Annotated in this window: 45 protein-coding genes (2 of these 45 cut by a window edge); 15 read left to right on the top strand and 30 right to left on the bottom strand. The window is 61.9% G+C overall.

What is annotated here, in order from left to right; genetic code table 11:
* From dgcA to AC3A43_RS02360, 3 genes are all read right to left on the bottom strand, one after another.
* Positions 1-585, bottom strand: partial view of an N-acetyl-D-Glu racemase DgcA gene (gene dgcA, locus AC3A43_RS02350; RefSeq protein WP_487790934.1) — the 5' portion only. Its footprint begins 408 nt before the window's first position; 585 of the gene's 993 nt are visible here — the first part of the coding sequence; it begins with the start codon at positions 583-585; its stop codon lies beyond the left edge, outside the window.
* A 10-nt stretch (positions 586-595) separates the two neighbouring features.
* Positions 596-1,618 (bottom strand): N-acetyltransferase DgcN, encoded by a 1,023-nt coding sequence (dgcN, locus tag AC3A43_RS02355; protein ID WP_487790935.1) that lies wholly within the window; start codon positions 1,616-1,618, stop codon positions 596-598.
* A gap of 95 nt (positions 1,619-1,713) precedes the next feature.
* Entirely contained in the window at positions 1,714-2,598 is an 885-nt protein-coding gene (locus AC3A43_RS02360) for a LysR family transcriptional regulator (protein ID WP_487790936.1), read from the bottom strand.
* 185 nt (positions 2,599-2,783) lie between these two features.
* Here AC3A43_RS02360 and AC3A43_RS02365 point away from each other — a divergent pair, with 185 nt between their 5' ends.
* From AC3A43_RS02365 to AC3A43_RS02395, 7 genes are all read left to right on the top strand, one after another.
* Positions 2,784-4,430: an N-acyl-D-amino-acid deacylase family protein gene (locus AC3A43_RS02365; RefSeq protein ID WP_487790937.1), complete on the top strand. Its 1,647-nt coding sequence runs from the start codon at positions 2,784-2,786 to the stop codon at positions 4,428-4,430.
* A 149-nt stretch (positions 4,431-4,579) separates the two neighbouring features.
* Positions 4,580-5,137: an RNA polymerase sigma factor gene (locus AC3A43_RS02370; protein ID WP_487790938.1), complete on the top strand. Its 558-nt coding sequence runs from the start codon at positions 4,580-4,582 to the stop codon at positions 5,135-5,137.
* Entirely contained in the window at positions 5,134-6,192 is a 1,059-nt protein-coding gene (locus AC3A43_RS02375; RefSeq protein ID WP_487790939.1) for a FecR family protein, read from the top strand. The genes AC3A43_RS02370 and AC3A43_RS02375 overlap by 4 nt, the downstream gene beginning before the upstream one ends.
* A gap of 82 nt (positions 6,193-6,274) precedes the next feature.
* On the top strand, positions 6,275-9,568 hold the full coding sequence (locus AC3A43_RS02380) for a TonB-dependent receptor (protein WP_487790940.1): 3,294 nt from the start codon (positions 6,275-6,277) through the stop codon (positions 9,566-9,568).
* Between the two features lie 253 nt (positions 9,569-9,821).
* Positions 9,822-10,259 (top strand): hypothetical protein, encoded by a 438-nt coding sequence (locus AC3A43_RS02385; protein ID WP_487790941.1) that lies wholly within the window; start codon positions 9,822-9,824, stop codon positions 10,257-10,259.
* 331 nt (positions 10,260-10,590) lie between these two features.
* A complete protein-coding gene (locus AC3A43_RS02390; RefSeq protein ID WP_487790942.1) occupies positions 10,591-13,137 on the top strand; it encodes a porin family protein in 2,547 nt (848 codons plus the stop codon).
* Between the two features lie 153 nt (positions 13,138-13,290).
* Positions 13,291-15,729 carry a serine/threonine protein kinase gene (locus AC3A43_RS02395; protein WP_487790943.1) on the top strand — a complete coding sequence of 813 codons (2,439 nt, stop codon included), beginning with the start codon at positions 13,291-13,293 and terminating at the stop codon, positions 15,727-15,729.
* Here the strand turns inward: AC3A43_RS02395 and AC3A43_RS02400 are convergent.
* The 4 genes from AC3A43_RS02400 to AC3A43_RS02415 form a co-directional block, all read right to left on the bottom strand.
* Positions 15,726-16,241 carry an ECF-type sigma factor gene (locus tag AC3A43_RS02400; RefSeq protein ID WP_487790944.1) on the bottom strand — a complete coding sequence of 172 codons (516 nt, stop codon included), beginning with the start codon at positions 16,239-16,241 and terminating at the stop codon, positions 15,726-15,728. The two genes, AC3A43_RS02395 and AC3A43_RS02400, sit on opposite strands and share 4 nt — an antisense overlap.
* Before the next feature lie 162 nt (positions 16,242-16,403).
* The gene (locus tag AC3A43_RS02405) at positions 16,404-16,967 is read right to left on the bottom strand and encodes a hypothetical protein (RefSeq protein WP_487790945.1); all 564 of its coding nucleotides are present in this window, start codon (positions 16,965-16,967) and stop codon (positions 16,404-16,406) included.
* A 47-nt stretch (positions 16,968-17,014) separates the two neighbouring features.
* On the bottom strand, positions 17,015-17,884 hold the full coding sequence (locus tag AC3A43_RS02410) for a discoidin domain-containing protein (protein ID WP_487790946.1): 870 nt from the start codon (positions 17,882-17,884) through the stop codon (positions 17,015-17,017).
* Positions 17,885-17,964: 80 nt separating this feature from the next.
* A complete protein-coding gene (locus tag AC3A43_RS02415; RefSeq protein WP_487790947.1) occupies positions 17,965-19,971 on the bottom strand; it encodes a hypothetical protein in 2,007 nt (668 codons plus the stop codon).
* A gap of 256 nt (positions 19,972-20,227) precedes the next feature.
* On the opposite strand from AC3A43_RS02415, the gene AC3A43_RS02420 reads away from it, so the two are divergent.
* Positions 20,228-20,869 (top strand): glutathione S-transferase, encoded by a 642-nt coding sequence (locus AC3A43_RS02420; RefSeq protein WP_487790948.1) that lies wholly within the window; start codon positions 20,228-20,230, stop codon positions 20,867-20,869.
* A 168-nt stretch (positions 20,870-21,037) separates the two neighbouring features.
* Positions 21,038-22,435, top strand: a complete 1,398-nt coding sequence (locus AC3A43_RS02425) for a carboxylesterase/lipase family protein (RefSeq protein ID WP_487792010.1) — start codon at positions 21,038-21,040, stop codon at positions 22,433-22,435.
* Here the strand turns inward: AC3A43_RS02425 and AC3A43_RS02430 are convergent.
* The 3 genes from AC3A43_RS02430 to AC3A43_RS02440 are packed head-to-tail and all read right to left on the bottom strand — an operon-like array spanning position 22,432 to position 25,192.
* Positions 22,432-23,412, bottom strand: coding sequence for an alpha/beta hydrolase (locus AC3A43_RS02430; RefSeq protein ID WP_487790949.1), 981 nt, complete (start codon positions 23,410-23,412; stop codon positions 22,432-22,434). The genes AC3A43_RS02425 and AC3A43_RS02430 overlap by 4 nt on opposite strands.
* On the bottom strand, positions 23,412-23,816 hold the full coding sequence (locus AC3A43_RS02435; protein WP_487790950.1) for a cupin domain-containing protein: 405 nt from the start codon (positions 23,814-23,816) through the stop codon (positions 23,412-23,414). The genes AC3A43_RS02430 and AC3A43_RS02435 overlap by 1 nt, the downstream gene beginning before the upstream one ends.
* Before the next feature lie 2 nt (positions 23,817-23,818).
* Positions 23,819-25,192, bottom strand: coding sequence for a pectate lyase family protein (locus AC3A43_RS02440; RefSeq protein WP_487790951.1), 1,374 nt, complete (start codon positions 25,190-25,192; stop codon positions 23,819-23,821).
* Between the two features lie 258 nt (positions 25,193-25,450).
* Here AC3A43_RS02440 and AC3A43_RS02445 point away from each other — a divergent pair, with 258 nt between their 5' ends.
* Together AC3A43_RS02445 and AC3A43_RS02450 are read left to right on the top strand one after the other, a co-directional pair.
* Entirely contained in the window at positions 25,451-28,270 is a 2,820-nt protein-coding gene (locus AC3A43_RS02445) for a TonB-dependent receptor (RefSeq protein WP_487790952.1), read from the top strand.
* Positions 28,271-28,364: 94 nt separating this feature from the next.
* Entirely contained in the window at positions 28,365-29,960 is a 1,596-nt protein-coding gene (locus AC3A43_RS02450) for a family 43 glycosylhydrolase (RefSeq protein ID WP_487792011.1), read from the top strand.
* On the opposite strand, the gene AC3A43_RS02455 is transcribed toward AC3A43_RS02450, so the two are convergent.
* From AC3A43_RS02455 to AC3A43_RS02520, 14 genes are all read right to left on the bottom strand, one after another.
* Positions 29,957-31,444 (bottom strand): UxaA family hydrolase, encoded by a 1,488-nt coding sequence (locus AC3A43_RS02455; RefSeq protein ID WP_487790953.1) that lies wholly within the window; start codon positions 31,442-31,444, stop codon positions 29,957-29,959. The genes AC3A43_RS02450 and AC3A43_RS02455 overlap by 4 nt on opposite strands.
* A gap of 280 nt (positions 31,445-31,724) precedes the next feature.
* The gene (locus AC3A43_RS02460; protein WP_487790954.1) at positions 31,725-31,934 is read right to left on the bottom strand and encodes a hypothetical protein; all 210 of its coding nucleotides are present in this window, start codon (positions 31,932-31,934) and stop codon (positions 31,725-31,727) included.
* A 155-nt stretch (positions 31,935-32,089) separates the two neighbouring features.
* Positions 32,090-33,238, bottom strand: a complete 1,149-nt coding sequence (locus AC3A43_RS02465) for a winged helix-turn-helix domain-containing protein (RefSeq protein WP_487790955.1) — start codon at positions 33,236-33,238, stop codon at positions 32,090-32,092.
* Between the two features lie 59 nt (positions 33,239-33,297).
* The gene (locus AC3A43_RS02470) at positions 33,298-33,657 is read right to left on the bottom strand and encodes a hypothetical protein (RefSeq protein ID WP_487792012.1); all 360 of its coding nucleotides are present in this window, start codon (positions 33,655-33,657) and stop codon (positions 33,298-33,300) included.
* Positions 33,658-33,918: 261 nt separating this feature from the next.
* Positions 33,919-34,893: an NAD(P)H-dependent flavin oxidoreductase gene (locus tag AC3A43_RS02475; RefSeq protein ID WP_487790956.1), complete on the bottom strand. Its 975-nt coding sequence runs from the start codon at positions 34,891-34,893 to the stop codon at positions 33,919-33,921.
* 97 nt (positions 34,894-34,990) lie between these two features.
* Positions 34,991-35,563 (bottom strand): ester cyclase, encoded by a 573-nt coding sequence (locus tag AC3A43_RS02480; protein ID WP_487790957.1) that lies wholly within the window; start codon positions 35,561-35,563, stop codon positions 34,991-34,993.
* A 19-nt stretch (positions 35,564-35,582) separates the two neighbouring features.
* The gene (locus AC3A43_RS02485) at positions 35,583-36,041 is read right to left on the bottom strand and encodes a PaaI family thioesterase (protein ID WP_487790958.1); all 459 of its coding nucleotides are present in this window, start codon (positions 36,039-36,041) and stop codon (positions 35,583-35,585) included.
* A complete protein-coding gene (locus AC3A43_RS02490; RefSeq protein WP_487790959.1) occupies positions 36,038-36,457 on the bottom strand; it encodes a hypothetical protein in 420 nt (139 codons plus the stop codon). The genes AC3A43_RS02485 and AC3A43_RS02490 overlap by 4 nt, the downstream gene beginning before the upstream one ends.
* Positions 36,454-38,271 (bottom strand): AMP-binding protein, encoded by a 1,818-nt coding sequence (locus AC3A43_RS02495; RefSeq protein ID WP_487790960.1) that lies wholly within the window; start codon positions 38,269-38,271, stop codon positions 36,454-36,456. The genes AC3A43_RS02490 and AC3A43_RS02495 overlap by 4 nt, the downstream gene beginning before the upstream one ends.
* Positions 38,272-39,129, bottom strand: a complete 858-nt coding sequence (locus tag AC3A43_RS02500; protein ID WP_487790961.1) for an SDR family NAD(P)-dependent oxidoreductase — start codon at positions 39,127-39,129, stop codon at positions 38,272-38,274.
* A 13-nt stretch (positions 39,130-39,142) separates the two neighbouring features.
* Positions 39,143-39,910 (bottom strand): enoyl-CoA hydratase/isomerase family protein, encoded by a 768-nt coding sequence (locus AC3A43_RS02505; protein ID WP_487790962.1) that lies wholly within the window; start codon positions 39,908-39,910, stop codon positions 39,143-39,145.
* A 30-nt stretch (positions 39,911-39,940) separates the two neighbouring features.
* A complete protein-coding gene (locus tag AC3A43_RS02510; protein WP_487790963.1) occupies positions 39,941-41,104 on the bottom strand; it encodes an acyl-CoA dehydrogenase family protein in 1,164 nt (387 codons plus the stop codon).
* 40 nt (positions 41,105-41,144) lie between these two features.
* On the bottom strand, positions 41,145-41,945 hold the full coding sequence (locus AC3A43_RS02515) for an enoyl-CoA hydratase/isomerase family protein (protein WP_487790964.1): 801 nt from the start codon (positions 41,943-41,945) through the stop codon (positions 41,145-41,147).
* A gap of 118 nt (positions 41,946-42,063) precedes the next feature.
* On the bottom strand, positions 42,064-42,609 hold the full coding sequence (locus AC3A43_RS02520) for a TetR/AcrR family transcriptional regulator (RefSeq protein ID WP_487790965.1): 546 nt from the start codon (positions 42,607-42,609) through the stop codon (positions 42,064-42,066).
* Between the two features lie 394 nt (positions 42,610-43,003).
* Here AC3A43_RS02520 and AC3A43_RS02525 point away from each other — a divergent pair, with 394 nt between their 5' ends.
* From AC3A43_RS02525 to AC3A43_RS02535, 3 genes are all read left to right on the top strand, one after another.
* Entirely contained in the window at positions 43,004-45,295 is a 2,292-nt protein-coding gene (locus AC3A43_RS02525; protein ID WP_487790966.1) for a TonB-dependent receptor, read from the top strand.
* A gap of 1,263 nt (positions 45,296-46,558) precedes the next feature.
* Complete coding sequence (locus AC3A43_RS02530) at positions 46,559-47,410, top strand: MlaA family lipoprotein (RefSeq protein ID WP_487790967.1); 852 nt, start codon at positions 46,559-46,561, stop codon at positions 47,408-47,410.
* A gap of 112 nt (positions 47,411-47,522) precedes the next feature.
* Positions 47,523-48,212 carry a hypothetical protein gene (locus AC3A43_RS02535; RefSeq protein ID WP_487790968.1) on the top strand — a complete coding sequence of 230 codons (690 nt, stop codon included), beginning with the start codon at positions 47,523-47,525 and terminating at the stop codon, positions 48,210-48,212.
* Between the two features lie 517 nt (positions 48,213-48,729).
* On the opposite strand, the gene AC3A43_RS02540 is transcribed toward AC3A43_RS02535, so the two are convergent.
* Positions 48,730-51,105, bottom strand: a complete 2,376-nt coding sequence (locus AC3A43_RS02540) for a bifunctional diguanylate cyclase/phosphodiesterase (protein WP_487790969.1) — start codon at positions 51,103-51,105, stop codon at positions 48,730-48,732.
* Between the two features lie 939 nt (positions 51,106-52,044).
* Here AC3A43_RS02540 and AC3A43_RS02545 point away from each other — a divergent pair.
* On the top strand, positions 52,045-52,248 hold the full coding sequence (locus AC3A43_RS02545; protein ID WP_487790970.1) for a hypothetical protein: 204 nt from the start codon (positions 52,045-52,047) through the stop codon (positions 52,246-52,248).
* 28 nt (positions 52,249-52,276) lie between these two features.
* Here AC3A43_RS02545 and AC3A43_RS02550 read toward each other — a convergent pair whose 3' ends face one another.
* From AC3A43_RS02550 to AC3A43_RS02570, 5 genes are all read right to left on the bottom strand, one after another.
* The gene (locus AC3A43_RS02550; RefSeq protein ID WP_487790971.1) at positions 52,277-52,858 is read right to left on the bottom strand and encodes a hypothetical protein; all 582 of its coding nucleotides are present in this window, start codon (positions 52,856-52,858) and stop codon (positions 52,277-52,279) included.
* A gap of 280 nt (positions 52,859-53,138) precedes the next feature.
* Positions 53,139-54,140, bottom strand: coding sequence for a Csu type fimbrial protein (locus tag AC3A43_RS02555; RefSeq protein ID WP_487790972.1), 1,002 nt, complete (start codon positions 54,138-54,140; stop codon positions 53,139-53,141).
* Positions 54,131-56,527, bottom strand: coding sequence for a fimbria/pilus outer membrane usher protein (locus tag AC3A43_RS02560; RefSeq protein WP_487790973.1), 2,397 nt, complete (start codon positions 56,525-56,527; stop codon positions 54,131-54,133). The genes AC3A43_RS02555 and AC3A43_RS02560 overlap by 10 nt, the downstream gene beginning before the upstream one ends.
* Before the next feature lie 8 nt (positions 56,528-56,535).
* Positions 56,536-57,330 carry a fimbrial biogenesis chaperone gene (locus AC3A43_RS02565; protein WP_487790974.1) on the bottom strand — a complete coding sequence of 265 codons (795 nt, stop codon included), beginning with the start codon at positions 57,328-57,330 and terminating at the stop codon, positions 56,536-56,538.
* Between the two features lie 10 nt (positions 57,331-57,340).
* Positions 57,341-57,671, bottom strand: the 3' portion of a protein-coding gene (locus tag AC3A43_RS02570; RefSeq protein ID WP_487790975.1) for a Csu type fimbrial protein. It continues 299 nt past the right edge of the window; 331 of the gene's 630 nt are visible here — the last part of the coding sequence; its start codon lies beyond the right edge, outside the window; its stop codon occupies positions 57,341-57,343.

Raw genomic sequence — 57,671 nt, forward strand, 5'->3', positions numbered from 1 at the left:
ATCGGTCATCAGCCCCTGCAGGTCACGGACTTCGTCGATCGTCCAGCTTTCATTGGGATCGACGATCATCCGTGGATGCGGCGCCGCGGCGCGGACGGCCGCGAGCAGTGCGGCAGGATCGCCCCGATCGACCTTGACTTTCAGCAGCGGCACGTCGGCGAGGGCGGCCGCGGCGAGTGCCATGCGATCGGGGGTGTCGAGGCTGATGGTCATCGCGGTGACGATCGGGCGGAGCGGCTGCTCAAGTTCGAACGCCGCCGCGAAATCGCGTTCCGCCAGCTGCAGCTCCAGGTCCCAAAGTGCACAATCTACCGCGTTGCGCGCGGCGCTGGCGGGCAATTTCTGGAGCAGGTCTTGCCGGCCCAGCCCCTGTTCGATCGCTTCGCGCAAGGCCTCGATCGCGACGACCGCGCTTTCAACGCTCTCGCCATAGCGGGGATAGGGAACGCCTTCGCCGCGCCCGATGACGCCATCCTGCGCGATGGCGACGGTCACGACCTCTGCGGCAGTCTTGACCCCGCGCGAAATGCGGAAGGGGGAGCTTAGCGGAAATGTTTCGCCAATGACGGAGAGGGTGCGTTGCATCGGCGGCGGATCAGGCGGTTTGAGCGAGGAGCGGCGTATGAAGCAGCCGGTCGAGGATCGTCTCGACCCCAAAGCGATACGGGTCGCTGGTCGGAAGGTCGAACTCGGCTTCGGTCCGGGCGCACAGTGCGATCGCTTCATCCTCGGGCAACGCCGACGTGTTGAGCGCGATGCCCACCACGCGCACATCGGGATTGGTCAGGCGCCCCGCGCGCAGATTGGCCTCGAGGCATTCGGCCAGATCGGGCAGGGCATAATGCGGCAACCCGCGCATGTGCTGCCGCGACGGGTCATGGCACAGGACGAGCGCGTCGGGCTGGGCGCCATGCAACAGGCCCATCGACACTCCGGCGAACGACGGATGATAAAGTGAGCCCTGACCCTCGATCAGGTCCCATCCGCCATCGCTGCGGGCGGGCGAAATCTGTTCGATCGCGCCCGAGATGAAATCGGCAACCACGGCATCGACCGGAACGCCGTCGCCTGCGATCAGGATTCCGGTCTGTCCGGTCGCGCGGAAATCGGCCGGAACACCGCGCTTTTCGAGCGCGCTGGCGAGGCAGAGCGTCGTGTACATCTTGCCGACAGAGCAATCTGTGCCGACGGTCAACAGCCTGTTTCCAGCGCGCGGCTTGCCATTGCCGATCGGGAGGTCCGGCCGCGGTTCGCGTACATCGTGCAGCGTGCGGCCGAGGCGCGAAGCGGCTTCTGCCAAGCGCGGGTCGGCGTTCAACCGCTGGTGCAGGCCCGACGCGACGTCGAGCCCCGCCTCCATCGCGGCGAGCGCGTCGCCAACCAGATCGTCGCCCAGCTTGCCGCCGGCATTGGCGATACCCAGCACGAGCGTTCGTGCGCCCGCAGCGCGCGCGGCGGCAAAGTCCATGCGCGGCAGGCCCAGCGTCAGCTTGCAATCGTCATGGCGAAATTCGCCGACGCAGATGTCGGGTCGGAACACCGCGAGCCCGCGCGAGGTCTTGATGCCGACATCATCATTGGAATGGCCGAGGTAGAGAAGATAGGGTGTTTCGATCATGGGTCAGGGAAACCTGCGAGCTGGTGAAGCGTCGATATTATCGCCAGCGGCCGCAACGCCCCAATATCTAGCGCCCCATATCCTATAGCTTGATGCTATAGTCCCTCGATCACCGTTGCGAGCACGGCGAGGAACGCCGAGGCGGTTCGCGATGGCGGGCGATTCTGCAGATAGACCGCATTGATGTCGAACGTGATCGCCGGTTGCAATGGCCGGCTCACGAGGCCGGGGGGCAGCGCGGCATGGGCCGTGAAATTGTCGACGATCGCCATGCCGACACCCGCGCCGACCAGCGCCGCCGCGACATAATAGGTGCGCGCCGACACCACCTCGTCGAGCACGACCTCCAGCCGATTGAGCTCGCTGGACAGCATCCGGCCGATCGGGCCGCTCTGCGCCGGGCTGATGAATTTTTGCCCGCACAGTTCGTCAAGACGCAGGCGCGGCGGCGCGCCGGGCATATCCTCTTCGCGATAGATGACCACCAGCTCGCCTTCGCCGATCACCTGATGCGCGACCGGGGCTGACAGCGGCACTTCGAAGCTGATCGCGATATCGGTTTCATGCTCATAGAGTTTTCGCACCATTTCGTCGTGGTGCAGCGTCTGGAGGTCGAACATGATATCTTCGTGGTCGCCCAGAAAACGGGACACGGCCTCGGGGATCGCGCCGAGACCCAGCGAAGGCAGCGCGGAAATGCGAAGCAGCCCGCCGCGCCCGTGGCGCAAGTTCTGGCACGCCTGGCGGAGCGACCGCACGCGGTCCTGAATGTCGGATACTTCGGCGAACAGCGTGTGCGCGTCCTCGGTCGGGATCAACCGGCCCTTCGACCGTTCGAACAAAGTCAGGCCGATCGAGCGTTCGGCATGACGAAGCACCTTGGTCACCGACGGCTGCGACACGTTGAGCGACCGCGCGGCGGCGCTGACCGTACCATGCAGGAAGACCGCGTGAAAGATCTCGATCTGGCGCAGGTTCATCCTGTTATGATCCCAAAGATGCGGCGAAGATGCGTTTGATTATCTGTTGTTTGGGCCGCATATTTGCCGCCCCTTTCACCTCTATGCCATCGGGTTATAGGGGGTGCAACAACACTCTCTCGACGCGGGTCGTCCGTTCAGGACATCCTCGTCGCCGTAAAAAGCGCCATGGAAGGATTACGCCGATGCCGTCGCCGCTCGCATCGATATCGGTTCGCCGGACTATTGGCTCGCTCTCGGCGATTGCTGCGCTGCTCTGCGTCGCCGGGGCCGCGGCGCGCACCGACGGAACGGTCGATGTGATCATCCGCGGCGGGACGATCTATGACGGCGGCGAGGGCAAACCCTTTGTCGGCGATGTCGCGATCCGTGGCGACCGGATCGTCCATGTCGGCCTATCCGGTCGCTACTCGGCAGAGCGGGTCATCGACGCGAAGGGCATGATCGTCGCGCCCGGCTTCATCGATCCGCACACCCATGCCGACAGCTTCATCCGGTCTCCCGACAAGTCGGTGCGTGTCAACGCAGCCTGGCTCAATCAGGGTGTGAGCACGGTGATGATCGGCGTCGACGGTTATGGGACGCCGGATGTTGCGGAGGATGCCGGCAAGCTGGCGGGCTCGGGGATTGGCACCAATATCGTCCCTTTTGTCGGTTTCGGACCCGTTCGCCAGCGGGTTCTGGGGCAGGATGCGCGCGCCCCGAACCCGGCGGAGCTCGATGCGATGAAGGCGCTGGTCGCCAAGGGGATGTGCGAAGGGGCCGTGGGCCTTTCTACCGGCCTTTTCTATGCCCCGCAAAGCTTTGCCACAACCGGAGAAGTTGTCGCTGTGGCGCGTGAGGCGGCGATGCGCGGGGGGCTTTACGATACCCACCAGCGCGACGAATCCAGCTACAGCATCGGTCTGCTGGGATCGGTGCAGGAAGCCATCGAGATCGGCCGACAGGCCGGAATGCCGGTCCATTTTGCGCATCTGAAAGCGCTGGGCGTCGATGTCCATGGACGGGCCGGCGCGGTGATCGCGGCGATCGATGCGGCACGCAAGGCGGGCGTGGACGTGACCGCCGACCAATATCCCTGGCTTGCTTCGGGATCGAGCCTCGACGCGTCGTTGCTGCCGCGCTGGTCCGTCGATGGCGGCGGGGCGGCATTGCTGAAGCGGTTGGACGATCCGGCTACGCTCGCACGGATCAGGACCGAGATGCAGGACAATCTTCGCCGCCGCGGCGGGGCAGGAGCGCTGCTCTTGATCGCGCATGACTTTCCATGGACCGGCAAGACGCTTGCGGAGGTCGCGGGCGAGTGGAAGATCGATAGCCGCGACGCGGCGCTGCGGATCATCCGGCAGAGCATCGAAGCGAAAGATCAGGGTGCGAAGAGCGGCGGGGCCGCGGTCGCGTCCTTCAACATGGCGCAGGCCGATGTCGACCTGCTGATGAAGCAGCCGTGGATGGTGACCTCGTCCGACGGATCGGACGGCCACCCGCGCATGTTCGCCACCTTCCCCGAAAAATATGTGCGCTATGTCCGCGAGCGGAACGTCATCAGCCTGGCGACTTTCATTCGCCAATCAACTGGGCGTACCGCCGACATCTACAAGATCGATCGGCGGGGCTATCTGCGCCCGGGCTATTTCGCCGACGTGCTGGTCTTTGATCCCGCGCAATATGCGCCGCGCGCCAATTATGTGCGCCCGCGCGAACTCAGCGTCGGCGTCCGGAAATTGTTCGTCAACGGCGAATTGGCGATCGATGACAGCCGGGCAACCGGCGTATCCGCAGGGCGCGCGCTGTTGCGGCCCCGTCCGCCTGGGTGCACCGCGCGCCCTTAGGCGATCCCACAGAGTCCTGCGTCGATATCGTTGCCGCCGCTGTGGCGTTGCGATGTTCCGAAGCGGCAAGCTGTGTATAGCGATAAGCCCCCGCAAGATTGCCGCGCGATCTTCGGACGATGTCGTGCTTTAAAAAAAAGAGGGCGCATTTGGCCCGGATAGCCGTTTCATGTTGGAGAGGGAAAAAAGGGAGAGACGTGAAGGCAGAACCTGCCTCCGAACTGGAACGGTTGACCCGGAAGTTCCGGCCGCCGTTGATCGCCTTTTTTTCCCGGCGCGTTGCCAGCCTCGCGGAAGCCGAAGACATGACTCACGAGGTTTTTTTGCGACTATCGAACACGCAGGGGAGCGGCGAAGAGACGAGCGCTGCCTATATTTTCCGGATCGCCGCCAACCTTGTAACGGACCGGGCGCGCCACGACCGCGTGCGCCGAAATTTCGCGGATGCGGTGCGAAGCGACACCAGCGCCGGTATCGACGGCTTTGACCCTTTCCGGATTGTTTCCGCGCGCGAATCCATTTCGATCCTGTGGGCCGCAATTCAGGCGCTTCCCGAACCCACGCAACAGATTTTCATCTTGTATCGCGTGGAGAATATTCCGAAGCAGACGATCGCCGACAATTTCGGGTTTCATCTCCGCACGGTCGACAAGCATATTTCGCGCGCGCTGGTCTTTCTGGCACGCCGGATGGAGCGGCGACCATGATGGCCCCGCAAAATGACAATGATCGCGTCGTCGAACGGGAGGAGCAGGCGGCGGCCTGGTGCCTGCTCATCGCCGATCGCGCGCTGACCGTCCGCGAACAGACGGATTTCGACGAATGGCTGGCAGCGGATGAGCGCCATCCCTATCATTTCGAGCAGATGGTGACGGTGTGGCAGGGAACCGACGCCATCGCTGAAATGCCGGGTTTCCTGTCGCTCCGGGCCGCGGCTTTGACCACAATGGAAAAGGCCCGCCGCTCGCCTTCCGCTCCAACGCGCCGCCGCGCCATCGCGACGATGGCCGCTCTCGCGCTGACCGCGGGCATGGGGGGGTGGTATTGGAGCGAACGGCCAGAGGTCTATTCGACGGAGGTCGGCGAGCGGCGGATCGTTCGTCTCGAAGACGGGTCGAGCATTTCGCTGGATGCCGCCAGCCAGATGTCGGTATCTTTTACTGATGAGCGACGCGCGATCGTGCTCGATCGGGGGCGCGCCAAGTTCGACGTGGCAAAAGATCCGCTCCGGCCGTTCACTGTGACGGCGGGTTCGCAAGCGGTTGTGGCGATCGGAACGAGCTTCAGCGTCGAACTGCTGCGCGATCAGCTCCGCGTTCTGCTGTTCGAAGGGCAGGTTGCCGTCGTGCCGCGGGCGGCGGCGACCGCAAATATCAGGGCCCGTCGACCGGCTGCGCAGGCGACGACACAGCTTTTGCCCGGGCAGGAACTGGTCGCCAGCCTGTCATCGGGCGCTGCCGAAATCCTTCCCGTCGACGCCAGCCGCTCGTTGGGGTGGGAAGGCGGGCACGTCGATTTCGTCGATATGCCGCTGACCGATGCGGTGGAGCGGATCAATCGTTACGCCGCCTCGCCGATCGTCATCGGGGATCCGGCTGCTGGCCGCCATCTGGTCAATGGCGTGTTCGATGCGGGCGACGCCGATAGTTTCATAAAGGGTGTGACGTCGCTCTACCCGCTGGCTGCCCGCGAAAAGGACGGCCGGATCATTATCGAAACTGTAAAATCCAAAGATTCCGAAGAAAAAATCGACCCAAGATAAAAAATGAGGGCGAAAACAGACGGCTGGTCCGTTTTAATGTCAGAGGGGCAACAATATCGATCCCTCGCACAGGGGAGAGGGTATGTCCAAACGTCGTTGTTTGTTGTCGAGTCTTGCGCTGGGCGCGCTGGTTGCCGTGTCGGCGCCTGCATATGCTGAAGCGCGCCAGGTCCAGCAATATGATATTCCGGCCCAGGATCTTGGCGGGGCGTTACGTGCTTTTGCGCGCGCATCGGGCGTGCAGGTGATTTTCGACGGCAAGGCGGTGCGAGGCAAGCGCAGCGAGGCTCTGCGACACCGGGCGGCCGCTGAAGAAGCGCTTCGCGAATTGCTTCGCGGGACAGGAATGACCTATCGCCGCGACGGAAAGATCTTCGTCATCAGCCCGATGCGCCGGGTCGCGCAACTCCCGGCCGAGAGCGTCGCGGCGGTGACCCCTGCGGCGGCGGTGCAAGAGATCAGCGACGGCAGCGAAATCATCGTAACGGCCCAGAAAAGGGAAGAGAAGATCATCGACGTGCCGATCGCGATGACGGCGCTGTCTGCCGACGCGCTCGACGACCGGAAGATCGAGGGCGGGTCCGAGCTGTTGCGCGCGATCCCCAATGTGAACTTCTCCAAAAGCAATTTCAGCATGTATAATATCTCGATCCGCGGGATCGGGACCAAGGCGATTTCGGCGGCGAGCGATCCGGCGGTCGCGGTCAGCTTCAACAACACGCCGCTGGTGCGCAATCGTCTGTTCGAACAAGAATTCTTCGACGTTCAGCGCGTCGAAGTGCTGCGCGGACCGCAGGGCACACTTTATGGCCGCAACGCGACGGCGGGCGTGGTCAACATCATCCCGGCGCTGCCCGACGACGACCTCGCCGGAGAGGGCAAGCTCGAGGTCGGCAATTTCAAGACCATGCGGGCGAGCGGGATGCTCAACGTGCCGATCACCGACACGCTGGGCGTCCGCGTTGCGGGTGCGTGGACCAGTCGCGAAGGCTTCGACTACAACACATTTACGCAGCAGCGCGTCAACGGGCGCGACCTGTGGTCGACGCGCGCGACACTGGCATGGGAGCCAAGCGACCGGTTCCGCGCTAACGTGATCTGGCAGCATTTCGAAGAGAATGATAACCGCTCGCGCACCGGCAAGCAGCTGTGTACCCGTGATCCCGGACCGGCCACGGTTGGCGGTGTCGCTATCACCGATCCACTCACGCGCGGGCGTTTGAGCCAAGGCTGTCTGCCGGGGTCGCTATATGATGATGCTGCCTTTGGCGCGCCCAATGGCAATTCGCTAACCTATGTCCTGGTGCCAAGCGGCATCAGCCTTGGCAGAAATCCCGTGACCAGGGCAACTGTATACGCCGGGACCCCGGGGGTGGATCCCTTCGGCAATGTCGTTCAGTCGCGTGACTTGCGAGAAATCGCGACAAGCTATGACCCAGTGTTTCGGGCGAAGAACGATGTGGTGCAACTCAACCTGGAATTCGAACCATCGGACGGCCTGAAACTGGTATCGCAGACCGCCTATGCACGCGATCGTTTCTATTCCACGCAAGATTATAATCGCTTCGTTTCCGCGCCGATCTTCAATAGCTCGACCCAGCCGTTGCTGAACACGCGCAACCAGCTGATCAATCCGGCGTTATTTCCGGGACCGACGCCTGGCGGGACGTATTGCGATCCGCAACTCGGCTGCTCCGATCGGCTTGTGTCGGCGGATCTCAGTCAATCAAAAAGTCGCCAGTGGACACAGGAATTTCGCCTGCAGTCGGACCTTGAAGGACCGGTGAATTTCAACATCGGTGTCAATTATCTCGATTTCAAATCGCAAGATAATTACTATGTATTCAACAATATGTTCTCTTTGATTTCGGAGTGGTTTTATGGAACCACTTTGACAAATGGAAATACAGTACAGCTACCATGTCCTCTCGGTTTCGAGGGGCGGGAGTGCATCTATGTCGATCGAAACCCGATTGATAGATTGGACAATCAAGGACATAACTATTTTCTGAGCCAGAACGGAATAAGAACTAAGTCTGCTGCGGCATTTGGCGAACTATACTGGAATATGACGGACAGTCTGAAACTGACCGCTGGTATTCGCTATACGCGGGACAAAAAGATTTCCACTCAGGTCCCCAGTCAATTGTTGCTGGGCGGAGGAACCGGAACAGCCGCACCCGGCAACAATACAGGTGGACGCGTGAACAGCGGCTATCCGGCACAGCCCGATATAGAGCAGGAATGGAACGAATTCACCGGGCGTCTGGTGCTCGATTGGAAGCCCGTTCTCGATTTTACGGACGATACGCTGATCTATGCCTCGGCATCGCGGGGGTATAAAGGCGGCGGCACCAATCCCCCGCGGGTGGATCTCAATCCGGCGATCGTCCGGTATCAGCCCTTGGCAGACCGTTTCGCGCCGGAATATCTCAATGCTTTCGAAATCGGCATGAAGAACAGCTTTGCGGGCGGCCGCTTCACGCTGAACGCGACGGCATTCTACTATGATTACAAGGACTATCAGATTTCGCAGATCGTCGACCGGATCGCGTTCAACGAGAATTTCGACGCAACGAGCATGGGCCTCGAGTTCGAAGCGGCGTGGCGCCCGTCACGCGCCTTCCGCGTCGATGCCAATCTCGGCCTGCTCAAGACGCGCCTGAAGGACGGTGCGAAGTCGATCGACGTGACCAACCGGACGCAGGGTGATCCGGATTGGATGGTGGTCCGGCCGTGGCTGCAGGCGCCGTCGAACTGCATCGCGCCCCGGGTGCTGGTCGAGCGCATATTGCGTGGCCCCGCTGGGCTTCAGCAGATTGCTCTGTCAGCGCTGTGTGCTGAATCGAACCGTGTCGGTTCCTATGATCCGGCCTTCCCAAGCGGTTTGCCATTCAACAATTTCTTCGGATTTACCTATAATCCGCTGGCTCCCTACAATCCTGATACTATCGGCCTCAACATCAATCAGGGCGGCAGTGGCGCCCCCAATGGCGGGCGCGGCTTCGATGCCGATCTGTCGGGCAACGAACTGCCGAACTCGCCCCGGATGACCTTCAATATGGGTGCGCAATACACCTTCTTCCTCGATGCGTGGGAACTGACCTTGCGCGGCGATTATTATCGCCAGTCGAAGAGCTTCGCCCGCGTCTATAACACCGAATATGACCGGTTGAGAGCGTGGGACAATGTGAACGTGGCGGTGACGCTGGCGCGGCCCGATTCCGATCTGACCTTTCAGCTCTACGTCAAGAATGTGTTCAATGATGCGCCCATCACCGACTTCTTCACCAACGCCGATGACACTGGCTTGAGCGCGAACATATTCACGCTGGATCCAAGGATAATCGGATTTAGCATGTCGAAGAAGTTCTAGTATTCGTTCTACAAAAAATTGATGTAAATCTATATTAAATATAATGTGAATAAAATACCCGTGACTCTTCGATTAAATTTGATCGATAGGGCAATTAATAAGTATTATCTTTTTAATATACTTGTATAAAAAATGTAATTCTTTCATTGAAACTTGACTCAAATTAGAAAAATATGTCATATTTCACGCACTCTGAAGAAATATTCTTCGAGTCGTCGAGATGTCGATGTAAAAAAATGTAAAGAGGAGAAGGATGATGAAAAATATTGCTTTGATCGCAGCGGCTGCGGCGCTCTGCGCATTTACACCAGCGACAGCGATGGCGCAGTCCACCATATCGGGAACGGTAACCGTGCAAAAGGGTACCGGCCCCTTGCTGACCTGTACTGCTACGGCCGGTCTCGACGGTTCGTCGCCCTCAACATCGACCCAGGTTACCTCGCTGTCGCTAACCGGCGGCTTTCTTGGGCTTTGCGCGACGGTGCAGTTTCCCAATGTGCCGCACAACATCACCCAAGGCGGAGGCGTCTTCCAGGTGGATGATGTGTACGCCGATACCACGATCACGGCGGGCGATTGCTTCGGCGACCTCACCGGTACGATCAGTGGCGGGGTCGTGACTATCAATGATATCCTTGAGGAAGTTGATCTCGGCACGGGCGACTGCTCGATCGACGGCTCACTTTCCTGATCTTCGATGCTCACAAGGGTGAACTGAAAGTCGTGCCGCGGCCCTCTCTTGGGCCGCGGCATTGCCTTTCGCGGGTTGCCCCGCTCAGCGGAATACTCGCTGAACACGATAAATTTTTGTCAATGCAAGCGAGTATAGAGAAATAGGCGGTGTCATTAGCAACCGTTGGGGGCATTTTGAACTGGCTACCGTAAATTGGGGGATGTCATTGCTTGATGAAATAATGCGGCAAGACGCGGTGATGGTGCGCTCGCTTCGGTATCGATATTGGAAGATACCCGGATTATCGCGTGAGAGGTGAGGCTAAAGTACGGAAAGCGTGTGTATTGCGATGACCCCGGCCCGTATCGCCGCGCTGCTGTCCTTCGTCCTGCCCTTGGGGGCCTATCCCGGCGCCAGCGCAGAAACGGATAAGGGGGACGTCGCGGCGGGGCCGGTTTCGCAGGTGACCGCCCCGCCGGGCGTTATCGTACCGCTCGACGACCCCGATGAAATTGTCGTTACGGCCGATCGCCGCGGCGAGGCGAGGGTGGCGGCGGAAACCGAGTTTAGCGAAGAAGAGATCGCAGCCCGGGGCGCCGACAGCATCCAGGACCTGCTCGCGCGCCTCGCGCCTTTCATCGACGGCAGCGGCGAGGAGCCCGTCATCCTGATCAACGGCAAGCCTGTGGGTTTCGACCGCTCGATCCTTTCCTATCCTGCCGAAGCACTCGACCGGCTCGCCGTACTGAAACCGGAGGCCGCGGCGCAATATGGCGAACCCGCAGGCAAGCGCGTCGTCAATCTGGTGCTCAAGAGGAATTTCTCGGCCCTGAATGCCGATATGAGCGTGAATTTTGCAACTGCTGGCGGCCAATATGGCGGCGGCCTGTCGGTCGGGCGGACGGCGATCAGCGGTGAAACGCGGTGGAATGTGCAGGCGCGGGTCAGCGGCGATAGCGCCTTTTTTAGGTCAGCCCGCAATCTTCCGTTGCGCGCGGGGATATTTGATCGCGACGGCTTCGTCTCCGCGCCCGGTGGCGGGGAACTCGACCCCGCACTCAGCCTTGCGGCGGGGATGCCGGTGACGGTCGCGGCGATCCCGCCCGGCGCGCTGTCGGGCATGCCTGCGCTGAGCGATTTCCTATCGACTGCAAACATCGCCAATCCCGTCGATCCTGACCGTTACGATACCCTGCAACCAATGCGACGCACCGCATCGCTGGCCATCGGCATCACGCGCCCGCTTGGCGATTTCTCGGTCGCGCTGAACCTCAACGTGAACCGGACCCGGAGCGAAGGGCTTCGCGGGCTCCCGATGGCATCGCTTACCATTCCAGCTGGAAATCCCTGGTCACCCTTTGCAAGCGATATCCTGCTCACGCGCCCGTTCGCGAACGAACGGGCGCTGCACAACGACAATGGCGCAACATCGCTTGCCGCTTCGCTGACGCTTAACGGCAGTATCGGAAGCTGGCAGACGAACCTCAGCTTCAACTATGCGCGCAACCGGGCCAGCAGCCTGTTGGAACGTGGGATCGACGTCGCGGCGATCCAGCGGTTGATCGATGCCGACGATCCGGGATTCAACCCATATGGACCTTGGGATGCCGACCTGCTGCTTTCGTCTCGCACCCGGTCGCGCGGCGAAAATCTGCGAACCCGGCTCAACGTCCGCAAGGCGATCGTCGACCTTCCGGCAGGGCCGCTCGTCTGGAATATCACCGCCAGCGCCGCCCAAAACCGCTCTCGCAACCGCCAGATTGGCGCGATGGAAGAGCTGGACAGAGACATTCGCCTGGCGCGGCGTCAGGTGGATGGGGAGATATCCTTCAGCGTGCCTGTGTCGCGCCGCGAAGAAGATGGGCGGGGCGGGCTGGGCGACCTGAACATCGACCTGTCTGCCAGTGTCCAGAAGATGACGAAGAGCGGTTCTCGGCAGCGCTTCGCGGGCAACATGAGCTGGTCGCCATGGCCGTCGGTCCAGTTTCGCGGGTCGATTGACTATGCAGAGACGGCGCCCTCGTTCGATCAACTCGATGCGCCGGTCGAGGTCAGAATCAACCGCATCTTCGACTATGCGCGGCAGGAGGTCGCGGAACCGGTATGGACCACCGGCGGCAATTCCGATCTTCGCCGCGGCAGCCGTCAGGGCCTTTCCTTGTCCGCCATGGTCAGGCCGCTCGGCGATCAGACGTTGACCCTCAATCTGGGCTATCGCCAGTCCATTGCAAAAGGCGGAGTTGCAGGCTTTCCCGAACTCACACCCGCGATCGAGGCCGCCTTTCCCGAACGGGTGACGCGCGATGCGGAAGGACGGCTGGTCGCGGTCGATGCGCGGCCGATCAACATTGCCCACCATAGCGATGCCGATGTTTCGACCAATATCGCGGTGCGGCTGGGGCCGGTCCGTGGTCGAGGGCGAGGTGAGGCGACCGCGGACCCGCTGCAGTTCGGCCTTTCGGTCAACCATCGCTGGCGGTTGAAGAGCGAGTTGCTCACCCGGTCTGGCGTGCCCGTAATCGATCAGCTTCGCGCCGGCGGACAATCGCGTCACGTCATCTCGGTGCAGGCGTCGGTGGCCAAAAGGGGCATCGGCGTCAATCTGAACGGAAATTGGAGCAGCCCGGGCCGTTTGCGAGGCGAAGGGGAAAACTTCACCTTCAAGCCGCCGGTCACGGTCAATCTTTCGGCGTTCGTCGAGCCCGACCGGCTCTTTGACGAGATAGGCAAGAAGGGCGCGATCCGCGGTGTCAAATTGTCGATGGACGTCGATAATCTTTTCGATCGCTATCGCCGTGTCACGCGTGAAGACGGCACGGTTCCTGCGGGATATTACCGCAACGAAATCGACCCCCTTGGCCGGACGGTTCGATTGACGCTGCGAAAGAAGTTTTGACGGGGCCATGGCGCGATCGGGGGCGTGCGCCAAAAACTGGAAAGACCCGCGGCGGCTGCGAGTTGACGTCGACAGGATCCTGCCATGTCTGGCAGCGCGCGCAATTTGCCTTTCGCTCTCAACCTGATATCCCTCCGGTCGATCGGGGGGGCTATGGACGAAGGTGCGGCTGCGCAATGGCTGGCGGTTCAGGCGTTGTTCGACCATCTGGTCGACGCCTCGCCGCCGGATCAAGATCGGTCGCTTGCGGAATCGGACGCCAGCCCCGGCGTGATTGCCAAGGCAAGGGCGATGCTTGCGGCGCACCGGGCCGAAGGCATTCTCGACGGCGAGGCGCCGCCCCTCGAAGAACAGGATGCGGCGGGAGGTCCCGTGTCGCTATCGATCGGCCAGGTGATCGGCGGGTTCACGATCGATGCCTATCTCGGCCGCGGCGGCATGGGCGAAGTCTATCTCGCGCATCGCTCCACCGCCGAGTTCATGCAAAAGGTTGCGATCAAATTGCTGCGGGCCGATGCATCCGACCGCGCCCAGCTTTTCGCGCGCGAGCGTCGTTTGCTTGCCAGCCTCCACCATCCGAATATTGCGCGGCTGATCGACGGCGGCGTCGCCGCCGACGGAAGGCCGTACATGGTCATGGATTATGTCGACGGACAGCCGATCGATAGCTGGGTCCGGGCCAAAGGCGCCGACCTTGCAACGCGGCTCGCACTGTTCCGCGATATTTGCGCCGCGGTGGCTTATGCGCACGCCAACCTCGTGGTGCATCGCGATCTCAAGCCGTCGAACATCATGATCGACGGAAAAGGGTCGGTCCAGCTGCTCGATTTCGGCATTGCCAAGCTGCTGGAGAATGACCTTGCCGTCGCCGAAACGACGCAGGCGATGCTGACGCCCGATTTTGCGGCGCCTGAGCAATTGGGCGGCGAGCAAATCACGATTGCGACCGACATCTATGCCTTGGGTGCAATCTTGTTCCAGCTGCTGACCGACGCCTCGCCCTGGCAGCGCGACGGGGCGTCGGTGCCTGCGATCGTCCGCCGTATCCTGCAGGAAGACCCGCCGTTGCCGAGCCGCGCGGCGGGACGCAGCGACGCGGCCGTTCCTGCGCGGCTGATCGGCGGCGACCTCGATGCCATCGTCTTGAAAGCGATGCGGCGCAATCCGGCGCAACGATATGGCAGCGTGCTGGAACTGGCGGATGACGTCGCGCGGCATCAGGCCCTGAAACCCGTCAAGGCGAGGGAAGGAACGGCGCGCTATCTGTTCGGGCGTTTCGTGCATCGCAACAGGCTGGCGGTTACCGCGGCAGGCGCAGCTTTCGCGGCGCTGCTGCTCGGGATGGGCGGAATTATCTGGCAGTCGCACCAGACCGCGATCGAGCGCGATCTGGCGCAAGATGCCGCCCGCCGGTCTGAATCGATCAACCAGATGCTGCAGGTCATGCTGCGCGACACGGCAAAGTCCGATGTCGGGGAAAGCGTGACGGTCAAGCAGATGCTCGATTCAACTGCCGATCGGCTGGTCAACGCGGTCGATACCGGCGCGGAATCGGCCATTCTGGTGTCCACCTTGTTCGACCTCTACGTCAATCTGGAGGATCCCGCCGGCGCGGACGCCCTGATCACCAAGGCGCTGGCGCGCGGCATCGGAAAAGACGATCCCGTCGCGACGGCCCAGTTGAAAGTCCGCGCCGCCTCGTCTGCCGGCTCATTGGGGAAGACCGATGCGATGGCGCCGCTGATCGATGCGGCCGAAAGGGTGTTTCTCGCCGATCCGGCACGGTTTCGCAGTGAGCTTGTCGAAGTGCGCGCGGCGCGCGCGCAGCTTTGGCGCCGCACGGGCCGGATGGAGGACGCTATCGAACTGTTGAAAGCGATCTTGCCCGACGTCGACATCGCCTATGCGGATAATTATCGCGACCGGGTGACGGTCTATAACAACCTCCTCGCTTATATGGTCGAGGCGAACCAGCTCGACGCGATGCCCGAGATTTTTGCCAGGGTAGACAAGATCACGGCTGCAAACCGGCAGGGTGACAGCACGCTGGGATTGATGATCGAACAGCTAAAGGGCGTTCGCTTCGCCAAGCTCGACCAACCGGCCCGCGCCGAACCCATATTGCGACGCGTGATGACGCAGCGCCGGGCGGTGTTCGGCCGTTCGGCGGGCCTCGCGGTCGACATGTTTCATGTCAGTCGCGTGAAGATGGCATTGGGGAAATATAAGGAAGCGAGCCTGTTGCTTGCCGAGGCATGGCCCATGGCCAGCGAGAAATTGAGCCCGGCCGCCCAGCCGACGCTGATCATGGGGGCGACATTGGCCGAAGCGCTGGCCGAAACAGGCGATACCCGGGAAGCTTTCCGCGTACTGGGCGAGATGGACCCGATCCTCAAGAATATCCCGGTCGGTATGACGCACGGCGTCGTCGAGCGCGCCCACGCAGTCGTCCTGCTCAAGGCTGGACAGATTGCCGAGGCTAAAAGCGCCACCGATCGCGCCGAAGCCATCTTCAAGGGACAGGGTCCCGCCGCGGAAATCTATCTGAAGTCTTTCCCGGCTTTTCGTAAACGACTGGCGGCGGGTCGTTAGGCCACCATCATTTCAACATGAATCCATGCTCGCGCCTGAACCCACCAGCGGCGCACCGTCCGGTCCGATACTCCCAGGACCGATGCAGTTTCCCTTTCGTCCAGCCCCGCGAAAAAGCGGCAATCGACCACTTTCGCCAGATTGGCATCGACTTGCGACAGCGTCTTCAGCGCATCGCCGAGCTTCACAATCTCCGCATCCTCAGGAACGGCGGCTGCGAGGGAGTCGAGGCTCTGCGTGAAGCTATAAGTCGGGGCGTCGCGTTTCGATGCCATCCGCGCACGCGCCGCATCGATCAGGATATGGCGGATGGCGGTCGCCGCCGAGCCCAGGAAATGCGCTTCGCTTTCCCAGCCATCGCGGCGCTGCAATTTGACATAGGCTTCGTTGATCAGGGCGGTCGGCTGCAACGTCTGCGGCCGGCCCGCGCGGCTGTGCTCGCGCCGCGCTATGACGCGCAATTCGTCATAGAGCGACGCCATCAACAGATCGGCGCTTTCGAACGGGTTCACGTCGGTGGGCGCGTCTCGATCGATCGACCTTCTCCGTCATGCTCGCAGCACAGGGGCCGGAGATGCGGATTTCATGAAGGCCGTTCAAGGCTTTGGCAAGCGTAAACACATATGATGAGCCGTGCGTCCTCGCGGTGCGGGCACCGCGGCTTCATCACATCATCAACCGCCCAGCTGGCGCGCAAGCGCGATCGCCCGATCTTTGGTCGACGACCCGCTCGGCAAGGTGATGATTGCGAACCTGTCCTCGCCGATGAAGACGTTCAGCGTGTCGGTTTTCCCGATCCAGAAGGCCCCCTTGCCGACACCATCGACCGTTTCGACGGTGCCACCAAATGCGCCGACCGTTTCCTTCATGCTGTTGCGCGCGGTATCGATCGCGCCCTGCGTATTGTCGTTGATTGGCGACCAGCGCAGCATCACCGATCCTCGGCTGCCGTCCGCCATGATATAGCTGCATTCCGACGTCGTGGCGTCCGCGCCGCTGCTTTCATGAACAAGGCCGAGACTGGCTTCGCTGACCGGCTTGCCCGCTGCTACGGCCATCTTTGCCTTATCGACGACCGCGCAGGCATCGGCTGCATTCCAGCCCGAGGGTGCGCCCGAAGCGCCGCCGGCCCCGGCGGTCTTGCTCGATCCCACCTCTTGCCCGTTTTCGGTCGCGCCGCCGCAGCCGGCCAGGAGCAGCGATACAGCCGAAACGGCTATGAATGACATTTTCTTCATGCTGGTCGATCCTTTATTGCAGGGATTGGCATTGTCGAACGCGCCGGTCAGTTGCAGATTCCCGGGCGATTTCCGATGCGATCGGCCTTGTAGAAATCGAAATAGCCGATGAGCGCCGGATCGATATTGCGGCCGATGCCGACAAGCTCTTTGCCATTGTCGCTGAGGTAGAAATAGGCGCGATGGCTGTTCGTCGATCCGTCGGACGAGGTTTCGAGCATATCAAGGGTCATCGTCCGGCCCTTGATCGAACCTGTGACTTTACCTTGTTGATATTCATAACATCCGGTGACGCGGTCGCCCTGCCGGGTCAGGCTGATCGTACCCCAGCCGCTATGACCGTCGTAGCTGCCCGTGACGTCTGGCATCTTCGCGTCGGCGGTCAGCTTGCGGCCATAACCGCGGAACCCGGTGAAAGCCGAATATTCGTCGCCGCCATAATTGTCGAGAATGGTCAGGCGCACCCAGCGCCCGACGGGCAGCGGCTTTTTGGGATCGAAGCGGAAATTCTGATTGTCCTTCAGCATTTGCAGGCGCGTGTCGACGATCGTCGCAAAGCCGCTTGTGGCCGAGCTATCCGAAATTTCGACCCGAACCGCGCGCACTGCCTTGGCATCGCGGTTGAGAAATGCGGTGTCGAAAGCAATCCGATCGAGTTCGCTGCGCTCTTCAAGCTCGAAGACAAACACCGGCGGCCCCTTGGCTTCGCCGGTCCAGTCGGTCTTCACCGATCCATCGATCAGGTTGAGCGGGCTGGAGTCCATCTGGCTGATCGCGACGTCAGCGGGGGCTGCGATGATCCGGCCACCTTGCGCAAAGGCGAACAGATCGACCTCGGCTGGTACCTGCGCCGTGCCGGTTCCCGGTATCAGGAGCGATGCGGCGAGTGAGAGGGCTATATCGCGCTCATTTTTCATGATGTTCCCCATTGTTGCGCGAACCGCGCATTATTCCGAGCAACTGCCCCCGGCTTTGTGTAACCGGGGGCAGCGCGATCTCAAAAGCCGAATGCGATGCCCACGCGGCCGCCGGTCGTGCCCTTGACGGTAGACCCGGCAACACCGCCGCTGACATAGACGCGCGGGGTCAGGCGCACGACCGCGGCACCCGAAAAACCCTGCTCGCCTTGGAATGTCGCGAGGTTGAAAGAGACCGAGACATTGCTGTCGGGAACGATCATCGTGCCGCCGAGCGCCATCGCCGTTGCAATGCCCCCGGTCGCCTCGCGGAAGCGTTTTTCATTGCTGACGCTGAGCAGATCGACGCGGTTGTTGAGCGTGGTCAGGCTGTTGTCGACGGCGGCAAAAGCCGAACCGACATCGCCATAGGAACCACCCCCGATCGCGTAGCTCGGCGCCGAAATCGCACCCGTTGCACCATTATAGGTCGCACCGCCGCCGAGACGCGAGGCGAGGCTCGCGCCCGCGACGTCGCCGCGCATGACCGCCGTGTTCGCGGTTGCCTGCGCGCCTGTGGCAGCGGTCAGCGCGTTGTTTGCGGTCCCTTGCGCCGTACCGGCCTCGGTCCGTGCCAGATCGGCCGTCGTCTGTGCCGTCGCTGCATTGGCGAGCGCGCTGTTGGCGGTCCCCTGCGCTGCGCCAGCCTCGGTCCGCGCAACGTCGGCGGTCGTCTGCGCCGCAGCCGCATTGGCGAGCGCCGCGTCGGCAGTCGCCTGCGCCGCGGTGGCGCTTCCGGTGGCGGAGTTGGCGACCACCAGTGCGGAATTGGCCGTTGCCTGTGCAGCGTCGGCCTTGGCCTCGACGACGTCGAGCTGCGCCTTGTTCACCGCGTCATTTGCCTGCGTGCCCGCCGCGACATTGGTGATCGCGCGCATATTGGTGGCGGTGCCCACGGAAACGGTATTGTCGCGATCCGCAACGCTGCCCGATCCCAGCGCGACCGAGCCCCCATTGCGCGCATCGGCCCCGAGACCCAGTGCGACGGCGCCTTGCTGAGAGGCCGAGGAATTGGTCCCGATGGCGACCGAAAAATTGCCGGTGGCGTCGGAATTGCCCACGGCAATACTGAAGAGGCCAGACGCGGTCGATCCCGCGCCGAGCGCCTGTCCGCCATTGGTCGCGGTGGCGTTATGTCCATAGGCCGTCGAGCCAAAGAAGCCGCCGTTTTCGGCGCGAGCGTTGAGGCCGACTGCGGTTGTGCCGCCACCCTGCGCCATCGCGCCATTCCCAAGCGCGATCGCCGAAACGCCGTTCGCATTGTTGCCGTTGCCGAGTGCCAGCGCGCCATCGCCATTGGCCATATTGTCGGCGCCGATCGCCACCGCGCCCGTTCCGGTTGCGAAGTTGGGATCGCCGATGGCGACAGCGCCGTTGCCCGATGCGAGCTGGGCGGAACCCAGCGCTACCGCGCCGATGCCGCTCGCGGTGCTGCCCGCCGTCTGCAGGCTGTCGACCCCGTTGCCGGTGGTGACGAGGCCGCCCCCGGCCACCGAGGCAATCGCGGCGTCGAGCTGCCCCTTGTTCACGGCATCGAACGCTTCGGTTCCGGCCGCGACATTGGAGATCTGGCGCTGGAAGATGCCGGCCGTCCCATTGATGGCCGAGCCGACCGAAACGGTGTTGGCGCGCGGGATTGGGGCGCCGGTACCACCAGATAAGGTTGTCGATCCATAGCCCAGCGCGACGCTGTTATCGAAGGCTTCCGCATTGGCTCCGATCGCCGTGCTGGTGGCTTGGGCCGCGGTGGAGTTTGCTCCGATCGCGGTGGCATTGGTGTCGCGCGCGGAGGCGCTGTAGCCGATGGCGGTGCTGGCATCGCCAAAGGCCTCGCTGTCGCCGCCGACCGCAGTCGCATCGACGGCGACGCGCAACGCGCCGACGTCGAACACGCTGCTGTTCACGCCGCACTCGGTCGATGTGGGCGCGAGGGGATCGGGTATATTGCATTCGGGGGTAGGGTCGGCCCAGGCAGTCGTTGGAAAAGCTCCCAAGGAGAGCAGAGCGGCCGGTGCTGCGGTGACGAAAAACTTGGCTGGAATACGCATGTCATTATCCTGGTTTGCGGGCCAATCGGCCTTGGATTTGATTGTCCGACCCGGAGGATCACATCGTAACGCGCGACTTCCCCCGCCGCGCAGCACGGGCCTTCGCAAGAAGGCGCCAACTACTCGGCATCAGGGAAAACGGGATGCCGGTCGCAAACCGGACATGCGGGGCGAATTTTTTTTTGGACGGGACAATCGGGCGGACAACCGCGCCTTTGGTTTGGCGGCGCGCCGCTGGTCGCCTATGGAACGGACGATGGGCGATACCCCGATCCTGTACAGCTTCCGTCGCTGCCCCTACGCGATGCGCGCGCGAATGGCCTTGCTGGTGAGCGGGGCGCGCTATGTGCACCGGGAGGTGGTGCTACGCGAAAAGCCTTCGGCGATGCTGGCGGCTTCCCCGAAGGGTACGGTCCCGGTTCTCGTGCAGGGTGACGGTGCGGTGATCGATCAAAGCATCGATATCATGCGCTGGGCATTGTCGCAGCGCGATCCCGAAGGCTGGCTGCTGCGTGACGACGCGGTGCTGGTCGCGGAATTCGACGGTGCGTTCAAGCATCATCTCGACCGCTATAAATATGCTGGCCGATATGCTGTCGACCCGCTGCCGCACCGCGCGGCCGGACTGGCCATGCTGACCGGGCTCGACAGAAAGCTGGCGGAACAGGATTATCTGGTCGGCATGGAACGGGGATTCGTCGATGTCGCGCTGTTTCCCTTCGTTCGGCAGTTTGCCGGGGTCGATCCGGACTGGTTTTCAGCGCAGGCGCCGATACGCGTGCGGGAATGGCTGGCGGCGCTGACGGGGTCGCACCTGTTCGCGCAGGCGATGGTCAGGTTTGCACCTTGGGATGACACGATCGGTGATCAGGATGAGCCGACGGGACCGAGGCCTTGACCGCCAAGGCGTCTTGCAACATCAAATTTCCATCTGGGACGGGGCCGTGGAATGATATCGATTAAGGACGTCGCCAATGTTCCGACCAATGGGCGGTCCCAATTGCGTTCGACCTCGGGATCAGGCCCCACGCTGACGCGGCGCGCGCTTTTGGCGGTCACTGGGGCGATGTTGGCGCTGCCCTTTTCCGCCGCAGCGGACGACCGGCGCGCTCGCGCGACGATCGGGATACGCTATGGACGGGCGGGACGGTTTCAAAGGCCGATGCCGGTCGTCTGGAACGGGCATGCGCGAACGAACGCGGGTCCGTTCGGCCCATCCTGTCCGCAGGTTGGCGATCACTACCGTCCACAGGGCGAAGACTGCCTGTTCCTCAATGTCTGGCAGCCCGAGGGCAAAGCGGGCGGCCCGCGGCCGGTCATGGTCTATTTCCATGGCGGCGCCTATTCCACCGGAAGCGTGGCCGATCCGCTCAACGACGGCGCGCGGCTTGCCAGCCGGGGTGACGTTGTCGTGGTAACCGTGAACCATCGACTGAACGCATTTGGCTATCTCTATCTCGCCCGGCTCGATCCACGGTTTCCTGACAGCGGCAATGCGGGCCAGCTCGATCTGATCCTCGCACTCCAATGGATCCGCCGCAACATATCGAGCTTTGGCGGTGATCCGGCCAATGTCACCGTTTTTGGCCAGTCGGGCGGAGGCGCCAAGATCGCGACGCTGATGGCGATGCCCGAAGCGAGGGGGCTGTTCCACAAGGCGATCACGATGAGCGGACAGCAGGTCACCGCCTCGGGCCCACTCAACGCGACGAAACGTGCGCAGGCCTTCCTCGATAGATTGGGTAAAGGCGTCGATCCGGTAACGGCGCCGGTCGATCAACTCGTTGCGGCGCTGGCGGCGACCGATCCGATCCTCGGCGGCGGCGTTTATATGGGGCCGGTGCTCGACATGAGGCACCTGGCACGGCACCCTTTCTGGCCCGACGCGGCGCCGCAGTCGCTTTCCATTCCGATGATGCTCGGCAACACCGTCATGGAAACTCGCGCCTTTTTCGCGCCCGATGGCAAGCAATTGTCGGGGCTGAATTTCGATAATCTTGCCCAGCGGATCGCGCCGGAGATGCGGATTGACATCGAGCCGTCCTGGGTCGTCAGAGAGTTCCGCGCGCGCTATCCGAAGGCAGAACCGCTTGAGCTGTTCCACCGTATCGTCACCGCTGCGCGCAGCTGGCGCGGGCAGGTCGAGGAGGCCGAAGCGCGGGCGCGGGCAGGGCATCCGGGGTTTGTCTACCAACTCGATTTCGAGCAGGCGAAGCATACCGATGACATCGGGCTCAGCTTTGGGACGATTTCCGATCCATCCCTCGCGCAGCGGGCGATGAGCGACCGGATGATGGACATTTTTGTCCGCTTCGCGCGCACCGGCGACCCGGGCTGGCCAGCTTATGATCTGGCGAGGCGGCAGACGATGATCTTCGATACGACAAGCCGCGTCGAAAACGATCCGCGCCAGTGGGAGCGCGAACTGTTCGCGCGGGTGCCGTACATTCAGCCGGGCAGCTAAACGATCTTGTGCGACCCGAGCCAGTTCCACAGCAGCTCGGGCCAGATCGCGACGGGCAATCCCGCGGTTTTCATCAATCCGAAGCCATGGCCGCCGCGCTCGAAGAAATGCGCCTCGCATGGCGCCCCGATGTCGCGCGTTACCGCGCGCAGACGGATGCTGTTTTCGACCTTCACCACATTATCGTCCTCGGCATGAAGCAGCCAGAGCGGCGGCTGGTCGGGGCGAACATTGCGTTCGGGCGAGTAGAGTTTCTCGCGCGCCGCATCGGGGTTCGCGCCGATCAGTTTCTCCCGGCTCACCATGTGGGCAATGCCAAGGTCCATCGACACGACCGGATAGATGGCGGCGACCGCGTCGGGCCGCGCGGACAGGCTGTCGACCGCATCAATCGGGTCATAGACCTTCGCATCGAAGCGCGTGAGCAGGCTCGTTGCGACCTGTCCGCCCGCCGAAAAGCCGCCGAAGGTAATGCGCGCCGGATCGATTCCGTCGAGCGTCGCGCGGCTGCGCACCAGCCGCACCGCGCGCTGTGCATCGGCGAGCGGAACGTCGGCGCCGTTCGTCCAGCCGTCGCCGGGCAGGCGGTAGAAGAGGACATAGACCGTAACCCCGCGCGCGCTCAGCAGACGTGCGAGCTCATAACCTTCTTTGTCGATCACGACATAGCGATAGCCACCGCCGGGCGCGAGGATCACCGCCGCGCCATTGGGCTTCGCCGGTCGGAAAATGTCGAGCCGCGGCCGCGTGATGCCCTGCAGCATCCGGTCGCTCGCATTCGGATCGTCGCTGCGCTGGACGACCGCTTCGACGAGGCCCGCGGGCGGCCGGATATGCCCATCGGGCCACAGCGCTAAACTTGCGCCGGGTCGGATGCTCGCGGGCCGGCTGTTGTCGGGCGGGGGTGTTGCGGCTGCTCTCGCGGCGAGCGGCAGCGCTATCCCGGCGGCGATCAGTGCGCGGCGGTCGAGCGCCATCAATCCGCCGCCTGGTTCGGGTAGGCGATGATCAGCACCAGCGGTTCGCTGCCGGTCTGGCGGATGCCCACTTTTGCTCCCTTGTAAAGCCAGGCCGCGGTTCCCGCCTTCAATGCCTTTTCTTCGCCATCCGAATGCACGATGCCGGTGCCCGACAGGACATAATAGATTTCGTCATGATCGATCGGATGAATGCCGATCGCTGCGCCGACGTGCAGAGCACGTTTGCGAAACTCGAAGCTGCGCGGTGCGGGAACCACATCGCTGATCCGGTACGCGGTCGACATGCCGATCTTGCCGTGCGGCGGCGCTTCGTCGCGCACCGTTGTGGCTTCGTCGATTACGACCATCGCTGGCGCGGGCGCCGCGCTACCGGCAAGGAGCAGGGCGCAGAGCATGCTCATCGTCAGTTCCCGGTCCGTGAGGCGCGGTCGCGCTGCGACAGATTCTCCTGCGGCAGCGGCGCGGTCTGGCCGGGATAGACGCCCGATTTCGGTTCCATCGTCGCAAGGTCCCAATCGGCCGCAACGAACGGCGCGCGCACTTCCTTGACCTTGGGATAGCCGCTTACTTCCTTTTCGTCGTCGATGACTGCCCCGCGCCCCTCGGCAACGAAGAACAGCACCCGGATCTCTTCTGCATCGCGGGCCCAGGGGCGCGCACCCGCCGTTCCTAGCACCGAGGTTTCGACATCGCGCACCGGCAGGATCTTGTAACCGGCAACTGGCGCAAGCGGCGCCTTCGCGCGGATCAGTTTTGCCTCGGTTTCGCCATAGCGGCCGAACTCGGGAAGCGGCTGGCCGTGGCGATCGACCGCCAGATTGTCTTTGCCATAATATTCGAGGTCGCCGTCGCCGCCGAGCATCAGGAATGGCAGGTCGGGGTCGGTGTCGTTGCCGCCGCGCATGACATTGCCGATCGCGGTAATCTGACCGGTCACATAGTCATGCCCGACCCATTCGAGGTTCATCAGGTTGTAATGCACCGCGCGGTGCTGCGGATTATAGATCAGGTTATTGATCATCAGCGCCTGCCCACCGCCCTTGATCAGCGGGTTGCGCTCGACATTATGCGCCCAGACGTTGCGATAGAAAACGATGCCGGTCGCATTGTCGTGGATCAGCGACCCCTTGCTATGCTCTCCCTTCGGGTGGCTCGCGTCGGCGAGTCCCTCGCCGGCGAGATTGTTCGAAAAGGTGATGTTGTGGCTGGTACCCTTGCGCCATTCGTCGACCGTCTTGCCGGTAAAGCGCGGCCCCGACGCCGACATATTTTCGTCGATTCCCCACATCAGGGTGCAATGGTCGACGATGACGTTATGCGCCGCAACAGTTGAGAAGGTGTCGGCCTCCCACCCGCTGCGCTTCGGCTGGCCGTCGACGCCGGTGTAGATGCGTAAATGGCGCATCACGACGTCGTGTGTCTTCACATCGATACCGGTGCGGATGAGGGTGATGCCGGGTCCGGGCGCTGTCTGTCCGGCGATGGTCAGGAAGGGATGTTTGATCTCGATCGTCTCGCGCCCCATGTCGATGACCCCGCCAACCTCGAACACGACGATGCGCGGACCGGGGGTCTCGATCGCGGCCTTTAGCGATCCAGGACCACCGGGGGCGAGGGTGGTCACGCGCAGGATCTGACCTCCGCGTCCGCCCGCCGTCTGCGCGGCGGGGCCGACCGCGCCGGGAAAGGCCAGAACCGCCGGATCAGCAGCCGCTACCGGAGCTGCCGGCAGTGCGAGCGCCAGAAAAAGCGCCGCTATCCAAGGGTTTCTGGTCATTTCGTCTCTCCGTGTCTTTGGGGTATTGACATGTTCGTCGCAATCCGCAATCTTTCTGACACCGGTTACCCCAATCGGTCAACGAGAAAATATTTCCAAGGGAGAGGGTCTGATCCGGTCAGTCGCACGAGGCGGCGGCCGTCATCAACCTCTGATAAATCGACGGATGAAGCGGTGAGCCAAATCGCTTTGTCCACCAAAGTAACCGGTGTCATTTCTTGCGTAAGCGAGGGTCCGGGGCGATAAGGGAGGATGATAATGGCAATTCATGCAGTGCGCAGCGTTCGCGCTTTGACCAGGCTGGCGTGCGGCGCATCGCTGGCCGTGTTGGCGGTTTCGCCGGCTTATGCGCAGGACGCGGCTGAAGGAACGGTTGCGAGCGAAGACGAGATCGTCGTCACGGGATTCCGGGCCTCGTTGGGGGCCGCACTCAACGTTAAACGCGAGTCGGTCGCTGCGATCGATGCGATCGTCGCCGAAGATATCGCGAAATTCCCCGACCAGAATCTCGCTGAATCGCTTCAGCGTATTCCAGGCATCACGATCCAGCGCGACGGCGGCGAAGGCCGCGGCATCACGGTGCGTGGGCTCGGTTCGCAGTTCACTCGTGTTCGCGTCAACGGGCTCGAAACCGTCGCGACCTCGACCGACGGCGCGTCGGCAAACCGCGACCGCGCGTTCGACTTCAACGTTTTCGCCTCTGAACTGTTCAGCTCGATCGTCGTACACAAGACCGCGTCGGCCGAACTTGACGAGGGTTCGCTCGGCGCCGTGGTCGATCTCAACACGGGCAATCCACTCGGCGGCAAGAGCGGCTTCACTGCCGCGCTGTCCGCGCAGGGCAGCTATAACGACCTCTCCGAAAAGGTCGGTCCGCGCGTTGCCGGTCTGCTGAGCTGGGCGAATGACGCCGGAACGCTCGGCTTTGCTGTGTCGGCCGCCTATTCGGACCAGAAGACGCTCGAACTCGGCAACAACTCGGTTCGTTGGGCGCAGGCGCGTTTCGACTCGGTTGACGGCACGCCGTGCTGGACCGCGCCGAATGTCGGCGGAACCTATGTTCCGAGTACCGTGTGCAACGAAGTCTCGCTCGCCTTTCACCCGCGTATCCCGCGTTACGGCGAAATCGCACACGACAAGAAGCGCCTTGGTATCACCGGATCGATCCAGTTCGCGCCGAGCGATGCGACGAAAATCTCGCTTGATGGGCTGTATTCGAGCTTCAAGCACCAGCGCCGTGAACGCTGGGCCGAGGTGCTGCTGCGTAGCAACGAACGCTCGATCAATGTCAGCGACTATGAAATCGACGGTGACAACAACCTGATCTCGGCGACGCTCGACGACGCGTGGGTTCGCACCGAACATTATCTGCGCAAGGCGAAGACCGAATTCTATCAGGTCGGCGCAACGTGGGACCAGGATGTCAGCGATACCTTCCGCTTCACCCTGCTCGGCGGCTTGTCGAAGTCGACCGCGTCGATCCCGCTTGAAACGACGATCGTCTTCGACGATCGCGATGCGCAGGATTATCGCTACGACTATGGCGACATGAAGCGTCCGCTGCTGAGCTTCGGTACCAGCGTCACCAATCCGGCGAATTTCCAGCTTGCCGAAATTCGTGACCGACCGTCGGAGGTCGCGAACAAGTTCCGCACCGCGCAGCTGCGTACCGAATGGGACATCAGCGACGATTTCACGGTCAAGGCGGGCGGCGTCTATCGCCGGTTCGACTTCTCCAGCATCGCCTTCACGCGCGATACCGTCGTGTGCGGCAATGGCGGCGTCGATCGCGTTCTCGGCACGCTCGCCTGTTCGCCGTCGTCGGCGTTCGGTCCGGCCGCGATCTACGGTTTTCCTGTCAATTCGGGGCTCGCCGACCTGTTTGCGCTCGGCAAGGCTGGGCAGCCGTCGGGCACCACGACCGAGTGGCTGGTTGCCAATCTCGACGCAACGACCGCTTTCACCAAGCTTTACGACCGCGTCGCTGCGGTCGATGCAGGCAATAACCGCGCCGTGCGTGAAGAGGTCACCGGCGGCTATCTGCAATTCGATGCCAAGGGCGAACTTGGTGGCCTGCGTTATGCGCTCAACGCCGGTGTGCGCTATGTCCACACTGACCAGACATCGAGCGGGCTCAATAGCGGCGCGGCGGTGACGGTGAAGCGCAGCTACGAAGACTGGCTGCCTTCGGTAAACCTCGCACTGTTCCCGCACGACGACATCATCATCCGCGCTGCGGTCGCCGATGTGATGACGCGCCCGACGCTCGGCAATCTGACGCCGGGCGGGTCTGTCGACGGGTTCAACTATCGCATCAATTACGGTAACCCGTTCCTCGATCCGTTCCGCGCGACTTCCTACGATCTCGCGCTCGAATGGTATTTCGCGCCGCAGTCGATCTTCTCGGTCGCGCTGTTCAAAAAGGATATTGCCAGCTTCCCCGTGGCGACCACGACAAGCGGGACCTTCGCATCGACCGGCCTGCCATTGTCGGTCATCCCGCCGAGCAGCCCGGGATCGATCAACCCCGAGGGCCAGTTGTGGACGATTACTTCGATCGGCAACGGCGAAGGCGCGAAGCTGAAGGGCATCGAAGTCTCGTTGCAGGCGCCGTTCAAGTTCCTGCCGGGCTTCCTGTCGAACTTCGGCGGCATCGCGAACTTCACCTATGTCGATTCGGATGCCGACTATACGGTCGCGGGCCCGTCGATCGTTCCCGGCGGCGCGAATGTGTCGGCGGTGCGCAACGGCACGCTCTTCAACCTGTCAAAACGCGCCTATAACGGCACGCTCTATTATGACGACGGCAAGTTCAGCGCGCGTACCTCAATCAGCTATCGCAGCCGCTATGCCGATGCGAACAGCGGTACCGGCAATGTGTTCGAGGGCTATGGTTCCACGATCAACGTCGATGCTTCGGTTCGTTACGCGATCACCGACAATATCGAAATTTCGGTCGAAGGCATCAATTTGACCGACGAATATCGCTATCGCTTCACCGATATCGATGCCGATCGCAATTACGAGAATAACCACTTCGGCCGCACCTTCCTGTTCGGCGCGCGCGTCAAGATCTGACGCGAGGGGTTCGTCCCGGTGAGGCCCGGTTTCCGTTTTCAGGGGACCGGGCCTTTCTTATTTTGAGGAGAGACGCGTGACCGATCGCCGCGACATGCTGAAGTTCGCCGGGGGCGGCCTGCTCGCGACCGGCCTGTCGGGTCTCGGCGCATCTGCTGCATGGGCGGGTACGGCGACCTTACCTTCGGGGCCGGCGCCTGCCTGGGCCAAGGGCTTCGACGGACAGCGCAAGGCCGACCTCGGCGACGGCCGCTTCCTCAATCCGATCATGGCCGGCGACCATCCCGATCCGTCGATCCTGAAGGACGGCGCCGATTATTATATGACTTTCTCGACCTTTGACTCCTATCCGGGGTTGGTCATCTGGCATTCGCGCGATCTGGTTAACTGGCGGCCCATCGGTCCCGCGCTCCAAAAGAATATCGGATCTGTCTGGGCGCCCGAACTCTGCAAGCACAGGGGTCGCTACTATCTCTACATCCCGACCAAGGGCCCTAACACCAGCTGGGTGATCTGGGCCGACAAGATCGATGGCCCGTGGAGCGAGCCGGTCGACCTCAATCTTCCCAACCATATCGATCCCGGCCACGCGGTCGGCGAGGACGGGTCGCGCTGGCTGTTTCTGTCGGGTGGCGACCGGGTCAGACTCTCGGACGACGGCCTGAAGCGCGTTGGCGAGCCCGAGCATGTCTATGATCCCTGGCGTTATCCCGCCGACTGGGTCGTCGAAGGCTTTGCGCCCGAGGGTCCGAAGATCACGCGGCGCGGCGACTATTATTACATGGTGACGGCAGTTGGCGGCACCGCGGGCCCGCCGACCGGGCATATGGTGATCGCAGCGCGATCGAAGTCGATCCACGGGCCCTGGGAAAACTGCCCCGCGAACCCGCTGGTCCACACCAAGTCGGCGGCCGAAAAATGGTGGTCTCGCGGTCATGCGACGCTCGTCGAAGGGCCGGCAGGCGACTGGTGGAGCGTCTATCACGGCTTCGAGAATGGCTATTGGACCCTCGGGCGCCAGGCCTTGCTCGACCCCATCGAATGGACCGACGATGGCTGGTTCCGGATGAAAGGCGGCGATCTGTCGCAGCCGATCGCAAAGCCGAAGGATGGTGCGATCGCGGGCCCGCACGGTATGGCGCTGTCCGACGATTTCACTGCCTTGGCGCTCGGCGCGAAATGGAATTTCTTCAAGCCCGCTGCCGATGAACGCAGCCGCGCGCGCGTCGAGGATGGCGCGCTGATACTGGTGGGGCGGGGCGGGGCGCCGGTCGATTCATCGCCCTTGCTGCTGATCGCGGGCGATCAGGCGTACCGCTTCGAATGCGATATCGAGATTGAGCCCGGGGGCACCGCGGGGCTGATCCTTTTCTACGACGAGAAACTCTATTGCGGGCTCGGTTTCGACGGCGAGCGTTTCGTCACGCATCAATATGGCATCGAACGCGCGCGCCCGACCAACCCGCACGGCCGCAAGATGCGCATGCGCGTGACCAACAATCGTCATATCGTCACCTATGACACCAGCGGCGATGGCGGCATGACTTGGACGAGGTTCGACCGCGGCATGGAGGTTTCGGGATACCACCATAATGTGCGGGGCGGTTTTCTGATGCTGAGACCTGGCCTTTACTCGGCGGGAGCCGGCGAGGCGCGCTTCCGCAATTTTACCTTTCGCGCCCTCGACTAGAGCGTTACGCCAGACTTCCAGATCGCAATATCGCGCTCCTCGTTTTTCTCGGCGCGCGTTACGGCGCCCGATGCCGTCGCGAGGATGAGGTCGAGCAGGGCGTCCGACGCGTGGTCGAAACCAGCTTCCAGAACCTGGCCAGCGTCGAAATCGATCCAACCCGCCTTGCGCGCCGCAAGCGGACTGTTTGACGCGATCTTCAGCGTCGGAGCGGGGAAGCCAAGCGGCGTTCCGCGACCGGTGGTGAACAGAATGATCGTCGCGCCCGCTGCGGTCAGCGCCGTCGACGACACCGCGTCGTTGCCCGGCGCTTCGAGCAGGGTGAGGCCGGGGAGGGTCGCTTCGCCGCCATAACGTCGGACATCGACGACGGGGACCTTGCCGCCCTTTTGCACGGCGCCCAGCGATTTTTCCTCGAGCGTCGTGATGCCGCCCGCGATATTTCCGGGCGACGGATTCTCGCTTACGGGCTCGCCGTTGCGGATGAAATAGTCCTTGAAATCCTGCACCAGCCGGACGGTTTCGTCGAAAATTTCGCGCGATACCGCGCGGTCCAGCAACATCTGTTCGGCCCCGAAAATTTCGGGGATTTCGGTCAGCACGACTTTGCCGCCCGCCGCTGCGACCGCGTCGGCCATGCGCCCGACGAGCGGATTGGCGGTCAGCCCCGACAGGCCATCGGACCCGCCGCACTTCACACCAAGCACCAGTTGCGCCAGCGGCAACCTGGTCCGCGGCATGTTCGCGCAGCCCTCGACCAGTTCATCGACCAAAGCGAGGCACGCGGCCTCGTCATCCTCGACGGCTTGCGCCGAAAGGGTGCGGATATGGGCGCGGCGTTCGGGCGCGATCATCTCGAGCAAGGGATCGATCTGGTTGCTCTCGCAGCCCAGCCCGACGATCAGGACCCCGCCCGCGTTGGGATGCTGCGCGAGCGCCGCGAGCAACGCGCGCGTATGGCCCAGGTCGTCGCCGAGTTGCGAGCAACCGAAGGGGTGTTTGAAGGCGTGGACGCCGTCGATGCGGCCGGCATGACGCTCGCCCGCAATCCGCGCGACGCGCGCCGCGAGGTTGCCCACGCAGCCCACCGTCGGGAGGATCCATATCTCGTTGCGCGTTCCGGCACGGCCGTCGGCGCGGGCGTATCCCATAAAGTCCTGCGACGACGCGGCGGGCGAAGGCGCACTGGCGGTGGGCGCATAGGCATAGGCGTCGTCGCTGCGCAGCGCGGTCGCCAGATTGTGGCTGTGAATATGCGCCCCTGCGGCAATGTCGGCGGTCGCTAAACCTATCGGAAAGCCATATTTGATGACCGTCGTCCCGCGTCCGATCGCGGTGATCGCCACCTTGTGTCCGCGCGAAATGGGCTCGCGCACGCGCACGGCGGCATCCCCTATGGGCAACATCTCGCCGGCGGGAAGGTCGACGACCGCTGTGGCGGCATTGTCGGCAGGGTGAATGCGCAGAGCCGATACATATGTCACGGTGCCGTCGCTCCTGCTTCTATCGACATGCTTCAAACCTCTCCCGCCAGCGTGACATTTTCCGAAAACCGGCGGCCATGGCGGAGCGCCGACCGGGTGCCGTTTTTCAGGAAGATGTGCATGTCATCGAGCATGCTATCCTATCGGCGATCGAAGCGGCGGACAAGCAGAGCTGTCCGATTGTGCGGGATCGAGGCCACAAAATGGACGGACCGCATCGCGGCCCGCCGCCGTCGATCGGCGTCAATCAGGGTCGTCGCCGATCGCCCCGTTTGATCGATTATTCGTTCGCGCTCTGCTGTTTGGCGGCTTTCTTGAGATGTCCCTTGGCCATGCCGTTACCGCTGGTAGCCCCGCTGCCGGCATCGGCGAGCTGGCCAAGGCTGCCGCCGCCCGACGGACTGCCTGAACCATCGAGCGGCGCCTTCGCGCGCCGCATCGCGGCGGAACGGAGGCTTGCAGCCTCTAATGCCCGGATCGGCGCCGCCACGTCCGAATATTATCCGAAATTTTCGCTAAGCGGACTTCTGGGTACCGCGTCATATTAGCGGCTTGGTTTGGCGTTGCGGTTCTCTATGACGTATCACGTCGAAGGACAGGCATCGCCGCCGATCAAATTTCTCTACGGATGCTCGGGGAGCAGATTCACGCCGTCTTCTGAAACCGCTCGAACCGGCTCAGCGCGGTCTCGACCTTGTTGCGCAGAGCCTTGGTCTCCGGGACTATCCATGTCCATTTCTGGATGATCAGCGCGCCCGCCTTGCGATCCATCTTGGTGTCGATCGCGGCGACGACCCGATCGCCTGCCAGCACCGGGAGCGCAAAATATCCCAGCACACGCTTGGCTGCAGGGACATAGGCCTCGAACCGGTGCGCATAGCCAAACAGGGCAGACAGGCGTTTCCTCTGGATCACCAGCGGATCAAACGGCGACAGGATGTGAACCCGCTTTGCCGGGAGGAGGGACGGGAGCTCATCCAGCGCATCCGGCCCGGCCCAGTGGTTCGCGCGCGCCAGCCCCTCGATCTCGACCGGCACCAGCGAACCCCGCGCGACGCGTTCGGCAACCTGCCGCGCCACCTCGGCCTTGGCCGGCGCGGCGCCGTAGGTCATGCTCTCAAGACTGACGATGCCTTGGGTCCGCAGACCCCGATCGAGCAGATAGCCGGCAAAATCCCGTGGCGAGGCGGGCGAGGGCCGGGCGGTCCAGCCGAAATGGCGTTCGGTCAGTTCATAGGATTTGAGCATGCCCGTCCGCGCGCTGATCGTGAGATCGCCGGTCCAGAATCCATGGGACAGCAGGCGTTTTGACGGTTTGCGGCTTGCCCAGGGATGGTCTTTTTCCATCAATTCCTGATCGTGGATATCACGGAGCGAGAGCGGGCCGCCGTCGCGGATGCGGGTGAGCAGCGCCGCATAGGCATCGGGGTCGACCCTGGCAAAGGAGGGATGGGGGTGGATACGCCATGCATCCATCGCCGCGACGAAGAAGCGATAATCGTCGGTCGGGATATAGGCGAGTGCATGCGCCCAATATTCGAACGCGGATTTCTCGATCGATTGCACCGCTTCGAGGGCAGAAGGCCGGTATTCGGGAATGCGCGACCAGAGGATGTGGTGATGGCAGCGCTTGATGACGTTGATCGTGTCGATCTGGACATAGCCGAGATGGCGTATGGCGGCGGCGACCGCCGAGGGGCCGGCGCCGAATGGCGCCGCTTCGTCGAGCCGCTGCGCTCGCAGCCACAGGCGCCGGGCATCGGCCTGGCTGATTTTTGCGGTCTTCGCGGTCATGTCCTTGCTTCAGATCCCACTGAGTGGCGTTCGATCGGCGCCGTTACGACCAGCGGCGCTCACTGATAGCGCAGTGTCTTCTCGAACCCTTCGTTGGCCTTTGTCATCTTCGCCAGCTTTCTGAGATAGCCGCGAACATTGCGGTGGAAACGCGCATCGTCGTAGATGCCCGTTGCCGCATAATCCTCTTGGGCGGCCAGTGCCTTGATGCGTCCGGCGAACGCGGCCTGCTCACCTGTGGAGTCCGATGTTTTAAGTGTTCGACAGACCCATTCCTCGGCGGCCGCCTTGTCATAGTCGTCCTGAGCGTCATACCCGCGCCGGTCGGCTGCCGCCTGATCGAGCTTTGCGGCCTCAAGACGGCGTTCCAGCCATTTCCGGACCTGCTCCCCATCCCATGCCTTTGCCGGATCGTTCATCATTCTCTCCAAATCTTGTCGGCGGTGACCATTAGATGAGAGAGGGACAGAAGCCAGAGTTCATTGGAATTGGCACCCGTCCGCCAGCACGTTCGAAGCGGTGGTTTAATCGCAGGTCGAAGGCGCCACCTTTTTCAGGCCGAGTGGCGCCGCCGATGAGCGCCTGCGCGGATGCAGTCGAGGTAGAACTGTCGGCTAGCCGAACCCCATTTTTTCAGACGCGGACAGTCTCCGGTGCCGACTCGGCGGCACAGCCGGGTTTTATGACATTTGCAGCCGATCTCGCACTTGTTCAGCTTGCGCCATGATGTTCCGAACCAGCTCGGCGCAGGTCGGGATGTCATGGATCAGCGCTTGGCTCTGGCCGCTGGTCCAGATGCCCCCGTCGATGTCGCCATCGCGCAGCACATTTTCGCGGCCGCGCACACCCGCCATCAGGTGCCGGACGTCGTCGAAGGTCTTCGTCGGATCGCTCTGGATCTGTGCGACCTCGACCGAGACGGCATTTTTGGCGACGCGGGCGGTATTGCGCAGGCTGCGGCCGACGAGCACGGTGTCGGTCTCGTTCGCATCGACGATGCGCTGCTTCACATTCTGGTGGATCTGCGCCTCAACCGTCGCGCAGAAGCGGGTGCCCATGTTCACCGCATCCGCGCCGAGCGCTAGCGCGGCGATCAGGCTGCGCCCATCGGCCATGCCGCCAGAGGCGATGATCGGCGTGTCGGGCAGCGCGTCGACTGTCGCGGGCAGCAGCACAACGAGGCCCACGTCATCCTCGCCGGGATGGCCGGCGCATTCGAAGCCGTCGATGCTGATCATGTCGACGCCCTTCTTCACCGCCGACACAGAGTGGCGGACCGAAGTGCATTTGTGGATGACCGTGACATTCGCTTCCTTGAAGCGCGGCAAGTGATCGGTCGGGGCGCGGCCCGCGGTCTCGACGATCTTGATCCCGCTCGCGATGATCGCCTCGCGATATTCGTCATAGGGAATCGGGTTGATCGACGGCAGCAGCGTAAGGTTCACGCCAAAGGGCTTGTCGGTCAGTTTGCGCGTCGCCTCGATCTCGTCGAACAACGCCTGGCCCGTCGGATACATATGCGCGGTGATAAAGCCCAGTGCACCGGCATTGGCGACCGCCGCGACGAGCGGGCCGTAGCCGACCCCTGTCATGCCACCCATAATGATCGGCGTCTCGATGCCGAACTTTTCGGTAATGCGCGTCTTTATAGCCATGTCGGCTGTCTCCCTTATTGTTCTGCGATGCATCAGCTTGTTGAAGGAACCGCACGCAGGCATATACCGCAACTGTTCAAATCGCCCGTTTGGCTGCCTAGTCGGCTGCGATCGTTTCGCTGCGCTTAGCCGAGCCCATGAGAGACAGCAAATAGCCACCGCCTATGCGTCCGTTGCGTGGAGGCAGCATCTCGAACTGTCGCATCATCTCCGCAATTTCATATTGAGCCATGTAGTCGGAGAGCCGTCCATCGCGGAAGCCGAGGAATATGTCGCATCCGTAAGTGGTGGCCTTCTTGCTCGATCCGGACGCGGGCGGGGCGGTCGCGGTCTGTTCGAACAGGTAGAGTGCGCGTCCGGAACCAACTGCGCTGAACAATTGCACTTCCCTGAAATGCACATCGGGCATGACTGCCCATATCTTTTCGACATAGGCGCGCAAAGCGGCATGGCCATGGATGACCTCGGGCCAGAATATCGTGTCGTTCCACCTTATGTCGGGGTGGATCAGCGCCAGGACCTGCTGCGTATCGTGCGAGTTCCATGCGGCTTCCCAACGGTTGCCGAAATCGCGGACGAATTCTTCGGTGACGACATCGGCTATAGGCAATTCGACGTAGCTTTTGCCGAATATGTCGGCGGGGCCCGACAGAGTGTCATTGGAATGCATGTCTCTTCCTCCGTGGCGATTATGCGCCGTGTGCGGGCTGGGGTTTGTCGGTCGGCGCCGGTCTTGGCTGCTTGAAGAGGGCAGTGGCTCGCGCGATCCTGCCCGGCGATCCGACGACCGATCCGGTCACAAACATCAGGCTGCGGGTCGTATGCTCAAGCGTGACGCGGCTCTCGATCCAGTCGCCTTTTGGCGCTCCCTGAAGGAAGTCCACGCTGAGATTGATCGTTGGACCACCCCAGTCGTATCCGCGGATCTCGATCGCGCAAACGCCGAGCGCGATGTCGAGAAAGGTCGAAAGCAGCCCGCCGTGGCAATAGCCGAGGCGGTTGCACTGGTGCGATTGTACTTCGAGCCCGAAGCGGACCGGCTCGGCGGTGTCGCCGGTGTATAGCATCTGCATTCCGCCGACGTGCGCGCAGAAGGGGTCGTCGAAGGTCAGCGGACCCCAGTCGCCGGGCGTTCGCGCCATCATCATGCCGCGAGGCCCATAAGGCGCGCGGCGACCGGATCTGTCTGGACATGGATACCCATGCGGTCCCGAAGTGCCAGCATCGCGGCGGGTGGACGCGCAAATATCTCGATGACCACAATCTTGCCCTCGTGGTCGAGGCGGACGATATCGACGCCCGAAAAACGCTTGCCGTCGATCTCACCTTCGAACCGCAGGACATAGCGGTCGCCGTTGCACCAGCTGTCGGTATAGACGAGACCGCCAAATTCCTGCGACGCGAAACCGAGCAGTCGCCGCACCAGGTCCTTGCCCATCCACGCTTTGCCATAGGTCGGCGGTCGCAGCTCGACGTCGTCGCTAAGCCACATGTCGATGTCTGGCGCCAGGCGCTCGAACAGCGACTGAAAGGCGGCGACCGCGGACGGGAGCTGCCAAATCATCGGCTGGGATCGGCTATTTGGCGCGCAGAACCGTCGAATAGCATGACGTCTGGGTCGGGATGGCCGGGATAAAGGCGGGCGACGTCGGCCGTCCGGCGCTCGCGAACGACGCGCTGCGCGACATTGCCCTTTACCGTGACCTCGCCGGTTTCGAACGAGGGCGGCTCATGCAGGATGAGCGCTGCCCCAATGCGCCTGGCGGCCCCTCTTTGCGCCCCGTTGAAAGCGCGGATCGCCGTCTCGAGTTCGGTGCGGACGTCGCCCGCATTGCCCGGATTTTTGAGCCACAGGAGCGCCGAAGGATAGGGCTGGTTGAGCCCGCAAATCACGGCTTCGGCAACATGGTCGCCACACGCGGTCAGCAAGGCCAGCCGCAGCGCCTCAACCGTCACATAGGTCCCGGAATCGAGCTTGAAGTCTTCCGACAGACGGCCCGCGAAGACCAGGCCCGCGCGCGGGTCGTCGGGATCGGCGAAGCGGACCGCGTCGCCCGTATGAAAATAGCCCTCGTCGTCGAACAGCGACGCCGAAGCTTCGGGCACCCCGATATAGCCGGTCTGCGGCATCAAGGTCGGCCCCTTGACCCGCATCTCATAGCGGCCGTCGAACGGCACAAGCTTGAGGTCGGTCGCCGGGAGGGGGAGGCCGATGATGTCGGTGCCGCCCTCGGTCCAATATTTGAGCGTCCCGAACAGATATTCGGTCGCGCCATAGAAAGAGAAGATCGGCGCCGCCGTGCCGCGCGCCGCGATCGAGAGAGCTATGAGCCGGTCGCGCACCTCTTCGGAAAGGACGGCGCCGCCGAAACCGAGGAATTTAAGGCGCGAGAAGAAATGGCGGCTGAGCGCGGCATCGGCTTCAAGCGCCTGGCACAGCATCGTGTAGCCAAGTGGCACGGTGATGAAATAGGAGGGGGCCACGTCGCGGAGGTTCGCGAGCGTTTTGCCGAACATCTCGGCCGTCGGCTTGCCATCGTCGATCCACACCGTCCCGCCGGCCGCGATCGTGTTGTTGAAGTTGAAGTTGCCCGCCATGATGTGGCTGAATGGCATGGCCTCGAGAATTTGCGGGGGATCGTCACCGAAGTCGAGAAGGCCAAGCGCCCTGTTTTGCGCGATGGTGATGTTGAGGTTCGCGTGCGGTTGCGGCGTCGCCTTGGGCGACCCTGTCGACCCCGACGTATAGATGATCCGCGCGATATGATGGGGCTGGATGGCCTCCATTCGCTCGGTCACGTCATGGCGCGGCGCGGTGGCGATCACTTCGGCCCATGGCACGATCGTCAGGCCTTCCGCGCCTCCCGAAGCTGCAATGATGGTGACTCCGAGCGGCGCAATTGCGCGAAGTGCGGCGGCGTAGCGCGTTGCGTCGTCGACGATCACAATCTTCGCGCCAACCACCGACACGCATTGGCGAAGCTGGGCATGGTCCTTCGACATCAGCGAATAGGCGACGCTCACCGGTGCGATCGCCGCGCCCGACCGCTGGACGCCTATAGCTGCGATGCCGTGCTCGATCGACGGCTCGGAGAGGAAGGAGACGACATCGCCGACACCGATGCCCTGATCGATCAGCCATTGCGCGAGGCCGTCGGCCGCGCGGCGCGCGGCGTCATAGCCAATACAGCGCCAGCCCCCGGCGATATCGCGCTGTCGGATAAAAGCGGCGTCCGGCGTACGCTCGGCCTGCGCGTCGAACACATGCGCAAGCGATTGCGGGACGGGGCCCAGCGGAAGCGGCGAGCGCAGGATGATACTGCCATCGCCGCGCCGGTCGAGCGTCACGCTTGGGGGAGGAGGGCTCGCAAATTCCATTCATGCCATCCTAAACATTGTCCGGGGATCGCCAAGCGCGGCCCCCAGAGAGTCGGCGGTCGCGCCGGGCAGGTCGAATATGTCGTCGAATCCCGTCGCGTCGGGTTCGCCGCCTGCGGAGCGTTGCCAGCGCAGCTGCGCCCCCCAGCCACCGCCGCATTCGACGATCTCGCCGCTCTTGTCGGACAGAGGGTCCAGCAGCTCCATCAGGAACGGCGAAATCCGGTCGGCAGAGAGCTTGTCCTTCATCCTGTCGGTGAAGACGCCGTCGGTCATCTCGGTCAGCGCCATCGGCGCGATGGCGTTGGCGCGAATGCCGAGCTTTGCGCCTTCGATCGCGAGGGTTTTCATCAGGCCGATGATGCCGCCCTTGGCGGCGGCGTAGTTGGCCTGGCCAAACGCGCCGTGCAGGCCGGCGCCCGATGTCGTGAAAATGATCGAGCCGCGCTTCTGCTCGGACATCACCGGCCAGACGCCCTTCGCGCAGGCAAAGCTACCGCCAAGATGGACGGCGATCACATCCGTCCATTCTTCTGCGCTCATTTTCGCAAAGCTGCGGTCGCGGACGATGCCGGCGTTGACGACGAGACCATCGATCGCGCCATATTCGCGAAGCGCTGCTTCGACGAAAGGTTCGGGATCGCGGATGTCACAACGCACGGCGATCGCCGCTCCTCCGGCGGCGCGAATTTCCTCCGCAACGGTCTCGGCATCTGCGCTTCGACCGGTCAGAACGACATTCGCGCCGCTGCGCGCAAGGTCGATCGCATATTGCCTCCCCAACCCGCGACCGGCGCCGACGATGACGATCGTCGAACCCCAAAAATCGGGTTTTGTTCGCGCCGCAGGCTGGGTCACACCATTGTCCAGCTTAACGCTGCCGCGTTCCGACCTTGGCGCGCGCGGCGAGCATGCGGTCGGAAATCTCGGGGTTCCAATGGACGTCGCGGTACTGAACATGGCCGTAGACATAGGCCGCCATCGGATCCATCGCGGAACTGCGACGCAGCATCTCGGTGGTGCGGACAACGGTAGGTACGGTGGTCGATGCAATCTCGGCGGCGATGCCTTGCGCAGTCTCGAGCAGGCGGCCTTCGGGCGCAATTTCGTCGATCAAACCGATGCGCAACGCCTCATTGGCATCGATGCGCCGGCCGGTCAGGACGAGCAGCTTCGCCTGGCTTTGGCCAATGATGCGAAGCAACGGGTCGACGAACGGGGTGAGTCCAAATCGGATTTGCGGGAAGCCGAAACGCGCGTTGGCACTGGAAACGCGGATGTCGCAGAACACCGCGATGTCGCAGCCGCCGCCAAAGGTCGGGCCGGCAACGGCAGCGATCGTCGGCTTGGGATATTCGAGTAGCTCAAGATAGCCGTAGTAGGTCGCGTCATACCAGCGCAGGCGGTCGGCCTCGGTTTTCCAGTTCATCGTGTCGAGATCCAGCCCGGCGGAGAAAAACTCCTCGGTCCCCGTGATAACCACAGCCGCGACCGCATCGTCGCGGCGCCACGTGGTCAGCGTCTCGACAAGATCCTCAAACAGCTCGGTGCTCAGCGCATTCTTCTTGTCGGGACGATCGAGATAGATCGTTGCGACGCCGTCGATGATTTCGGTCCGCATGGTGCCGTGTTTGGCCATATTTTCTCTCCTGAACGCTTGTGTGAAAACCTATAGATTGCGTGCGATCAGCAGCTTCATCACCTCGCTGGCGCCGCCATAGATTCGGTGGATGCGGCTATCGCGAAAAATGCGCGCGATCGGATATTCGAGCATGTAGCCGTAGCCGCCGAACAGCTGGAGGCAGCCGTCGACGATCTTCGAAAGCTCCTCCGATGCCCAATATTTGGCCATTGAAGCGAGTTCGGGCGTCAGTGCGCCGCGGATCAGGAGCTCGGTGCAATGATCGACGAAGACACGGCAAACAACCGCCTGCGTCTTATATTCGGCGAGCTTGAACTGGGTGTTCTGAAAGTCGGCGAGCGTCTTGCCGAACATTTGCCGCTCGCGTGTGTAACGGATAGTTTCATCCAGCGCCCGCTCGATCATGGCCATAGCCTGCCAGGCGATTATCAACCGCTCCTGTGGCAATTTGGCCATCAGTTGCGGCAAACCGAGTCCCTCCACGCCGCCGAGTAGCGCGTCATCGGGTACGAACATATCGTCGAAGAACAACTCGGACGTGTCCTGTCCTTCCTGACCGATCTTTTCGAGATTGCGACCACGCAGGAACCCGTCGGGTGCATTCCGTGCATCGACGACGAAGAGCGAGATTGCGCGGCTGCCGCCTGCCGGATCGGTCTTTGCGGCAACGACGATGACATCGGCGATCTGACCGTTCGAAATGAAGGTCTTCTGACCGGTCAACCGATAGCCGCCCTCGCACTTGCGCGCGGTCATCCGCATGCCCTGAAGATCGGATCCAGCGGCGGGCTCGGTCATCGCGATCGCCGTAATACATTCGCCCGTACAGAAAAGCGGCAGCCAGTGCCGTTTTTGCGCGTCGGTGCCGAACTCGGTGAAATAGGGCAGGATAACCGCGTTATGCAGGCTCACCGTCAGCGCATCGGCGCCGCGGTGACCGATCGCCTTCGTAATGATCGCCTCGTAACGAAAGTCGGCACCGGCGCCGCCAAATTCTTCGGGGACCGAGATGCCAAGCAGGCCGGCCTTCGCCGCGGCATCCCATGTGCCGCGGTCGACCTGCTTGTCAGTACGCCATTGCTCGATCCGGTCCGGGGACGCATGCGCGTCGAGGAAGCCCGCAATCGAACGGTCGAATTGCACGCATTCCTCGGCCGCAAAGACAGCGGATTCGACCAGGTCAAGGCTCATGCCGGGCTCCGCCGCCAGTCTTCGCTGAAACGCGCGTTCATCACGACGTCTGTTTGGCGACGCGTTCGATGGCGACGGGGTCGCCAGCCTTCAAACGATCGAACCCGCGCGAAATCCGCTCGCGGAAAATTCCGCGCTGGAGCAGGTCATGCGTGACGGTGAGCTCATACTGGAGCGCGCCCAGATGATCCATGTTAGAGGCACGAAGCGCGACCCCCTTGAAAATCCGGGCCAGCTCGGGACCCATCTCGGCGATCTGCTTCGCGAGCGTCAGCGAACGGCTGCGCAGTTCGCCAACGGGCGTGACTTCGCTGACGAGGCCGATGCGAAAGGCTTCCTGCGCGTCGATCGGATCACCGGTGAAATACATCCGGCGTGCGTGCTGCTTGCCGACGCGCGACATGAGCGCGTGATAGAATCCGTTCATGGCATATTTGACCTGGGTCGAACCGAAGAGCGCATTTTCGGAAGCGATCGCGATGTCGCACATATTGGCGACATCCATGCCATAGCCAGGCGCTACGCCGGCGACGGCGGCAACGCTCGGCTTTCCGAAGTCGTAGATCGCCTTCATCAATGCGAGCGCCAGATCGTTGAAGCGCCGTCGATCATTGTCGTCGGCCGTGTTCAATATGTCGACGCGCCAGCCAGCGCAGAAATATTCCTCGGTGCCGATGAACAGCACGCACGAGACGGCGTCGTCATGCTCCCAGGCCGCCAGGGCAGAGATGATCTCCTCATGAAGCTCCCAGCCGAGTGCATTGCGCTTTTCGGGATGATTGAGCTGCAAGATGCCGACGCCATCTTCTACACTGGTGAGCAAAAACCGATAATTGGACATGTTATGACCTTTGTTACCTACTAGGCGGTAACATCGTCATATGGGCGTGTTTACTCGCTGTCAACCGCATGTGGGAAATCATGGATTCGCGCGCCTGGCAGGCGCTGAGAGACGAGAATCAGGCTTGGCCGGTGCCGATGCCCTCGAGGACCAGGCTGACAAACTGATCGGTGACTGCCCGGGGCGAAGTGTCGAGCGCGCCGGCTTGCCAATGGGTCATCCAGTTGATCATCCCGAAGATGCCGAAGGCTACGATCTTGGGATCCTGCGCGCGAAGCGAGCCGTCCTTGCAGCCCAGTTCGATACGATCGAGCAGATCGCGATTCAGCATCCGTTTGTAGTTACGCGACTTGGCTTTTCCCGCGTCGCTCATGACGCGTTCGTCGGCGACGACCATCGAGAGAACGGTGTCCTGCAGCAGATCGATATAGGCTTCAATGAAGATGCGGACGCGTTCGCGTCCGGGGAGCCTCGCATCGTCAGCTTCGGCTATTTTTCGCTGAAAATAGATATATCCGCTCGCGATACACTCAAGGAGAATGTCCTCCTTGCTGCGGAAATGATAATAAAGACTCGGCTTGGTAATCGACAGGCCCGCCGCGATATCCTCAAGGCTTGTGCGATCATATCCCTTCTCGCGGAACAGTGAAGAGGCGATCGACATGATCAACTCCTTGGTGACGCTACCTCGTCTGCGACCAGCTTTTTGAACAGGTGCGGGCGCGCGCGACGGCCGCGGAGCGGCAGGTGTCGTGCCGGTTGGCGCTTTGCGCTGTTTGGCGGTCTCCAAAGTTATTCGTTCCATCTGTCTTGCGCACGTAGCGCCCCTGTCTCCCCGCTTAAGCTGATGCGCTGGCGCGCTTGCCAAGTCAGGGCGACGGACAGGGCATAGGTCCCGCGTGACCGGTTGGTCAATAGTGACGCCATTATGCCGTCTGTTGACAAGTGGAAAAGCGTAAATTACCTACCGGACGGTAACAAAGCGGAGACGGTCTATTGTGGCTGGCCATTCGCAAGTATGAGGGAGAGGGAATGTGAAGCCTTTGACGAGTCGTCTGATGTATTCACTGAGCGCGGCAATGGCCGTTGCGCTGGCTTCGCAAGCGGCAGCCCAAGAGGCGCCGCTGGCAGAGGATTCGGCCGGCGCGGGTTCGCAGGACATCATCGTGACCGCCCAGAAGCGCAGCGAAAGCGTGAACAGCGTTCCGTTGTCGATCACAGCCGTGTCGGGTGACGATCTGAAAGCGCAGGGGGTCACCGACGTCGCCGGCCTGGCCAAGGTGACGCCAGGGTTCAACGCGATCGACAGCGGCTTCGGGACCCCCGTGTATTTCTTGCGCGGGATCGGCTTTTTCGACAGCAGCCTTGCGGCGAAACCTACTGTCACCGTCTATGTTGACGAGGTTCCGGTTCCGTATTCCGTGATGACCAAAGGTGCTTCGTTCGACCTTGAGCGCGTCGAGGTGCTCAAGGGGCCGCAAGGCACGCTGTTCGGTTCGAACGCGACGGGCGGCGCCATCAACTATATTGCCGCCAAGCCGACCTGGTCGCCCGAGGCGGGGGTTGCGCTTTCCTATGGTCGCTTCAATCGGTTCAGTGCCGAGGGTTTTGTCAGCGGACCGCTCTCGGAAACACTCGCAGCGCGCATCTCGCTCCGCCACGAAGGAGGGGGTGATTGGCAAAAGAGCTACACGCGCGATGCCAGCTTGGGACAGCGGAGTTTCACGCAAGGCCGTTTGCAACTGGCATGGCGACCTGTCGAAACGGTGCGCTTGAACCTCACGCTCAACGGCAACCAGGATCATGGCGATACGACGGCGCCCCAACTTGTTACGCCGTTCCAGCAGTCGGCAGGCTTCTTCGATCCGCGTCTCGTCGCCTATCCGCGCGCGCCCCGAAATAACCGTGCTGGGGATTGGGGTACCAGCTACCCGCTCAAGAAAGACAATTGGCAGGTGCAGGCCGCGCTGCGCGGCGAAATCGACGTGAGCGACGACATCACCTTGACCTCGATCTCGGCCTATTCGCGGTTCAAGGAAGCCTATGGTCAAGATAGCGACGGGACGACCCTGCGACTTACCGATGTGTTCCTTCAGGGCGACATCAAATCGTTCAGCCAGGAGCTGCGCCTCGGCGGCAGCTTGCTCGGCGACGGGTCCTGGATCATCGGCGGAAATTATGAATGGGGTAAGACCCACGAACTGCTGACCCAGCGGCTGAACGACCAGTCGTCGGCGCATGTGTTCGATCGGTTCGGATTCCCGTCGATCGAGCTCGTGCCGCAACTCGGCGACACAAAATACCGCAGCCTTGCGGCCTTCGCCGACGTCAGCATACCGCTTGGCCCGACGCTGAAGGCGACCGGCGGTATCCGTTACACCGACACCAAGGTCGAATTCGCTGGCTGCACGCTCAATGCCGGCAACGGGACTTACGCGCGCGGGTTCGAGTTGATCTTTGGTCTGCCCTCGGGTGCGATCCCGCCCGGCGGCTGCGTTACCTTTGACGACGCCGGTCGCCCGGGACTGTTCGAGGGCAGTCTGCCTGAGGACAATGTGTCGTGGCGCGGCGTTCTCCAGTGGGAGCCCGGTAACGGCAAGCTGTTCTACGCCAGCATCAGCCGCGGGTATAAGAGCGGATCCTTCGCGACGCTCGCGGGCAACCGTTTCTCGCAATATATTCCCGTTCGGCAGGAACAGGTGACAGCCTATGAGGTCGGCTTCAAGGCTGCGTTGCTCGATCGCGCCGTCCAGTTGAACGGCGCGCTTTTCTATTACGACTATCTCGACAAGCAGCTGAAGGGACGGACGATCGTCCCCGTCTTCGGGCCGCTAGAGGCTTTGGTCAATGTTCCCAAGTCGCGGATCAAGGGTGCCGAGATGCAACTCGTCGCGCGGCCGCTCGACGGGCTGACCGCCAATTTCGGGGCCACCTATATCGACAGCAAGGTCACCGGCAGTTTCAACAACTTCACGGCATTCGGGGCGGCCACCGACTTCGACGGCTTCCGCTTTCCCTATACGCCCAAGTGGCAGCTGAACGCCGATCTCGAGTATCGCTGGGGGATCGGGGGCTCGAAAGAGCTGTTCGTCGGGGGTAACTACACCTACCGCAGCTCGACCTCCGGCGATTTCAAGCCCGACGCCCGGCTCTTTATCGAAGACTATGGGCTTCTCGATCTCCGCGCGGGGGTGGCCGATGTGGATGGCAAGTGGACGGCGAGCCTCTACGGGCAGAACGTCACAAACGAATTTTACTATAATACGGCGCTGCGCCGCGGTGACACCGTCGTTCGCTACACGGGGATGCCAGTCACCTATGGCGTCAATGTGAGCTTCCGCTTCAAGTGAGACTTGTCGCCGTTTCGGCACGGCGTCCGCTAGACGAAGTGATGGCCGAAAGCAGACTGACTGCTTTCGGCCAGATCACGATGTGTGTCGTGCATGGCACCGCCTGCCGATCAGGAGCGCAGCAGCATGCTTATTAGCAGCAATTCCTCGACGTTCCGTCAGACGCGAAAACTGTCGGCTCCATCTCCTGAGATCTGTGAGACATGCAGTCTCAGGAGATGGAGTTGCATTCGGTACGCAAAACGACGTCTAAAGTTCCCGACTTTTCGGATTTTCTATAATATAAATCCTTATTATTATATAGAATAATATTATATGTCACATATTTTTCGATAATTTTTAATAGAATCTTCCAATATTGTGAATAGAATCTGAACTATACATTCAGGATCGAGATAAGTTCTGGCGGGCTCAAGGGTGGTGTGCTTTGGGGCCGCGTGGAGAAATCAGATAAAACATTTTTATTAAGCCTGACCGTTTCGGCCGCGGCGAGATCGGGCCTGCCGCTGCGCAGAATCTGGACAATCGGTATCGGGACCGGCCCGGAAGCCATCGCAACGATGGCAGCCGCCGCGAACAAAATCCTGCCATCTGCCGGTGGGTGCGACCAACGGCTCACCGCATCAGGGACAACGTCGCGTCAGAAGGCTTGTCGCGGCGTATGTGCTTCGCCTAGAGCGGGACGTCTTAACGCGGCCAAGATCCACTCTACAGATCTCGGGGAGAGCAACTCTGTCGGCAGGCGCCTCTCAAGGGCTATCCAGGGACGATCGTATCTGACCAAAGCGGACGGTCGCACGCCTCGGTTGGGCCAATGTCCTTGCGATGAAACGGCAGGCCGAGCTTCTTTTTCCTTTCCTCCCGACTGTGGAGGGGTAAAGCCGCCTTGCCCGCTATAGCGGGTTAGGCGACATGGGACGAAGGAGGAGGCGTCCTTGTTTACAGTTTCGGGCCGGTGCCCCAAGCAGGAGTTTGGTACATGCGAGCGATGCTCATCCACCCCATGACGACGGGATCGCACGCGGAATGAGCCTTTCAACCGTCGCTGCGCTCCTCTTGCTGTCCGGGGCAACACCCCCTCCTGGCGATGCCACACAGGAAAGCCCGCCGGAGAGCGAGCAGCGGCGAAGCGATGACGCCCCGGCCCCGCCGGAGCCGCCGATCGTCGTGCCGACAATCGGAACGTCGCCATCTCTGGGCGCGTCCGCAACATCCGATAGCGAGCTGCCGGCCGCAATGCCGTCGTCGCCGGATGATATTGTCGTGACAGCGCGCGGCGAAGCACCGCCGGGTGACCCGCTGCAAGAAGTCAACATCACATCGTTTCGGGTGGTCCAGTCGGTCGACAAGGCGCTCGTGGCCCCGGTCGCCTCGGGCTATCAGGGCATCGTCCCCGAACCCGTTCGCGACGGGCTTGGCAATGCGCTGCGAAACCTCAGCGAACCCGTCAATTTCCTGAACTTCCTGTTGCAGTTCAAAATCGGCAAGGCCGCCGAGACACTCGGCCGTTTTGCCGTCAACACGACCTTCGGCGTCGGCGGGCTTTTCGATGTCGCAAAGACGAAGCCGTTCAATCTGCCCTACCGGCGCAACGGCTTTGCCAATACACTAGGTTTTTATGGTGTCGAGCCCGGCCCCTATTTCTACCTCCCGCTTATCGGATCGACGACCTTGCGCGACCTCGCCGGCAACAGCATCGACCTGCTCGTCGTGCCGACCGCCGTCGGCGCGCCTTTCAACCGCACCGCCTATGCGGTTCCGACAACGGTGATCAGGCAGCTTAACGATCGCATCGAGGGCGACGCGCAAATCCAGCGGCTGCAACAGCAAAGCCTCGATCCCTATGTCGAGACACGCACGCTCTATCTCGAAATGCGCCAACGCGAAATCGACGCGTTGAAAGGCAAGGGCAGGGACGTCGTCGCCGATTCCAGCGCCGAAACCACGGCCAGTCCGACCGAGCGCTTGCCCGATGCGGAAACACCCGTCGCCGTGGAGCCCAGGAAAATCGAAACGCCGCCGGCGGATGACATGCCGCCGCTCTCCGCCAACCATTCACCAAACTCTCCCCGATCATTCTCGGCCGACACGATCGAAAATCTGCGGCGAGGATAGACCGGGCTTTGTCGATAACGCGCGGCGAGTTGCTCCACTCGACCGCCCCGCGCGGGATCATGACCCGACCGACTTTCACAGCAAAAGCTTCGACTGGCTTGGGAGATCGCGAATGCACACGCCTGCGCACCGCCTGGACACGCAAATATACGTCCGAATTGCCGCGCTATGTCTGGGAATTAACATCACCGGCTTTGGACTGAACGCCGCGCTTGGCCGTGTCGATAGCAGCGCGCTTTCGCCGGTCCTCTATGTTCACGCCTTGCTCTTCGTCGCCTGGAGCGTACTGGCCGTCGTTCAGCCCTCGCTCGTGGCACGCGGAAACCCGATTACCCATCGCAAACTTGGATGGGCGATGATCGTCCTGGCCGTTGCAATGGGTGTCAGCGGCTTGGGGATTACGGTGTCGGCCATATCGGCAGGACGAATGGCGCCCGCTAATATTTTCATGATGATCAATATTCTGACCGTGGCCGGCTTCCTTGGACTCGTTGCGGCCGCGTTGGCGTTTCGGCGCAAAATGGCGTGGCACAGCCGGCTGATGACATCGGCGAGCATCCTGCTGACCGGACCGGCCTGGGCGCGCATCCTGCCTATGGATCTGCTGGGACCCGCGGGCCTCATCGCGATATCGGCCTGCGTGCTGGTCATGTCTGCATGGGGCATGGTTGAGGATCGCCGTACCCGGGGGAGGGTTCACCCTGCCTGGTGGTGGGGGGCCGGCGTGGCGACCCTCATCGGCCCGCTATCGCCGCCTTTGGCCTTCGTCCCCGCTTTTGCCGATTGGGCCGCGAGGATCTGACCAGTGTCCGCGCGCGCCGGCTTGCGGAGTGCGCAGGTACGAAGTGGGGGGGCGCCAAAAAAGACGCCCGTCCGATCGAGACCGGACGGGCGTCAGATGAAAAGCTCTGATTTCCTGAAAGGAAGAACTCTCCTTGGGTCGCATGGCGGTGGTTAGCTTCGGAGGCCGCACGATAATTGTACGGCAGCGCCAAATGCATGGCCCATTGTGGATATTCAGGGAGAGGAAGGGCGTTGTCCTGCACGATTCTGCCGCGCGCGATAGTCGGCTGTCGGCGCCGCGCTGTAACGCCCGTTCTTCGTTTCAGCAATTCAACCGGATGGTACATTGACGGCGACCGCGCAGCGTCAAAATGTCGGCTTTTGTTTACTCGGCGGTCAACTCACCAAGCGGTTGCTTCCGTACTTCAAAAAAAACGCTGTAGCGCGCCGATCAAAGTGAGAGGAGCGGCCGATCTCATATCCCTTCCATTTCATTTTTTTGAGCAATTGGGGCTTAGTAGGATTCAACCCAGCCTTCAAAAACGCTTTGAAGCTCCCAGCGCCGCTGCTCTTTTGAGCGAGACAACTTTCCCGACCAACCGCAGATTCGGCCCGCCCCTTACTGCTTCGGCGGGCGCGCCGAATAGAAAACCTTGGGCTTGCGGGCATCCTTCTTCAAGAACCATCTGGCGTTGCGCTTCGGTCTCGACACCTTCGGCCACCACAGGGAGATCAAGGCTACGCCCGAGGCCGACAATAGCCCGGATGATCGAGCGGGCCGATTCATCGTCGGTAACATGGCTGACGAAGCTGCGGTCAATCTTGATCTTGTCGAAGGGGAAAGCCTGGAGGTTGCTGAGCGACGAATAGCCCGTCCCGAAATCATCCATCACGATCCGCACGCCGAGCGCCTTCAACTGGTGGAGCGTGTCGAGCGCCGCGGCGCGGTCGCGCAGCATGACGCTTTCGGTTACTTCCAGTTCAAGCCGCGCGGCACAAAGCCCGCTTTCAGCGAGGACTGCCGCGACGATCAACGGGAGATTGGGTACTTGGAACTGGACCGCCGACACGTTGACCGCGATGTTCACATGTGACGGCCAGTGCATCGCCGCTGCGCAAGCTTCGCGCAGCACCCATTCGCCAATCGGGATGATGGCGCCGACATCCTCTGCAATCGGCACGAATATTTCGGGCGGGATCGGTCCGCGCGTCGGGTGCGCCCAGCGTAGCAGCGCTTCATAGCCGACGACTGCGCCTCCGGCCGTGGCGACGAGCGGCTGGAACATCAGACTCAACTGGCCACGCGTGATCGCGTGGCGGAGGTCATGCTCGAGTTCGCGACGTTCGCGAACAAGCCGATCCATTTCGAGATCAAAGAAACAGGCCATGCCGCGGCCGCGCTCCTTGGCGCGGTAAAGTGCGACGTCCGCATTGTCGCGAAGCTTGTCGGCGTCGTCGGCATCGCCGGGGAAAAGCGCAACCCCGATGCTGACCCCGACGGCCATCGGATCGCGAGTGATGTCCATTTCATGCGCGAAAGCGTCGAGAATGCTTTGCGCCAGCCGCCGGGCATCGCTGACGTCGCCGATTCCGCGTTGGATGATGAGGAATTCGTCGCCGCCAATGCGTGCTACAATGTCGTGGTCTTTGGTGACGTCGCGCAGCAGCGCCGACACGCGGCAGAGAATCGCATCGCCCGCCGCGTGGCCGAACAGATCGTTCACGGCTTTGAAGCGGTCGAGATCAATGGCGAACAGGGCGAAATGCTCGCCTGTACGTGAGAGGCCGTCGAGGACCGTGGAAAAACGCGCCCGATTGGGCAGACCGGTGAGCGCGTCGTGCGCCGCGAGATGCTCGACTTGCAGTTCGGCGCGCTTACGCGCGGTAAGATCGCGCACCGCTAGCACTTGGCAACGGCGGCCACGATATTCGATGCGGTGCGCACTAATCTCGACGAGAAGTTCCTCGCCGTCCGCGCGTCGGAAGACCGCCTCGGCGGGACGCTCTCGCTCGGCGTCAAGACTGAGGCCGTCGATCGGTTTGAACCAGCATGTGACTTCGGTCCCGATAAGGTCGGAAACATCGATGCCGAGCAGGGCCGCGAGTTGGCCATTGGCCTCGACAATGCGACCATTGCTTGAAATGGCGAGCCCCTCCAAGGTCGCATCGGCGAGTCCGCGTAGGTCGGTAAAAAGGCGATCGAGAAAGGCGCCGACCAGTGCGAGAATCATCAGCCCCAATGCTGCCGCGACGATCGCTACGACCAGCCAAGCATTGCTCCGCGTGGCGGCGGGTGACATCTGCGACGGGTCCGGTGCGAGTACCGTTGCCGACATCGCGGTAAAGTGCAGGGTGACCACGCCGGCAACAGCAAACGCAGCGGGCAAAACGATACGGGAGAGGCGTGTCAGCTTTCCGAAAAGCGTGAAGGATAGCGTGAAGCAAAGTGCGACGATCGCATATGCGTTGGCGATTGTCCCCCAATCGTAGCGGATCACAGCCGGCGCCTTGATCGCAGCCATGCCGGTGAAATGCATGGCGCCGACGCCGATTGCGGCGATCACGCCCGCACTGACGCTCTGCCGAACGCTGAATTCACGGCCTGCGGCAAGGAAGGCCAACCAGAAACAGAGGATCGCGAACACCGCCGAAACCGCAGTCAGTCCAGGCGCGAAGCTCATCGGCATCGTGCCCTGATAGGCGAGCATCGCTATGAAATGCGTTGCCCATACGCCAATCCCAGCCGCCAATCCCGCCACCGCAAGCCACTGCCGTCGCCGCTCCTCGACGCAATCGACCGATCGCTGAAGCAGAAGGAATAGTGCCGCGCTCCCCAAAATCCAGACGAGAGTAGCCAGAAAGACGAGCCGCAAATCGTGCTGCAGCATGATACATTCGATGACCCTGAACATGTTGTACCCCCGTTTGTCACGTCCGAGCATCGCGGAGGCTAGGTAAAGGCCGGATGAGTTGGCTCGGGAGATTGCTCCATTTTGGTGGGACGCTTCCGCAAGCAGCAAGTCCTGGCAGCCAACAAAATTTCATTGCCATTGTCTTCAAAAACGAAGGGCCGCAAACAGAGATATTTGGCGACGGATTATCTTTTTGTCGCACAAATAATGACTTAACTTAAGGATGCCTTCGCTTGACGCGAAAATATCGTGAAGCCCCAACTGGCTTGCGAACCAGAACGTAAGTGAACGAAAGCAAGCATGCATTCCATTGCGCTCATTCGATCGGCCTAGAACATTATCCATTGTCGAGCATTGTTGTAATTTTGCAGCTTTATGCTATGCTTTTTTGGCAAAAGAAGACGCAGTCACTGCTGGGGGGAAATGACCCATACGCGAACGCAGGATGCACAACATGCTGTTTTGCCCGCTATCTGTGGAGCGAGCGAATCCCCTGATTTATCCTGCATAATCATCGCGTTTCCAGTGCGACAGGATCTGAGATTTGCGATCTGGACGCAATTGCATGGATAGGGATTTTCAATCGATATCGTCGACCGGCGCAGGCCAGAAGTGCGAAGCTGTGTTTCAAGCTATTTTGGACGGTCACCGAGAAATCGCCGCAATCGCCGAAACGGTCCGCCTCCCTCGGTCGACCGTCGTCCGGGCCGCTGCTCTCTTGCGCGACCTTGGGCGTATTCGGGTCGGGAGCCGGGAACCGTTCGAATTGGAAGTGATTTCGTCCGAATAGTGGCGCATTTTTGCGGGCTATCCGCGGTTAGCGCGTCTGAATCGCTGTTGGCCGATTCCTTGTTTTAGTTGACGGCCAATTTTGCTATCGAGCGCCATCTCCCCAGTCCGCAGCTTTCTCGGGCAAGAGGTCGAAAAGGTGCGGGTCGTATGGACAAACATCTTGAAAGGGCGCGGGCGCTACGTGCGGTGCGGGCATCGCTGTATGAGCAACTGGCGATCCTCGATCAGCTTGGCGAAATGCTCGCTGCCATCGAGTTGAATTCCACTATAGAACTTCTTAGCGCCCAACTTGGCGAACAAACGAGCGACGAAGAGATACAGCGTCTCCAGCGGAAATATCTTTCGGACTGACGTCGCCGTGGCAATTTTGCGCCGTAGCTCAGGCTTCGATCCTGTCGAAATAGACATCAAGCTTGACCCTGATTTCATTGCTGAGATCGATGTACACGCGTCGGCCGTCGTGATCATCGCGCCTGCGCACGAACCAGCCGCACACTGTTAGGGTCTTGATCCAACGCAGCGCGGTTGTTGGTGGGACTGCAGAGGCTATGCAGAGGCTCGAAACCGACACTTCCTGCCCTTCATAGTGCGCTGCATAAAGATCGAGCATCATATCCCACACCGGATCGGCAAAAAATTCCGGCGGAAAGAATTCGCTGCGCATTCTGCGTTGCCGGATATATTCGCGAACATTTAGTGCGCGATCGTCGGTGGTCTGGATCCTTTGATTTTCGGCGCTCGATTTCTCGATGAACGTCGGAATGTCGGTCGGGAGCGCGGGGTAGCCGATAAGGCCTTTGGCGTCGTGCGTGCGGAAACTCTGCAGTACAGGACCAAGTGCGCCGAGAGCGTGTCGCAGGAACGTAACTTGGCGTTCGAGTTCATCGATACGTGCTTGACCCGCGCCTCCCTCTCGGATGTTGGCGCCTGTGTCAGACTTTGCTTCTTCCGGTTGAACCATAGATCCCCCCTTCCATTGAAGCTAACGGCTATTCGCCGTCGCGATTAACCCCGACCGAAGGAAGTTGACTCCACAATGGATCAAATTCCACATGTCGGCGACCGAGCGCGGAAGCGTATCTGCTTTAACAGAATTACAAGATGAAGTCGCGAATCCTCGCCAGCTGAACATCAAATATCGTTGCCAATTTGGTTCCATCGTGGCCGAGAACAGTTTCAAACTGTGCGCGATCATTGCCAAGCTTGTAGGGCCAGGAAAATCTTGGTCGAGCCAGTGTTTGTCAGAAGTCCACATCGATGCGGATGGTATCGCTATAGGCGCCCGGCGGCGGGTTGAGCTGCCCCGCCGCGATTTCAGCGCGATATGTGAATCCTTGCGTCGTCACTGAGTCATATATGCCGGCATTGCTGTCGGCCCCCGCGCTACTACGCCGCGCGCTTCCGACAGCGCCCCAGCGATTAGGCGAGGTGGCGGACTGATAGATTTCGTAGGCGAGATGCTCGCCGCCGTTTGCCATGCGCCGCTCACCCCCATTCGGATGATCGCCGTCATCCAGCCCCACCGTATAGGCTGAGCCCGCGCTGCAGCGAATAAGAATTGTGCGGGTGACCGGATTGAAGCTGCCGGCCAGCGGAGCCGATCCGAAGTCGAGGTCGGGCGCGGTGATGATGCAGTCATTTTCGACGACGAGTTCGACGTTGACGCGCACCGCGGTCCCAGTTCCCCAGTTAATCGGGGTGATCAGGGGCACCGGCCGAACGAAGCCGGGGCTAGAAGAATAGCTGAGACACAGTGCGACACCGAGTGAACATACCGAATAATACCATCTCAGATCGAGATGGCCGTTGTAGGTGCCAGCGCGAAGGGCGGTCGTCGGGGACGTTCGGATATAGATGGGAATACTGTTGCTTGTTCCGGAAAAGAGGCTGACCAGGCTCAGCGAGGACAGATTCTGGAAATTGCCGACCGTCAGCGGCGTCCCGTTCGGTGTCAGCGACGCAATATAGCCGATCTGGCTTCCTCCAGGCCCGTTCAGCGTGAAAGTCGAGGTATCGACACGCAGGCCAACATAATGGGCTGTGAGCGCCGCCAACAAAATGTCGCACTGCAGACCCGCCGACCCGCTGCTCTGCTGGACATCGGTGGCGAGTGTGTAGCTGCTGTGGCTGCCAAGACTGGTGCTCGTCGTCGATGTCGTGCAGCCGAAGGCCGGATCTGACGCCGCTAAAGCGAGCGCGGTACCAGTGAATGCGGCGAGCGACCAACGCCTTCCTACCGGCATATCATGTCTCCCAGGTCGGCAATATTCGCCGTTTCGCTTATGGCCTTTTTGGACAGGCCGGATGGCGCGGAGCGACAATGGCTTCCATCCGGTAGTACCGCGACGATCGTGTCCACCCCGGCGTTTTCGACCGCGCCGAGATTCTCGATGAAGAGCAGGCCGTCCCAGCCGACAATTGCCTCAGTACCGCCCACCTGCGCGCGCGTCCCCGCTGCGACGACGTTTCCATTGGCGTCCTTCAGCACCGCTCGGGCGGACCGTAGTCGCTCGACGGGAAAGCGCACGACATGGCCGCTACCAGCTGCGACCGCGGCGTACTGCTCGACGATCGGTACTTGGACGTCGGCGGGAAGCGATAGCGGGTCGATCGTATATTTGGCGGCATAATAGGCGCTCGCCCACGGGATCAGGAGCTGGCCATTGCCGTTGGTTGTGCCGACGAGCTGATTTTCATACCGAACCGGGATGTCAGGCTCGCCATTAGTGTTCACCACGACAAAGGCGTCGGCCACCCGATTGGCGGCGAACAGCGAATTGTCCATGAAAATGAGCGACCCGCTCGCCCCGAACCAGCCCGTGACGTCCTCTGAGCCATAGGCGCCCGCGCTGAGTTGCACCGGGTCGGTCCGCCATGTCATGTCGCCGCGCAGATACAGGTCGTTGCCTGCGCCGCCCGCCGCGCTTGCACTCCAGCCGAGACCGCCTGCTACGGGTACGGCGCGACTATAGTCGGCACGCCAGCCTATCGGTGCTCCCGGCGCTTCGGTCAGGCTCGCTGCCATCGTGCCGGCGCGGCCGCCAAGCGGCATCGTCAGCGTGAATGCGCCCGACCAATCGCGCCGCTCGAATTCGCGGCTCGCGGTGGCATGAATGCGGCTGCCTTGCCAAAGCGGCATCGTCCAGCTGGCATTGGCAAGCCGTGCATCGTTGCCGAACTGCTGACTGATGTCGAAATAGCCGAGGCCAAGCGTTCCCGCACGACCGAGCGAGAGGCTAAGCGTTGCCGCGGTGATCTGCTCCCACCCGCGGCTGCGGCGATCGAGCAGCCCGAGATCGACATAGTCGGCGCCGCGCCGACTGTGCCGGAGTCCGAGCGAAAAGCCCCGGGTCTGGTAGTCATATCCCAGCACCAGCTCACCTCCGCTGGCGCCGCCGTTCCGGAAACTGCGGCTGTACGCGGCGCTCAACGTGCCAATCTTGCCCAAGCGGACCACGCCACCGCCGCCGGCAAGCTGCATGTCGTCGGCAATCTCGGCCCGTACCTCGAGCGTCACCGCATCGGTGACGCCGTGCCGTGCCGACGCGGTCGCGGCGACGCCGCCATAATCGAAGTTTCGGGTGCCGTAATTCTCGCGGAACGAACCAAAAGCCACCGCAAAATCGGTCAGGCCCGGGTGCAGCAGCGCGCTCGACACATAGAAGGGCAGGGTCGTTGCGACGCTGCGGCCTTGCATGTCGGTTACAATCAGATTGGCCTCGCCATAGCCGTTGATTGGGGGCAGCGTTTCCAGCGCGAAGGGGCCGGGGTTGACCGCCCCACCCGCGATACGCTGTCCGTTCAGGACCAGTTCGACGGTTGAGGGGAGGGCAGCGCTGCCTTTGAACTGCGGTAGCGGATAGGTAACGACATCGGGCCGCACAGAAAAGTCGCGCGAAACCTGGATACCGCCAAGCCGAACCGCCGAGGCCCAGGGCAGCGTGCGGGTGATGAAATCTCCGACCTCGATCGTCGTCGCTGTTGCCTCGTCGGACCGGCGGAAATAGCTGTCGTAGCGGACATAACCTTTGCTGGATCCGGCACGCAGCGCGCCGCTCGTCGACAGGATCCCGGCCCCGCTGAAAAAGCGCGCTTCGTGATAGATCGAGGCCTGTACGGACTTCCCGCCGCCCCCGCTCACATAGACGTCGTAATTGAGCAGCGCGCCCATATCGTAATTTGCAGGCGTGAATTTGCGCTTTTTGGTGCCGAGTTGCTGTTTCGGGAGGAATTCAGGGGACACGGTGAGATACAGGCGTTGGCGCGGTACGTCATAGTCGGCGCTGACTCCCTCAAGGCTATCGATGAAGGTCGTTTCGCTGGCGTCGACAATCGGCGGGAGCTGCAAGCCCGCGCCTCGAAGGTCAGCGAGGCGAAGTTCGAAGCGTCCCTCGCGCGCCAGAACGGAAACGATCTTACCGGAGGCGAGCCCGTTGACGACCAGCTCTAGCTCGAGCCGCTGCGGCACCGGCCCCGCGTCGCGTACATCAAGTCGCTTCGGCGGTGGTGGCAGGTCACCAAAGGAGGCCGACCCCGTGGTGGCCGCTTCGAGCGGCAAGGGCAGGAATAGTGCTGCCGCCCACATGAGGCCTGCGCGCCGGGCCGTTGGATATTGGGGTGCGGCGACCATGAAGCGGCTCAGTCGGCCATACGCTCGAGGCGGGTGCGAGCAGCGCCATTGACGGCGGCGACAAGCTCGGCGCCTGCCGCCGTGCCTGCCGGGAGCGGCCAGCGCATTGTGGCGCCGGGAAGCACATAGCCGAACAAGCCTTTCGCCAAAGCAATGTCGGTTTCCGGTGTCCCTCCTTGGGCGAATGCGACGTCGGTCAGTCGGGCGTGCACATTGCCCATGTTGCGAACTTCGAGAAACTGCTTCCCGGCGATGCCGGTCAGTCGCCAAGCCAGCTTGGGGCTAGGGGTTGCGGTCTTGGCCTTGGCTGTGCCTTTGAGTGTCAGGCCGTCGCCATAGACGAAGAGCGGCAGCGAATAGCGCATCCGGAAACTGACCGCCGCACCGCTTTCCGTTGCGGGCGAAGATGTCGGTATCTCATCAACGACGACCCGGAACGCTTGCTCCGTCCGCGCCGGGGTCGGAGCCGTCGGTGTCAGGCGAATGAGTTGCTTCTCCCCCGGAGCCACGGTGACGATGGGCGGCGTCCCCAATATTATTTGCTGCGGTGCATATGCATTTTTGCCGCCGGCCTGCGCCCAGGCGTAGATGCGAACCTGCAACGTAATCGGCGCCTTGCCCGGGTTTTCAAGCCACAATGCTGTGGCGCGGGCGTCGGATTCGATGACCGGATCGACTGGCCAGATGAGGAGCGAGCCCGCTTGTGCCGCGGCGGGGCGCGGTGCGACGAAAAGCAAGACGAGGGCAATTAGTAGCAAGAGAAGCGAAAGCGGACCCTGCTTGGTCTTTTTTGCCTGTTTCATCGATTCATCCTCACCATGTCAGCGTGACCGTCAGCGTGTCGCTGTACGCGCCCGGCGGCAGCGCGCCCGGCAGCGTCAATGTGGCGAAAAGCGGAAGGCGAACGTCGTCGCTATTGGCAGGGGTGACAGAAACCGAGGCACTGCCTCCGATTGCAATTGGCAATGTGCATCCGGCATCGCGGCAGACCGTGTAGGCGATGCGTGCGCTGTTATCCGACCCGCGTTGAAGGTGCCGTGCGCCCGCGGCGGCGTGATCGCCGCCATCGACGCTCATTGCGAGCGCAATGCCAGGCGTGCAACGGAGGCGAATTGTTTGATTGCTGGTGATCGATGCGCTGTGC

This window comes from Sphingopyxis sp. Soil_C_28, assembly GCF_057657055.1.

Bases quoted from the DNA above. Each gene is read 5' to 3' on its own strand.
- dgcN (WP_487790935.1), bottom strand. From the start codon at position 1,618: ATGATCGAAACACCCTATCTTCTCTACCTCGGCCATTCCAATGATGAT.
- AC3A43_RS02360 (WP_487790936.1), bottom strand. From the start codon at position 2,598: ATGAACCTGCGCCAGATCGAGATCTTTCACGCGGTCTTCCTGCATGGT.
- AC3A43_RS02365 (WP_487790937.1), top strand. From the start codon at position 2,784: ATGCCGTCGCCGCTCGCATCGATATCGGTTCGCCGGACTATTGGCTCG.
- AC3A43_RS02375 (WP_487790939.1), top strand. From the start codon at position 5,134: ATGATGGCCCCGCAAAATGACAATGATCGCGTCGTCGAACGGGAGGAG.
- AC3A43_RS02380 (WP_487790940.1), top strand. From the start codon at position 6,275: ATGTCCAAACGTCGTTGTTTGTTGTCGAGTCTTGCGCTGGGCGCGCTG.
- AC3A43_RS02385 (WP_487790941.1), top strand. From the start codon at position 9,822: ATGATGAAAAATATTGCTTTGATCGCAGCGGCTGCGGCGCTCTGCGCA.
- AC3A43_RS02390 (WP_487790942.1), top strand. From the start codon at position 10,591: ATGACCCCGGCCCGTATCGCCGCGCTGCTGTCCTTCGTCCTGCCCTTG.
- AC3A43_RS02395 (WP_487790943.1), top strand. From the start codon at position 13,291: ATGGACGAAGGTGCGGCTGCGCAATGGCTGGCGGTTCAGGCGTTGTTC.
- AC3A43_RS02405 (WP_487790945.1), bottom strand. From the start codon at position 16,967: ATGAAGAAAATGTCATTCATAGCCGTTTCGGCTGTATCGCTGCTCCTG.
- AC3A43_RS02410 (WP_487790946.1), bottom strand. From the start codon at position 17,884: ATGAAAAATGAGCGCGATATAGCCCTCTCACTCGCCGCATCGCTCCTG.
- AC3A43_RS02415 (WP_487790947.1), bottom strand. From the start codon at position 19,971: ATGCGTATTCCAGCCAAGTTTTTCGTCACCGCAGCACCGGCCGCTCTG.
- AC3A43_RS02420 (WP_487790948.1), top strand. From the start codon at position 20,228: ATGGGCGATACCCCGATCCTGTACAGCTTCCGTCGCTGCCCCTACGCG.
- AC3A43_RS02425 (WP_487792010.1), top strand. From the start codon at position 21,038: ATGTTGGCGCTGCCCTTTTCCGCCGCAGCGGACGACCGGCGCGCTCGC.
- AC3A43_RS02430 (WP_487790949.1), bottom strand. From the start codon at position 23,412: ATGGCGCTCGACCGCCGCGCACTGATCGCCGCCGGGATAGCGCTGCCG.
- AC3A43_RS02435 (WP_487790950.1), bottom strand. From the start codon at position 23,816: ATGAGCATGCTCTGCGCCCTGCTCCTTGCCGGTAGCGCGGCGCCCGCG.
- AC3A43_RS02440 (WP_487790951.1), bottom strand. From the start codon at position 25,192: ATGACCAGAAACCCTTGGATAGCGGCGCTTTTTCTGGCGCTCGCACTG.
- AC3A43_RS02445 (WP_487790952.1), top strand. From the start codon at position 25,451: ATGGCAATTCATGCAGTGCGCAGCGTTCGCGCTTTGACCAGGCTGGCG.
- AC3A43_RS02450 (WP_487792011.1), top strand. From the start codon at position 28,365: ATGCTGAAGTTCGCCGGGGGCGGCCTGCTCGCGACCGGCCTGTCGGGT.
- AC3A43_RS02465 (WP_487790955.1), bottom strand. From the start codon at position 33,238: ATGACCGCGAAGACCGCAAAAATCAGCCAGGCCGATGCCCGGCGCCTG.
- AC3A43_RS02470 (WP_487792012.1), bottom strand. From the start codon at position 33,657: ATGAACGATCCGGCAAAGGCATGGGATGGGGAGCAGGTCCGGAAATGG.
- AC3A43_RS02475 (WP_487790956.1), bottom strand. From the start codon at position 34,893: ATGGCTATAAAGACGCGCATTACCGAAAAGTTCGGCATCGAGACGCCG.
- AC3A43_RS02480 (WP_487790957.1), bottom strand. From the start codon at position 35,563: ATGCATTCCAATGACACTCTGTCGGGCCCCGCCGACATATTCGGCAAA.
- AC3A43_RS02485 (WP_487790958.1), bottom strand. From the start codon at position 36,041: ATGATGATGGCGCGAACGCCCGGCGACTGGGGTCCGCTGACCTTCGAC.
- AC3A43_RS02490 (WP_487790959.1), bottom strand. From the start codon at position 36,457: ATGATTTGGCAGCTCCCGTCCGCGGTCGCCGCCTTTCAGTCGCTGTTC.
- AC3A43_RS02495 (WP_487790960.1), bottom strand. From the start codon at position 38,271: ATGGAATTTGCGAGCCCTCCTCCCCCAAGCGTGACGCTCGACCGGCGC.
- AC3A43_RS02505 (WP_487790962.1), bottom strand. From the start codon at position 39,910: ATGGCCAAACACGGCACCATGCGGACCGAAATCATCGACGGCGTCGCA.
- AC3A43_RS02510 (WP_487790963.1), bottom strand. From the start codon at position 41,104: ATGAGCCTTGACCTGGTCGAATCCGCTGTCTTTGCGGCCGAGGAATGC.
- AC3A43_RS02515 (WP_487790964.1), bottom strand. From the start codon at position 41,945: ATGTCCAATTATCGGTTTTTGCTCACCAGTGTAGAAGATGGCGTCGGC.
- AC3A43_RS02520 (WP_487790965.1), bottom strand. From the start codon at position 42,609: ATGTCGATCGCCTCTTCACTGTTCCGCGAGAAGGGATATGATCGCACA.
- AC3A43_RS02525 (WP_487790966.1), top strand. From the start codon at position 43,004: ATGTATTCACTGAGCGCGGCAATGGCCGTTGCGCTGGCTTCGCAAGCG.
- AC3A43_RS02535 (WP_487790968.1), top strand. From the start codon at position 47,523: ATGCACACGCCTGCGCACCGCCTGGACACGCAAATATACGTCCGAATT.
- AC3A43_RS02540 (WP_487790969.1), bottom strand. From the start codon at position 51,105: ATGTTCAGGGTCATCGAATGTATCATGCTGCAGCACGATTTGCGGCTC.
- AC3A43_RS02545 (WP_487790970.1), top strand. From the start codon at position 52,045: ATGGACAAACATCTTGAAAGGGCGCGGGCGCTACGTGCGGTGCGGGCA.
- AC3A43_RS02550 (WP_487790971.1), bottom strand. From the start codon at position 52,858: ATGGTTCAACCGGAAGAAGCAAAGTCTGACACAGGCGCCAACATCCGA.
- AC3A43_RS02555 (WP_487790972.1), bottom strand. From the start codon at position 54,140: ATGCCGGTAGGAAGGCGTTGGTCGCTCGCCGCATTCACTGGTACCGCG.
- AC3A43_RS02560 (WP_487790973.1), bottom strand. From the start codon at position 56,527: ATGGTCGCCGCACCCCAATATCCAACGGCCCGGCGCGCAGGCCTCATG.
- AC3A43_RS02565 (WP_487790974.1), bottom strand. From the start codon at position 57,330: ATGAAACAGGCAAAAAAGACCAAGCAGGGTCCGCTTTCGCTTCTCTTG.